The 57,671-nt window shown below is 36.3% G+C and carries 55 protein-coding genes (1 of these 55 only partly in view); 26 read left to right on the top strand and 29 right to left on the bottom strand.

The window, feature by feature from the left end:
* The 5 genes in view from dndD to LB465_RS11430 are tightly spaced (at most 12 nt apart) and all read left to right on the top strand, a layout consistent with a single transcriptional unit that may run on beyond the window.
* A protein-coding gene (gene dndD / locus LB465_RS11450) for a DNA sulfur modification protein DndD (protein ID WP_224470000.1) crosses the window boundary here: on the top strand, positions 1-783 show its 3' end. Its footprint begins 1,317 nt before the window's first position; the window shows 783 of its 2,100 coding nt (coding positions 1,318-2,100); its start codon lies beyond the left edge, outside the window; the stop codon is at positions 781-783.
* Positions 767-1,156 (top strand): DndE family protein, encoded by a 390-nt coding sequence (locus LB465_RS11445; RefSeq protein WP_224469999.1) that lies wholly within the window; start codon positions 767-769, stop codon positions 1,154-1,156. Before dndD ends, LB465_RS11445 begins: the two co-directional genes overlap by 17 nt.
* Before the next feature lie 12 nt (positions 1,157-1,168).
* Positions 1,169-1,756, top strand: coding sequence for a 3'-5' exonuclease (locus LB465_RS11440; RefSeq protein ID WP_224469998.1), 588 nt, complete (start codon positions 1,169-1,171; stop codon positions 1,754-1,756).
* A gap of 3 nt (positions 1,757-1,759) precedes the next feature.
* A complete protein-coding gene (locus LB465_RS11435) occupies positions 1,760-2,425 on the top strand; it encodes a hypothetical protein (RefSeq protein WP_224469997.1) in 666 nt (221 codons plus the stop codon).
* 2 nt (positions 2,426-2,427) lie between these two features.
* The gene (locus LB465_RS11430) at positions 2,428-3,051 is read left to right on the top strand and encodes a class I SAM-dependent methyltransferase (protein ID WP_224469996.1); all 624 of its coding nucleotides are present in this window, start codon (positions 2,428-2,430) and stop codon (positions 3,049-3,051) included.
* Here the strand turns inward: LB465_RS11430 and dptH are convergent.
* The 4 genes from dptH to LB465_RS11410 are packed head-to-tail and all read right to left on the bottom strand — an operon-like array spanning position 3,048 to position 11,661.
* A complete protein-coding gene (gene dptH / locus LB465_RS11425; RefSeq protein WP_224469995.1) occupies positions 3,048-8,240 on the bottom strand; it encodes a DNA phosphorothioation-dependent restriction protein DptH in 5,193 nt (1,730 codons plus the stop codon). The genes LB465_RS11430 and dptH overlap by 4 nt on opposite strands.
* Entirely contained in the window at positions 8,212-9,690 is a 1,479-nt protein-coding gene (gene dptG, locus LB465_RS11420; protein WP_224469994.1) for a DNA phosphorothioation-dependent restriction protein DptG, read from the bottom strand. Before dptG ends, dptH begins: the two co-directional genes overlap by 29 nt.
* Positions 9,687-11,423 (bottom strand): DNA phosphorothioation-dependent restriction protein DptF, encoded by a 1,737-nt coding sequence (gene dptF, locus LB465_RS11415; protein WP_224469993.1) that lies wholly within the window; start codon positions 11,421-11,423, stop codon positions 9,687-9,689. The genes dptG and dptF overlap by 4 nt, the downstream gene beginning before the upstream one ends.
* Before the next feature lie 7 nt (positions 11,424-11,430).
* On the bottom strand, positions 11,431-11,661 hold the full coding sequence (locus LB465_RS11410) for a helix-turn-helix domain-containing protein (protein ID WP_224469992.1): 231 nt from the start codon (positions 11,659-11,661) through the stop codon (positions 11,431-11,433).
* Between the two features lie 278 nt (positions 11,662-11,939).
* On the opposite strand from LB465_RS11410, the gene LB465_RS11405 reads away from it, so the two are divergent.
* A complete protein-coding gene (locus tag LB465_RS11405; protein ID WP_224469991.1) occupies positions 11,940-12,881 on the top strand; it encodes an MIT C-terminal domain-containing protein in 942 nt (313 codons plus the stop codon).
* Between the two features lie 420 nt (positions 12,882-13,301).
* Here LB465_RS11405 and LB465_RS11400 read toward each other — a convergent pair whose 3' ends face one another.
* The 6 genes from LB465_RS11400 to LB465_RS11375 all read right to left on the bottom strand — a co-directional run bounded on the left by LB465_RS11400 (position 13,302) and on the right by LB465_RS11375 (position 17,603).
* Positions 13,302-13,760, bottom strand: coding sequence for a DUF6730 family protein (locus LB465_RS11400; protein WP_224469990.1), 459 nt, complete (start codon positions 13,758-13,760; stop codon positions 13,302-13,304).
* Positions 13,761-13,771: 11 nt separating this feature from the next.
* Positions 13,772-14,638, bottom strand: coding sequence for a relaxase/mobilization nuclease domain-containing protein (locus LB465_RS11395; protein ID WP_224469989.1), 867 nt, complete (start codon positions 14,636-14,638; stop codon positions 13,772-13,774).
* Positions 14,635-14,931 carry a mobilization protein MbpA gene (gene mbpA / locus LB465_RS11390; protein ID WP_224469988.1) on the bottom strand — a complete coding sequence of 99 codons (297 nt, stop codon included), beginning with the start codon at positions 14,929-14,931 and terminating at the stop codon, positions 14,635-14,637. Before mbpA ends, LB465_RS11395 begins: the two co-directional genes overlap by 4 nt.
* A gap of 124 nt (positions 14,932-15,055) precedes the next feature.
* Positions 15,056-15,925, bottom strand: a complete 870-nt coding sequence (locus tag LB465_RS11385) for a toprim domain-containing protein (RefSeq protein ID WP_224469987.1) — start codon at positions 15,923-15,925, stop codon at positions 15,056-15,058.
* A gap of 194 nt (positions 15,926-16,119) precedes the next feature.
* The gene (locus LB465_RS11380; RefSeq protein ID WP_224469986.1) at positions 16,120-17,304 is read right to left on the bottom strand and encodes a virulence-associated E family protein; all 1,185 of its coding nucleotides are present in this window, start codon (positions 17,302-17,304) and stop codon (positions 16,120-16,122) included.
* A gap of 11 nt (positions 17,305-17,315) precedes the next feature.
* Positions 17,316-17,603, bottom strand: coding sequence for a helix-turn-helix domain-containing protein (locus LB465_RS11375; protein WP_224469985.1), 288 nt, complete (start codon positions 17,601-17,603; stop codon positions 17,316-17,318).
* 271 nt (positions 17,604-17,874) lie between these two features.
* Here LB465_RS11375 and LB465_RS11370 point away from each other — a divergent pair, with 271 nt between their 5' ends.
* From LB465_RS11370 to LB465_RS11355, 4 genes are read left to right on the top strand one after another with little or no spacing between them, the layout of a single operon-like run.
* The gene (locus tag LB465_RS11370) at positions 17,875-18,087 is read left to right on the top strand and encodes a type II toxin-antitoxin system Y4mF family antitoxin (protein ID WP_224469984.1); all 213 of its coding nucleotides are present in this window, start codon (positions 17,875-17,877) and stop codon (positions 18,085-18,087) included.
* A gap of 3 nt (positions 18,088-18,090) precedes the next feature.
* Positions 18,091-18,426, top strand: a complete 336-nt coding sequence (locus tag LB465_RS11365) for a HipA N-terminal domain-containing protein (RefSeq protein ID WP_224469983.1) — start codon at positions 18,091-18,093, stop codon at positions 18,424-18,426.
* Complete coding sequence (locus LB465_RS11360; protein ID WP_224469982.1) at positions 18,416-19,360, top strand: HipA domain-containing protein; 945 nt, start codon at positions 18,416-18,418, stop codon at positions 19,358-19,360. Before LB465_RS11365 ends, LB465_RS11360 begins: the two co-directional genes overlap by 11 nt.
* A gap of 60 nt (positions 19,361-19,420) precedes the next feature.
* Positions 19,421-19,900: an ASCH domain-containing protein gene (locus LB465_RS11355; protein WP_224469981.1), complete on the top strand. Its 480-nt coding sequence runs from the start codon at positions 19,421-19,423 to the stop codon at positions 19,898-19,900.
* Here the strand turns inward: LB465_RS11355 and LB465_RS11350 are convergent.
* The 4 genes from LB465_RS11350 to mnmE all read right to left on the bottom strand — a co-directional run bounded on the left by LB465_RS11350 (position 19,878) and on the right by mnmE (position 23,737).
* Complete coding sequence (locus LB465_RS11350) at positions 19,878-20,633, bottom strand: hypothetical protein (RefSeq protein WP_224469980.1); 756 nt, start codon at positions 20,631-20,633, stop codon at positions 19,878-19,880. The genes LB465_RS11355 and LB465_RS11350 overlap by 23 nt on opposite strands.
* Before the next feature lie 36 nt (positions 20,634-20,669).
* Entirely contained in the window at positions 20,670-20,957 is a 288-nt protein-coding gene (locus tag LB465_RS11345) for a helix-turn-helix transcriptional regulator (RefSeq protein ID WP_224469979.1), read from the bottom strand.
* 11 nt (positions 20,958-20,968) lie between these two features.
* Positions 20,969-22,111, bottom strand: coding sequence for a site-specific integrase (locus tag LB465_RS11340; RefSeq protein WP_224469978.1), 1,143 nt, complete (start codon positions 22,109-22,111; stop codon positions 20,969-20,971).
* Between the two features lie 222 nt (positions 22,112-22,333).
* The gene (gene mnmE / locus LB465_RS11335; protein ID WP_224469977.1) at positions 22,334-23,737 is read right to left on the bottom strand and encodes a tRNA uridine-5-carboxymethylaminomethyl(34) synthesis GTPase MnmE; all 1,404 of its coding nucleotides are present in this window, start codon (positions 23,735-23,737) and stop codon (positions 22,334-22,336) included.
* Between the two features lie 261 nt (positions 23,738-23,998).
* On the opposite strand from mnmE, the gene LB465_RS11330 reads away from it, so the two are divergent.
* Positions 23,999-24,337 (top strand): DUF4870 domain-containing protein, encoded by a 339-nt coding sequence (locus tag LB465_RS11330; protein ID WP_224469976.1) that lies wholly within the window; start codon positions 23,999-24,001, stop codon positions 24,335-24,337.
* Positions 24,338-24,432: 95 nt separating this feature from the next.
* Here the strand turns inward: LB465_RS11330 and dnaN are convergent, their stop codons facing one another.
* The 5 genes from dnaN to LB465_RS11305 all read right to left on the bottom strand — a co-directional run bounded on the left by dnaN (position 24,433) and on the right by LB465_RS11305 (position 29,316).
* The gene (gene dnaN / locus LB465_RS11325; RefSeq protein WP_224469975.1) at positions 24,433-25,551 is read right to left on the bottom strand and encodes a DNA polymerase III subunit beta; all 1,119 of its coding nucleotides are present in this window, start codon (positions 25,549-25,551) and stop codon (positions 24,433-24,435) included.
* Between the two features lie 199 nt (positions 25,552-25,750).
* Positions 25,751-27,421 carry a gliding motility-associated ABC transporter substrate-binding protein GldG gene (gldG, locus tag LB465_RS11320; protein ID WP_224469974.1) on the bottom strand — a complete coding sequence of 557 codons (1,671 nt, stop codon included), beginning with the start codon at positions 27,419-27,421 and terminating at the stop codon, positions 25,751-25,753.
* Between the two features lie 3 nt (positions 27,422-27,424).
* On the bottom strand, positions 27,425-28,162 hold the full coding sequence (gene gldF, locus LB465_RS11315) for a gliding motility-associated ABC transporter permease subunit GldF (protein WP_224469973.1): 738 nt from the start codon (positions 28,160-28,162) through the stop codon (positions 27,425-27,427).
* 24 nt (positions 28,163-28,186) lie between these two features.
* Positions 28,187-28,480 (bottom strand): putative quinol monooxygenase, encoded by a 294-nt coding sequence (locus tag LB465_RS11310; protein ID WP_224469972.1) that lies wholly within the window; start codon positions 28,478-28,480, stop codon positions 28,187-28,189.
* Positions 28,477-29,316 carry an SAM hydrolase/SAM-dependent halogenase family protein gene (locus tag LB465_RS11305; protein ID WP_224469971.1) on the bottom strand — a complete coding sequence of 280 codons (840 nt, stop codon included), beginning with the start codon at positions 29,314-29,316 and terminating at the stop codon, positions 28,477-28,479. The genes LB465_RS11310 and LB465_RS11305 overlap by 4 nt, the downstream gene beginning before the upstream one ends.
* Before the next feature lie 219 nt (positions 29,317-29,535).
* On the opposite strand from LB465_RS11305, the gene LB465_RS11300 reads away from it, so the two are divergent.
* Together LB465_RS11300 and LB465_RS11295 are read left to right on the top strand one after the other, a co-directional pair.
* A complete protein-coding gene (locus tag LB465_RS11300) occupies positions 29,536-30,489 on the top strand; it encodes a PhoH family protein (protein ID WP_224469970.1) in 954 nt (317 codons plus the stop codon).
* A gap of 58 nt (positions 30,490-30,547) precedes the next feature.
* Positions 30,548-31,495 (top strand): phosphoribosylaminoimidazolesuccinocarboxamide synthase, encoded by a 948-nt coding sequence (locus tag LB465_RS11295; protein WP_224469969.1) that lies wholly within the window; start codon positions 30,548-30,550, stop codon positions 31,493-31,495.
* A 176-nt stretch (positions 31,496-31,671) separates the two neighbouring features.
* Here LB465_RS11295 and LB465_RS11290 read toward each other — a convergent pair whose 3' ends face one another.
* The gene (locus LB465_RS11290) at positions 31,672-34,644 is read right to left on the bottom strand and encodes a DNA polymerase III subunit alpha (RefSeq protein WP_224469968.1); all 2,973 of its coding nucleotides are present in this window, start codon (positions 34,642-34,644) and stop codon (positions 31,672-31,674) included.
* Positions 34,644-35,861, bottom strand: a complete 1,218-nt coding sequence (gene dinB / locus LB465_RS11285) for a DNA polymerase IV (RefSeq protein WP_224469967.1) — start codon at positions 35,859-35,861, stop codon at positions 34,644-34,646. Before dinB ends, LB465_RS11290 begins: the two co-directional genes overlap by 1 nt.
* 215 nt (positions 35,862-36,076) lie before the next feature.
* Here dinB and LB465_RS11280 point away from each other — a divergent pair, with 215 nt between their 5' ends.
* Together LB465_RS11280 and LB465_RS11275 are read left to right on the top strand one after the other, a co-directional pair.
* On the top strand, positions 36,077-36,628 hold the full coding sequence (locus tag LB465_RS11280; RefSeq protein ID WP_224469966.1) for a hypothetical protein: 552 nt from the start codon (positions 36,077-36,079) through the stop codon (positions 36,626-36,628).
* Complete coding sequence (locus tag LB465_RS11275; protein ID WP_224469965.1) at positions 36,629-37,042, top strand: hypothetical protein; 414 nt, start codon at positions 36,629-36,631, stop codon at positions 37,040-37,042.
* Between the two features lie 18 nt (positions 37,043-37,060).
* Here the strand turns inward: LB465_RS11275 and LB465_RS11270 are convergent, their stop codons facing one another.
* On the bottom strand, positions 37,061-37,753 hold the full coding sequence (locus tag LB465_RS11270; protein ID WP_224469964.1) for an arylesterase: 693 nt from the start codon (positions 37,751-37,753) through the stop codon (positions 37,061-37,063).
* A gap of 73 nt (positions 37,754-37,826) precedes the next feature.
* Between LB465_RS11270 and LB465_RS11265 the strand changes: the two genes are divergently transcribed.
* The 3 genes from LB465_RS11265 to LB465_RS11255 are packed head-to-tail and all read left to right on the top strand — an operon-like array spanning position 37,827 to position 41,714.
* Complete coding sequence (locus LB465_RS11265) at positions 37,827-38,513, top strand: ABC transporter ATP-binding protein (RefSeq protein ID WP_224469963.1); 687 nt, start codon at positions 37,827-37,829, stop codon at positions 38,511-38,513.
* Positions 38,513-41,062 carry an ABC transporter permease gene (locus tag LB465_RS11260; RefSeq protein WP_224469962.1) on the top strand — a complete coding sequence of 850 codons (2,550 nt, stop codon included), beginning with the start codon at positions 38,513-38,515 and terminating at the stop codon, positions 41,060-41,062. Before LB465_RS11265 ends, LB465_RS11260 begins: the two co-directional genes overlap by 1 nt.
* A 58-nt stretch (positions 41,063-41,120) precedes the next feature.
* Positions 41,121-41,714, top strand: coding sequence for a hypothetical protein (locus LB465_RS11255; RefSeq protein ID WP_224469961.1), 594 nt, complete (start codon positions 41,121-41,123; stop codon positions 41,712-41,714).
* A gap of 35 nt (positions 41,715-41,749) precedes the next feature.
* Here LB465_RS11255 and LB465_RS11250 read toward each other — a convergent pair whose 3' ends face one another.
* Entirely contained in the window at positions 41,750-42,898 is a 1,149-nt protein-coding gene (locus LB465_RS11250; protein ID WP_224469960.1) for an MFS transporter, read from the bottom strand.
* A gap of 83 nt (positions 42,899-42,981) precedes the next feature.
* Positions 42,982-44,364 (bottom strand): MATE family efflux transporter, encoded by a 1,383-nt coding sequence (locus LB465_RS11245; RefSeq protein ID WP_224469959.1) that lies wholly within the window; start codon positions 44,362-44,364, stop codon positions 42,982-42,984.
* A 208-nt stretch (positions 44,365-44,572) separates the two neighbouring features.
* Here LB465_RS11245 and LB465_RS11240 point away from each other — a divergent pair, with 208 nt between their 5' ends.
* The 4 genes from LB465_RS11240 to LB465_RS11225 all read left to right on the top strand — a co-directional run bounded on the left by LB465_RS11240 (position 44,573) and on the right by LB465_RS11225 (position 47,122).
* Positions 44,573-44,806 carry a heavy-metal-associated domain-containing protein gene (locus tag LB465_RS11240; RefSeq protein ID WP_224469958.1) on the top strand — a complete coding sequence of 78 codons (234 nt, stop codon included), beginning with the start codon at positions 44,573-44,575 and terminating at the stop codon, positions 44,804-44,806.
* Between the two features lie 21 nt (positions 44,807-44,827).
* Complete coding sequence (locus LB465_RS11235) at positions 44,828-45,511, top strand: aspartate/glutamate racemase family protein (protein ID WP_224469957.1); 684 nt, start codon at positions 44,828-44,830, stop codon at positions 45,509-45,511.
* Between the two features lie 231 nt (positions 45,512-45,742).
* Entirely contained in the window at positions 45,743-46,414 is a 672-nt protein-coding gene (locus tag LB465_RS11230) for a response regulator transcription factor (RefSeq protein ID WP_224469956.1), read from the top strand.
* A 186-nt stretch (positions 46,415-46,600) separates the two neighbouring features.
* Positions 46,601-47,122: a 5' nucleotidase, NT5C type gene (locus LB465_RS11225; RefSeq protein ID WP_224469955.1), complete on the top strand. Its 522-nt coding sequence runs from the start codon at positions 46,601-46,603 to the stop codon at positions 47,120-47,122.
* A gap of 70 nt (positions 47,123-47,192) precedes the next feature.
* Here LB465_RS11225 and serA read toward each other — a convergent pair whose 3' ends face one another.
* Both serA and azu read right to left on the bottom strand, forming a co-directional pair.
* Positions 47,193-49,085 carry a phosphoglycerate dehydrogenase gene (gene serA / locus LB465_RS11220; protein ID WP_224469954.1) on the bottom strand — a complete coding sequence of 631 codons (1,893 nt, stop codon included), beginning with the start codon at positions 49,083-49,085 and terminating at the stop codon, positions 47,193-47,195.
* Between the two features lie 323 nt (positions 49,086-49,408).
* Positions 49,409-49,957 carry an azurin gene (gene azu / locus LB465_RS11215; RefSeq protein ID WP_224469953.1) on the bottom strand — a complete coding sequence of 183 codons (549 nt, stop codon included), beginning with the start codon at positions 49,955-49,957 and terminating at the stop codon, positions 49,409-49,411.
* Positions 49,958-50,130: 173 nt separating this feature from the next.
* On the opposite strand from azu, the gene LB465_RS11210 reads away from it, so the two are divergent.
* Positions 50,131-52,275 (top strand): M3 family metallopeptidase, encoded by a 2,145-nt coding sequence (locus LB465_RS11210; RefSeq protein WP_224469952.1) that lies wholly within the window; start codon positions 50,131-50,133, stop codon positions 52,273-52,275.
* A gap of 67 nt (positions 52,276-52,342) precedes the next feature.
* Here the strand turns inward: LB465_RS11210 and LB465_RS11205 are convergent, their stop codons facing one another.
* The 3 genes from LB465_RS11205 to LB465_RS11195 form a co-directional block, all read right to left on the bottom strand.
* On the bottom strand, positions 52,343-52,945 hold the full coding sequence (locus LB465_RS11205) for a hypothetical protein (RefSeq protein ID WP_224469951.1): 603 nt from the start codon (positions 52,943-52,945) through the stop codon (positions 52,343-52,345).
* A gap of 182 nt (positions 52,946-53,127) precedes the next feature.
* Positions 53,128-53,547 carry a nucleoside-diphosphate kinase gene (locus tag LB465_RS11200; protein WP_224469950.1) on the bottom strand — a complete coding sequence of 140 codons (420 nt, stop codon included), beginning with the start codon at positions 53,545-53,547 and terminating at the stop codon, positions 53,128-53,130.
* A gap of 111 nt (positions 53,548-53,658) precedes the next feature.
* Positions 53,659-54,702 (bottom strand): alkaline phosphatase D family protein, encoded by a 1,044-nt coding sequence (locus LB465_RS11195; protein ID WP_224469949.1) that lies wholly within the window; start codon positions 54,700-54,702, stop codon positions 53,659-53,661.
* Positions 54,703-54,919: 217 nt separating this feature from the next.
* Between LB465_RS11195 and LB465_RS11190 the strand changes: the two genes are divergently transcribed.
* The 3 genes from LB465_RS11190 to LB465_RS11180 are packed head-to-tail and all read left to right on the top strand — an operon-like array spanning position 54,920 to position 57,654.
* The gene (locus tag LB465_RS11190; protein ID WP_224469948.1) at positions 54,920-55,933 is read left to right on the top strand and encodes a DHH family phosphoesterase; all 1,014 of its coding nucleotides are present in this window, start codon (positions 54,920-54,922) and stop codon (positions 55,931-55,933) included.
* The gene (gldI, locus tag LB465_RS11185) at positions 55,930-56,484 is read left to right on the top strand and encodes a gliding motility-associated peptidyl-prolyl isomerase GldI (RefSeq protein ID WP_224469947.1); all 555 of its coding nucleotides are present in this window, start codon (positions 55,930-55,932) and stop codon (positions 56,482-56,484) included. Before LB465_RS11190 ends, gldI begins: the two co-directional genes overlap by 4 nt.
* A 48-nt stretch (positions 56,485-56,532) precedes the next feature.
* Positions 56,533-57,654: a peptidylprolyl isomerase gene (locus tag LB465_RS11180; protein WP_224469946.1), complete on the top strand. Its 1,122-nt coding sequence runs from the start codon at positions 56,533-56,535 to the stop codon at positions 57,652-57,654.
* Positions 57,655-57,671 lie beyond the last annotated feature (17 nt).

Raw genomic sequence — 57,671 nt, 5'->3', positions numbered from 1 at the left:
GTATTAAAGAAGATAAAACAAGGCGAGGTTAGAAAGGGTAATCCTTTAGCTAAAAAACTTCGTGAGGAAAAAGAGGAATGGATTTCAAAAATTAAAACAATAGAAATAAAAAAGCAGGGACTAATTGAAGAAATAGGTAGCTTAAAACACCGGGAAGCCTCTAATCACAAAGTGCTTTCTGAACTATTGAAAAAATCAAATCTTTTAAAAACGGATAAAAAGAAGTATGAAGTTACATTAGATCTTTTAGAGAAATTAGATAGGCTTACTGCTAGAATCAAAGAGGAGAAGAAATATTCCCTACAAAAATCTATTCAACTTGGATTAGGAAAGTTGATGCATAAAAATGATTTTGTAAGAGATGTAAATGTGAGGATAGATGAAGATGTAATGGATATAGATCTAATTAATCAAAATGGTAATGTTATTGATAAAGACGGTTTGTCTAAAGGGGAGCAACAGCTATATGCAACCGCATTATTGAAAGCCTTAGTGGATGAATCCGGAATAAATTTTCCAATTTTTATTGATAGTCCTTTACAGAAATTTGATAAAGAACATTCTAGCAACGTTATAGAGCAATTTTATCCTACTATTTCTGAACAAGTAGTGTTATTCCCTTTATTAGAGAAGGAGCTCTCTAAAGCAGAATATGCACTGCTTAAGCCCAATTTAAATGGAGTTTATTTAATTAATAACAATGAAGAAGGTTCTTCAATAGAAGAGTGTAAGATCTCTGAATTGTATAACAAATTTAATCAACAGCATGTTCTCGCACATTAGAACCTCTAAGGAAAATAAAGAAGTCGTAACTAGATTAACTAATAAACTTAATTTAGGGACTGAAAATATAATTGCCAGAATTGCTTTGACCTATTCTTTATCTTTAGGAGAACAAATGGATCTTACAAAGATGAAAGATTCAGGAGGGAAAAGTTATTCAAAAGCTGTTTTATTTGGGGAGTATATAGACTATTATATTGGTCTTACTGCCGTTCACTATAATGTTCATGCCTCACATTCAGATCTTCCTAAATTTATAAAAATGCATATTGATGTAGGTTTGAACTTATTGATTAATGAATTAGAAGCAAGTGGAGTTGATGGTTTTGACTTTTTAGCCGGAAAGATTGAACAAGGAGTATCTATAAAATAATTATTTTTAATTATGGTAATTTTAGATCTCGAAACTACAGGGTTGGACCCATTAAAAAACCAAATTATAGAAATAGGTGCTCTTGACTTTGAAAATCCATCTAATCAATTTTATCAAACCTGTAAAATTGATGATACTGCTGAAGTTGATCCAGCAGCTTTAGAAATCAATGGTTATAATTATTCCAATCTGACTGATACTAGAAAGATGAGTTTAAAAGAATTAATTTTAAACTTCAAAGAGTGGTTGGAGTGTATTGATGATAAAACAATAGCAGGGCAGAATGTAGATTTTGATATCAGCTTTTTAAATGTTTCATTCAACAGATATAATATTAATTTTGCTTTAGGGAAAAGAAAAATTGATTTACACTCATTAACCTATTCTCAGTTTAAGGTACTAGGTCTAAATCCACCTTTGAAAGATGGATTCTCAAACTTAAGTGGTGACCGTATTATGGAATACGTTGGATTACCAAAGGAGCCGAGACCTCATGATGCGTTGAATGGAGTGAAATATGAAGCAGAAGCATTTTCGAGGTTGATTTACAAACAAAATTTACTTAAGGAATTTCAAGATTATAAACTCTCATTTCTCTGAAATATGGATTCAAAAATAGTTGCATCTTTTGTAGCATTTCTAGGTACTTTAATAGTAGCTGGATTTACTCTATGGAATAACTATAAAATCAGGGAAGAATCGAAAAAAGAGCAGAAAAGGAAAAAGTTAGAGGAAGCCAAAGTTATACATCAAATAAAGCTAAGTGAATTTTATATTCCACTTAGGCATTACCTAGAAAATAGTAAAACGTTATTCAAAATTTTCAAAAAAGGAAAACCTGAAAAATTTAGAACTCTAACATACTTATTAAATCCTAATCAGAAATATGAAGGGCAAGTTCAAGTTACTTTAGACAAAAACGACCGTTCAATTTTATCTAAAATTTTTGAAATTGGAGAAAAAATAGAGGATTTAATTTATACAAAAAGTTATTTAGTAGGAGATGATGACGAATTTGTTAAGTCATATGAACCTCGAGAAAAATATAAAGACTTACCTTATGAAAAGGATATGACAATTTTGAGTCTTTTGATCTCGCATATTGTGGTTATTAGATTGGCGTACGATCAGAAGCTAATTGGTAATCAAGAAAATTTTGAAAGCTTTGTATTTCCTAATGAAATAAATGTAAGGGTTGACGAAAAGATTGAAGATTTAAATAAGAACATTAGGAATTGTAATGCCTCTATTCAAAGAAATATGATGTGATAATGGAAATGGCAAAGCGAAATAAAACTATAGATAGTTACAATAGAACTGCGAAAGAATATTATTTAGTAGTTAGTAGTTTTGATATCTTACCTGAGATGTTCTCATTTGTCAAAATGGTGAAGCCTGGCGGAAAAATTTTAGATTTAGGTTGTGGGCCTGGGCAGCATTCTAAATATTTCAAAAAGTTTGGTTTTAAAACCACAGGTGTAGATTTATCAGAAGAAATGATCAATATCGCTAATCAAGAAAACGCTGGAATAGATTTTAAAGTGATGGATATTGAGAAATTAAATTTCCCAGATAGCTTTGATGGAATTTGGGCCTCTGCTAGTTTATTGCATATAAGAAAACGAAATTTATTGAAGGTTTTGGGTCAAATATTGAATTACTTAAAAGCAGACGGAGTTTTTTATCTATCTATGAAAAAAGGCATAGGTGAAAAAAATATTTCTGATGACCGTTACGGAGGAGTAAATAAATTCTATGCATTTTATTCTGTCTTAGAATTAGAAAAAATCCTAAAAATAGCTGGATTTAAAATTATCCAAATTGAAACAAGAGATAGAAGAGTTATGTACGATACTAATTCCTGGATTCACATTTTTTGCAAAAAAGATCTTTAACTATTTAATTCCCAAAAAGCTTTGTCTTTCATCAGAATAGGTTCAGAACCCGCAAGATTCACTATACTATGATGCTTTTCTAGACCTTTAATAGTTTTGATCAAATTATCCCTTTGATCTTTTGATTCAATAGTAAAAAGAGACTCTACTTCCTTTGTTTTGATTTCGTTTACTCGATGAATCACCCAGGTAAGAATATAGTTTGAATAGTCATTTTCTGCAGTAGAAAAGTGATTTAAAAACTGAGTCGACAGAACAGTACCAACACCAAATTCACGGCCTTCTTTCAAAATTTTTCTAATTGAATTAAAGTTTTTACTCAGAAAATTATCAGCTTCATCAACTAAAATCATTTTGCGTAACTGCCGTTTATGGCCATCAATTTTACTATGGCCATTAGTTTGCATTTGAGTATAAAATGCATCTAAGGTTATAGCTACAATTAAGTTCTGAATAGATTCATCATATCCAGAAAGATTGATAACCGTTACTCCTTCTACCAAAGAATATAGAGATTTGGTTTTTGAAGCATCCGGTTCAAAAATCTCAAAATCTTGAAGATTGGAAATTGCTGCATATAAACTATCGTGAGCCACTTTTTCATCAGACATATATATATTACAAACATCGCCCAAAGTGGGAGCTTCTTTACTCCAGGTCTCTCGTTTTGCTTTATAAATACCCTTATGTTCGTATGCTTCTATAATAACATCACGCAATTTTTGCTTTTGTACATTTCCTAAGTTAAATGCATTGGAAATAGTTTCTTTAATGTCGTTAGAGGTATGCAAGGGAAGCATTGGTTTAGAAGTAGAAGTTACATCTAATGCAAGAGGATTATAAGGCAAATGATATGGATGAAAAACCTTAGCATCCGTAGCTTTAACAAAATCATCCTTAATATAATCTCCTTTATAATCGAATATTAGAATGCCTAATTTTTTGCTTCCAATATTCCTATTTTGATTCCATGCAGTTTGAGCAATTAATGATTTAGTAAACTGAGTTTTTCCTGTCCCCATAGTGCCAATAATGCCTGTATTAGTGTGCATTACTTTATTGGTATTATTGGGTTCCCAAATAATTTTTTTACCGTCTTTTAAATCATTCCCGAATAAAATTTCTATTCCATCACTGTCATTAGCAGGCTCCAAACCTTCACTCTCTCCCCTTTTTTCAATTTCTTCAGGTTCTGCAGCTTCCAGCCTCTTATTTTCTAATGGTATGCTGTATAGCACTTCTTTTTTCTGAACCTCTAAATTGAAAGTTCCTATTTCCTTTACCTCACATGTTCCAACGGGTAATTTTTGGAGTAATAAATTCTGCTTTTCTATCCCTGTAGGTGTTTCGTGGAAAAGGTGAATTAACTCATCAATTGATTTCACCAAAAAATTGTAGCCATCTTCTTCTAATAATTCAGCTATTATGTAATCCTCTTTTTTTTGTAGTTGCCGTTGAATAGTTTCTTTTCCGAAATGGATTAGACCAAAATTTCCATATGATTCCTCTATTGAATTTGATATTTCAAAGTTATTATTCATTAAATCCGACCGGTAATTTTCAAAAACTTGACTCCAAGTCTGAGTATCCCAAATTTTGTATAACTGCATCTTTTCAGCATTGGTAATGGCCAGCTTTGCAAAGAAATTTTTATAAAATTCCCCTAGAAAGCATTTTTTAGAAAGATGTTCTTTCAACAAAATAGCTGTTTTTCTACCTTGCTCAATGCCTTTCTTTTTGAGATTACTTCCACCAATTTTAAGTTCCATTGGGTAGAGGTGCATTTTGAGTGATTCATTGCATTTTTCCAGACCAATCAACAATAGATCATCGCTGAAGGAAAACTCTTTGGAACCAAGATTTTTTGCAGAAAAGAGACCGTCCGACATTTTTAGACCAGCGCTACCGGAAACTCTTAGGATTTCCTCAAGAGAAATCGGAATCCATATAATGTCTGGATGATATAGAAAACTTAGAGAGGTTTTTATGCCAGATAATAAACTTATCTTTTCTCGTGGGAACTGATTGTCCTGACGAATAAGCTTTAGCAACCAATCACCATTTATAGCATTAAAGAAATTTATGACCTTTAGGGTGTCTTTTTTGGGCTCATGGGTTACTTTATTTTTGGTTAAAAATTCACTAACAATTGAAGAGTACTGATGTGTCTTGTCCGTAACGGTTATAGCATCGTAACCGCTTGAATTATTATATTGATCACTATAATGAATAATCACTAGGTCATCTTCTTGTTTAAAGAAGTCTAAATCAACTTTCGGGTCTATATAAGTAACCCACTGGGAATTGGTGTATAGATTTTGAAGTTGATCTTTTATTTTTAGATCGATTGTAGTGCAAATTGCTTTATTAGATTCGAAATCGTTGCCATTATCAACTACGTTAACCAATGAATTGTAAAGACTAGAAAATTGAGTTATTAAATTACTCTTTTCAGGTGAATGTTTTACTCCAAAGCCAGAGCGGTAAGTTTGAGCGTTTACAGGAACAGAAGGAACATCTGAAATAAGACCATTTAAGGAAATTCCGCTCTTTATATCAGAAGTATGATTTGAGTTTCTTTTAATTTGATTGCGATCAAATTGATAGAATGTTATATGCGCATATTCATAACTCTCATCACTACTAGGGATGGATTTACTATAAAAATTAATTTTTTCAAGAAAGATGTTTAAGAGGTCCTCCTTTTCAAAATTAGATGTTTTTAGATTTACATCGAGTTTTTCTTCAACATCTTCAACATTGGTGTAATATGTAAGTTCCTCAAATTTTGAGACAATTTGGTCTGCTCCATATATGTTAATATCGATAGGTAATAAATCAGTTGGACGTTTGGAAGTTTTCTTATTTAAAAAAGTTCGATAGTATTCGAATATACCTTGCATGATCTCCTTACAATCACCAAGGTTTATAGCATTTAGAATTATTGGTGATTTACTAGATTGTGAAAATAGAAAGTCAAAATTATATGTAAAATCTTCTAACTTCTCACGGACTAATTTAACTACATAATTTTTAGGAATTGATTGTTCAGAATGTAGGTATTCAGTATAATAAAGCCATTCGGGAGAATCTAATGTATCTATTGGAGTATATACTTTTCCGCCTTTTTCAAGATACGGAACAAGGTTCATCGGGCTTAATCTTTCTAAGACAGCATTGTATATTTCTTCTTGTTTTAATTCATTAATTATATGAAGTTGATAAGCGATGTTTAATGGGTGAAGAGGAGAATATTTAACAAGTTGCTCACCAAATTTTTCAAGTACCACCCCTAATTGAGATAAATCCCGTTCTTGAGGGTCTAAAACTTTATTCTCCCGTAAAGAATTTAATTTACTAAAGTATAAATCAACTAAATTTTTAGAAAGATCATAAGCCTCCCCATTTAGTAAAGTCAAGCTGGGAAGACTATCATTTCTAATATAGTAGTTCCTTAATTCGTTAAATGCCTCTTTAAGATCCTGGGGTAAATTTATTGGCCTATCTTTTAATTCATTGTCGGCATGTTCATTCCATGAAAAAGCTCCAGAGTTAATTATTTCCCTTTCTAAAAGTAAATTTTTTCTAAACTCTCCCCGTACAGTTCTTTCATTATTCTTGAAGGTTAATTTTAAAATGCTTTCTTCGTATGAATATTGAAAATCTTTAAAATTTTCCCTTTTTTCTTTCCATACATCTAACCCAGTTATAGGCCTTGGAGGCTCTACATCCGGTTTTATTCCGAGTGGAATTGTTATTTCATTATACTCAATGTTGAAGGCTATAAAGTCATCAGGTATTGTATCGTAATCGATCTTAATTTTAAGCGAAACATCTTTACCTAGAGTGTAATTTGCATCTGGCTTTAATTTCTCAATGACCTTGTTTTTATTATTTTCATTGAATACAAGTTCATCAGTTTCTTCAATTAATAAACTTTCCTCCTTACCTATTAAAAATTTTGTTTCAAAGGCTTTTAATAAATCTTCTTCTACGGGAAGTTGAAGGATTTTGAATTTGTAAAGTTTTCTTGTTGACTTATCCTGATAATTAATAAGACCAAAAAGTTCTTCTGGATTAAATGAATGAACATCAATTTTAAGACTGTGACCGCTAGTAGAAGCCTTAAAACGATCCTTCCCCTTTTTTATTGATACTCCTTCAATACTTGTTGGTTGATCGAATCTTAATTCAATTGAATAAGGAATGTCTTTTTCCGGGTTGAAAATAATTAAATTATTGTTTCTTCTACCAGCTATAGTATCGCTATCTGATCTACACCAAATCTTTCTGAATGCGTCATTACCATTCACACCTTGAAAAACCGGAGCAACTCTATTATTTTTTTGATCCCTCCATTTTTGAACATCTGAAAAATCATATTCTGCCCAATTAGCTTGAATTAATCTCTTTCTACCGGCTTCTGAAACTAATTTTTCTAAATCTATTTCTGGGTCGCCATGAGAATGAATATTTTCAATTCTTTCAAAAAGTTCAAAATTTTCATTTAAAGTTGATCTTATAACATTTGGATCCGTTTTAGTTTTTAATTCCTCATCCGGAAAGAACCCTAAATTTTTAAAATCTTTAGATTCAATTTTTTCTTTAACTAAAGAATCTATTACTTGAGAAAAATCAAATATGGAATTGTTATCTTCAACAACACTTTTCGTTTTACGCGTAATTACTTCATTTAATAACATTTTTTCGTGCCGTTTGAAAGAAGATTTTTCTATGTCGGCCGCCAGCTTTTTTCGAAAAACACTATGATGTAAGGGCATACCTTCCTTGTTCAAACTGCCACTTCCCCCTAATAGACTGTCCAGCTTACCACTAAATAAAATTAAAAGGGCAGTATTCTCAAATTGATTTTTTTGGAGAGCTACCAGGTTCCTTAGGGTCGTAAAATAATCTTCTGTTGCATTTTGACTTGAAGCTATTATAACTTTAGTTGTATTAATAGTTATACTAAAAGTGGAATAGGGTTTACCCTCAGATTCAGGGTGAGTATATGTGAAATTTTGTGTTGGAAGATTGATTTTTCGAAGTTCTTCATAGATACCTTTGACATGATCTTCTTCCTCTAGGTAGAAATTATAACGATCTCCTGGAGAAATATTCTGAGTTGAAAAGTTTTCAACTATTAATTTGGATATATAACTATATAGTTGACTTGACGTATTGAGCATCTCCACTATCACTTTTTTTCTCTAGTAAATTAATTTTTTCAAATAATTTGATTATTTCCCCTTTCGAGGTTTCGTCAAAAACTAAACCTCTTAATCTTAGTTGGTGCCATAATTCATTCAAACGAATTTTATCTTTTTTACCAATACATAATTTTGTTAGAAATAATAGGTATTCCTGGTTTAGGACTGTTGTTCCTCCTAAACGACCTCTATTTTTAACAAAGTTAATTTTGCAAAAATGTTCAAACCATTTTCCATATCTTTCATGAGCAGCCCCTCTCTCGGAATGATCAAATTGATATTTAATTAGTTTGTACAGTCTAATAATTTCTTTCTGTACTTCACAATTATATTTTTTAGGATTTCTAAGAAAATAACCCGCAACCTCATTTTCACATTTTTCCCAGTTATATCCGGCATAAAACTTAGATATATTACCCTTATAGAACTCTGAAATCAGCCTTATGGATTCAATAAGTTTAGTTTTCTCTTCAGTAGCCAAACTTTTAGAAGTTTCTTGAATTTCAAAATAGTCACCAATAGAATCATTGGCAACTAAAATATAATTTAATAACTCTAGTGTAAATATGTGAGAAAAAAGACCATTTGAATCTCTCTTTAAAATTACCCAGCCAGACAGATAAGCTAGCCTGGAAGCTGAAAGTGTTTCCCAGTCCATGGAAAAGTAAATTGGCTTAATCTCTTTATCCGCTCCAAAAGAGTTAAAAAAACGAGCCAATTGCGATAGATAAAAGAAAAAATAATATTTATATAAATCTTGAATATGATTTAAATACAATTCTTCACTTGAAGCTATAAACTTGAAATCTTTTTGGAATAAGTCCTTTATTTGAGGAAATATATTTTTGTATTCTTTCCTATCATTAGAACCTGTTTTTATTTCCAAATCAGGCAAACTTTCTAAAACCAATTTATATAACAAATTGTCATTGGTGCTCTTTGTTAAATCCTCGTCCTTGAGGATATCACCCTTCAAAAATATACTATAGACGAAATAAGAGATTTCTTCAAGATGGTTACTTTGAATGAAAAAGTTAAGGTAAGGAAGTGTGTCTTTACTAAATTTGATAAGACTATGATCATCTTCAAAAAACAGATTTATTATAACATCTTTTAGTCTATCAAAATGTTTAGTATTAACCTCCTTCTGAACATTATCTATAATAAAATCTCTTAAATTATGATTAAAGGATTCTTTCTTATTTCCATTTAATTCTTTACTGAATTTTTCATCTCTTGAAATTCTAAAGCATTCACCCACTACACCATGAAAAGACCTAAGATCAGGCATACAATTCTGGGAGAATTTTGTTTTAAATGGTAAGATTTTAAATTTATTTCCAGTTAAGTGCCCTCTCCATTTATCTTTATTGATATAAGTTGAGATGAGGCCATCTATGCCTTCCATTTCTATTGTTACTTCTTTCATATAGTATCGAAGGTATACTCGCCTAAATAGTTTAAGCTTAATTTATAATCCGCTGCTTTTCCTATATTTATTTCATCAATTTCAAGTGCTGATTTATCATTTTCATGATTAATTAATCTATTTATAAAGGTAATAAAGGTGATATAATTATTGTTGTCCTTTCTATTTGGCCGGTAGCCTTTTACTATCTTATTTAATAATTCAAAAAGGCTATAGTCAACATGAATTTTTAATTTTTCGGAATTTCCGTTTTCGAAGAAGAGAGTGAATTCTTGAACAAAACGGGTTAAAATTGGATCATTTTTTTTTGTGCCATTTCCTAGGATAGGCGAAGGTTTAAAATCCTTAAAAATTCTGTATTTTGATTGATTTCTTCCAAGTTTCACGATAGCTTTTCCAGATTTTTTTGGATCACCATACCAGAGCCTAGCGGAATTATAAACAAGGTTATACACCTTTTTCTTCGCCGATTCATCGTTACAATTAAAAAGATATAAGAGCTGCATAAACTTCATAAAATAAGGATTACTTCTCTCAAGTACTTCAGAGCTTTTATTGAAGTAGTTCAGCCTAATAAATAGTTTCGTTAAATTATTTTTGTTAAGCTTATCATGGTTGATGTATCCTATCAAGCCTTCAGTTGAATCTCCGTTTATAAACCTTGTAAAAATCGATTCAGGGCGATTAGAATTAATTAGTTGTATCAGGTTTTGATCTAATTCAGAGTACCTATAAGCACACGGATCCAATTCTTGGAATTTTTCAAACAAACTCGATAATTCAGAGTGCTCAAATAAATAATTCGGTGTAGTATTAGAAAGATAATCAGTTACACTCATTTTATTTAATTGAACCTCATAATCCTTCAAATTCTCCCATTTAAGGCCAATAGGGACTATGAGATCATAAAAAAAGTTCATAAGAGATCTTATAGAAACGATTTCCTTATTCTTAATTATTGATTGTATTATAAAATCTGAAATTACATCACGATATTTCTTTTTTGAGATAAATTGATAATTGAAGCTGATTGGGCAATCAACTGAAAAACTCATATTTTGAAATTCAATATAAGCTCTGTAAACAGGGTTTTGCTCATCTTCTTTTGTTAATCGCTCTAATAATGTAGATATAATTTTGGATTCCGCACCATACTCAGACAATGAGTACATATGATAATCGGTGAAATTTACATGCTGAAAAATACTTTCTTCATCTATAGAATCTTCATCAATTAAATCAGTATCCAGAATTTTTTTCTTGTTTACATATTCTATGAGCTTAGAATATTTATCCCCATGAGTGTCAATAAAATTATTCAGGGTTCCTAAATTAATTGCAAGAATTAACCTGTCTTTAGAGTTTTCAATATTTTGGTCTTGAAAAGATTCAAGAACTCTATTTAAAGTATCGTTTGAATTTCCATTTGGATCATGGGCCTCAGTTGCGTCATTATGAATTTTAAATCTTTTTATTTCCTCAGGCACCACCTTATTTAAATAGGAAAGAATATGAGATTTACCGTCACCTACATTCCCGCAAACGAGTAGCAAACTTGGTTCATATCTTTGAGAACAAAATCTAATCCTATCAACTAGTTTTTGTTCAATCTCTCTTTCGACATGAAAATACTCACTAAATTCATCGAAATTATAAGAATTGCCTTCTGCTATTGCATGCTTCGATGATTCACGAAGATTCTGAAGTGCTTCAGCCAGCGGGTGTGCTTGCATAAATTTTTTATTCAAATCCTTTACTAAAAAAATCCTTCAAAGAAATATCTAAATGTTCCAAAATCTTACAAAGGGTGGTAAACTTTATGTTTCCTCCATTTTCATATTTTCCATATTGAGATCGAGAAATACCTACGTCATAAGCTAAATGCTCATAATTTGTATATCCCTTAAGTTTTCGAAAATACTTTAAACGGTTGCCTAAATTTTGAAGTCTTTTCTCTTCTGAAGAATCCATGACTTCAAAGTTGAGCTTTTAGGATGAAAACGAGTACCTGTTAAACTATGGTTTTTAACATAATTTAAGTTTTGAAATAATTAAAATAAAATTGATGGTTGTTATAGAAGTTCAAATTTAGAAGGTTTTAAACTTTTGCAGATGTGGAAAACCGTAAAACCTAAAATAAATTATTTGATATATTTAAGAAAGAAACTATAAATAATGGCACTTGGTATTTTAAAATCATATGTTATATATTTACAAAGCTCTACCCTTTAATCCTATTTCTTCCAAGTATGGTAAAAACCAAGGCAATTCATTACATCAATTCCCAAAAAGGTTCGGATAATTTAAAAACAAAAAATACCACCTTTGCAAGTATAAGCATAAGCGGTAACCGTGCTGCTTGGTGGATGAATATAAAACTTGAGAATTTCAAGAAGGATTGGAATATAGTTTTAGTAGGAGCACATGAACTAATATGGTTGAAAATTCCTGCAAATACATTTATTAATCTTGAAAAACACTTTAGAATATGGGAAGCTAAAAATGCTGTAAATCTGGTGATCTCAAGCGACCCTCAGGACAGGTATCTTCACGATCTTTCATCAGGAGGTAGCGACGTGGATTTTAAATCTTTTATTGTAGAAAAATTTCCAATTTCTGAAGAATTAAAGAGTAATTCAAAAAAGTCTGTTCTTAAACCTTCCCATCTAAAAAAAGAGTATACCTCCTCTACTTCAGTTCCAGAACTAAAGACAAAGTCACAGGAACAAGAAATTATTAAACAGGATCAAACCAATATCACTTTTGAAAAATTATTTGCAAGTCATCTAAAGGAAGCTAATAATATAATACTTCAGGATCCTTGGATAAGATTACCATATCAGTTTAATAATCTGCTGGAGTTTTGTGTGATGCTCGGAAACTTGAATAATCCGGGAAAGATAATTAATCTTAAAGTAATTTCGTGGAACTTGAAAGAGTTTCTAAACCAGAGTAAAGATTGCTTTGAAGAAATAGCTGCGAATGTAAAAGAAATGGGAATTAATCTAACCTATTCCCTTGAAAAGCATCATGACAGATATATTGAGACCAATAATAGATGTAAGATTATCCTTGGCCGAGGATTGGATATTTTTGAAAAAAGAGAAGGGCGTTTTTCAATTGGAGATGTAGATCAAAGATGGAGAAAGTGTAAACCTTGTGAGATTACTTATATCACAAGAAACTTTTGATTTTATTTGCTTATCCATTTTATTTAAACCTATAAAAAATTATAATTCAATCTGCGGACAACTTCCCGTGGATCAGAAGTTTTCTAAACTTACTAATCATTGGATTCTTGTACTACTACTGTCCCCTAATATCTACCAAAACTTGCGCCGGATCCTATGCTGTTTTTATAGCGTACGGGAAGTTAAGCGTAAAGTAAAAACAGCATAGGGGCGCCACCTTCTGTTTTACATTACCAGTAAATTTCAACCTGTTATCGGGGCCTTTGAGCCCATTTACTGGAATACCCACTCATTATCCACTGATCTAAAAAATTGCTGTAATTTTTTACTAAATTTTTGACGCAAATTTCAACGGGTTTTCTGGGGGTTTAAGGGCATTTGACGCAAATTTCACGGAATTTTAACCATAGCCATTTGTCATTACAAACCCTGGTATCCACTCTCTAGCCACTTGCAGTATGCATCGTGGATTTCAGGATATGCTGCAAAATAATCTTCGTATGACTTAATCTGTGATTCCATAATCATTTGGTAGACTTCAAAATTCTCTTCTACATTTTCTTTATCGGTGTAACCAAAATACCCCACAGATCCCACAGCAAGAATCCCAAATATTCCTAAAAGGATGAGCAGATAATTTGGTATGATCCTGGCGTGTTTTAATTTTCTGTCTATACCCTGCAGGATTTCATCTGTTTTTTCTTTTTCCGCTTGCTGCTTTAGCAGGAATGTGTTCAGGTTCTTTTCCAAAGCTTCCGTGCTAATGGGGATGCTCATCTTAACTAATTGTTCTGAAAGCTTTTGAAGTTCCAGCACAGCAGTTTTGAAATCATCCATCTCATCGGCCATCAGTTCCATAATTTCATCTAGTTTTTTCATAATTCAATTGTTTAATATCCGATTCCGGTATCCCTTACTATTTTTACAGCTCCTTTTATAAGCTCTTTAGCTATTTTGGTTGACAGATTACTGCTTAACTGTACCGTTTTATTTAAAACCTGAAGGTTTTTTGGTGCTTCCATTCCTCTTGTTAAACTTCTGTTTTGCGAGATCGCGGGAATTAACCGATTACCGCTCATTGATCGGTCCACTTCACTTGCTTTAAGATTCACTCCTTTGTATTCCACCCGAAACCCCTGCAGTTGATTCGCTTTATTGATGGTGGGAATCACTTCCACCTTCTGGGCTTTCATTTTATTTATATATTCATCCACGGATTTTGGCCTCGACTGAAGTACCCGGTCATGTATATTTTTGATTTCCTGTCTGAGGCCCTTCAACTCATTAAGTCTTTCCTGCTGAACTTCCCGAACCCTGGTCAGTCCTAATTCTTTTGCCACATTATCGGCAGCTATCTGGCTTCGTTTTCCGATAAAGCTGTCATTGTAGGCTTTGCCATCAAAACCAATCCTGTTGGTATAAATATGAACGTGGGTATGCGCTTTATCCCGGTGTACAAATCCAATGGATTGATTGTTTTGCAGGTTCATTTCCTTTAAAAACTTTTTAGCGAGGTCTTCCAGTTCCTTTTTGCTTAGATCCTTGCCGTCCTCAATTGTTGGGCTTACGATGAAGCTTAAGGTATTATTGGTACATCGTAAGTTTTGCGACTGGATAATCCTAAACTCTTCAGCAATCTCCGCGGGAGTATCCCCGGCCACGTGTTCTCTTAACACGACTTCAGCTTCTTTCTCCTGGTTCCAACCATAGGATATGGAAACTCTGGCGCCTGAAATGCTATGTCCTTTCCCTATCATTTTTTAAAGTTTTTTAAATGTGTCCTAATTTCTTTCGCCAGGTCTTCCACTTCTCTGGCCAGCTTTGGATCCCTTTTTTTAAACATATTCCCAATGCGGCTGAAGTTGTTCTTGTACTGTACCAGCATTTTGTAAGTCTCCAGTTGTTCCGGGGTTATCCGTTCTACAATATTTTTATCAAAGGCCGTTGCTCGGATATATTCTGAAAGGGAAATTCCTGCCCTGGCCGCTCTTCTTTTGAGCAGCTTCTTCTCGTAGATCGAGCAGCGGACTTGTATGTATTCCCTTTTCATTTTTTTCTTTTTAAAATCTTTGCAACCATCGGGCGCAAAGCAAGATTGTCATTACAATGACACATCTTGCTTTTGCCTTTCAACTGAAATTCTCCGATAGGCATTTACCGTTTACAACTCATTATTATTTTAAAGTCAAGGATTTTTCAGCTTTTAATTTTTCATTCAGATCTACATAGCCAGAGTAGGAATCGCTACAATCTTTAACATTATCAAATTGGTTTAGAAGTGAACTGGCTGCTTTTTTACCAGCCGCATCATTGTCCAGATAGATCAGTACCTTTTCATATTTAGGGATGAGTATTTTAATCCTTTCCAAAAAAGCCAGGGAATTTAAAATGATACAGTCTGAGTTTTGTACTAAGTCTTCATCAATAGTGGCCAGGGAAAGAAAATCAAACATCCCTTCTGTGATAAGTAGTTGTCTGGACTCTCTTTCAAAAAAAGAAAAGGTTTTAGGGCTACTGGAAGTTTTAAAGTATTTATTTCTAAGTTCCCAGCCTCTTTTATAATTTTCAAGGCCAAGAGCAAAAAATCGTTTTCCTTTACAGCGATACCAAACCTGTCTGCAGTATTTTCTACCAATCTCATAAGGTATATTCCGTGAGCTTAGATAATCAACTAATGCTTTCAGGTGAATAATTTGAACGTCCAGGATACTAATTTCTGGCTCCTTAGTAAGATGTTCAATATCCGGCGGGCTAAAAGAAAGAGATCCCATATCGTGCTTTAAATATTCCAGGGTTTCCCTTACAGACCAGGATTTAATAAGCATAATTAGATCGATGGTATTCCCTCCTATTCCCGATCCGAAGTCAAACCATAAGTTTTTAATTAAAGAGACGCTAAAAGAGGCTTGGGTTTCTGACCGCAGGGGACTCAGAAACCAAGCTTCTTTTTCCGATGTTCTGGTGGGAAAGTGCCCTAATTTTGCCAGCGTTTTTACGATGCAAATATTACGGGCACTTTTACACGATAAGTTATTTAAGTTCATTTTTTCAATTTTTAATTACCTATTTATCCAGGCCAGTAAAACCAGGGGTTTTTTTCTATTTTGGCTGTTTTTCCTATCTACCCTATCTACCTAAAAAGGTAATTAGGGTAGATAGTTTTAAATTCTATTTACCCAGTGAAACCCCCTTTGTTAACAGCCCTTTCCAGGGTTTGGGTAATTAGGGTAAATAGATTTTATAAAACTTCTAAAGGAGAGGTCTTGAACCTCTGTTTGACCAGGTAGCCATATCTTCCATTTTGGGTAGATTTTACCCTTTCAAAGTTCAGGGCCCTCATTGCTCTACCCATATTGTAAATATTCAGTCTCGGATTAATACAATTCAGTTGCAATACTACATCTGATGCCGTTTTAAAGTCGGCTGGATCTGAACTCTTGAGATAGTATTTACAGAGCAGTTCTTCTTCCATACTGGCTTCCCGGTAAGTCTTGTTCCTTTCTTCATTTGCAACAATATCCTCCAGGGTCAATTCTGGGTTAAATTGTTCATCCACATAGGCCAGGTAATAAGCCTGAGCCCATACTTTATCTATATCAACTTCCCGGGAGTAAGCAAAATCAATTTTACCAATAAGCTCAAAACATAACCAGCGCACAGAACCGGTTTCATCATTAAGAAAAGTTGCCCTGTTTGTAGATCCTATAAAACTGCAGGTCCTTCGCAGGTTTGAGTTTTTACGGTCATAAGGCAGCCTTTCATTGATCATCGTTTTAGAGAAATAAGCTTTAAGGGCATTTATTTCTTTTCTGGCCAGCACAGATAATTCATCTAAATTGATGATGAAATTCCTGGTAAGTTGAATCCTGGCGTCTTTATCCGTGGTCATGTCTTCAGCAAAATACTTTGATAAAGCCGGTGGACAGAGAAACCTACACCAGGTAGATTTTCCAGAGTTTTGTTCTGAATGCACTAAAACCAAACATTGCTTATTGAAGTAATTTTCATCCAATGCACCTTTAACTGTTCTCACCAGCCATTTCCTAAAATGATAAAGAAATTGCTCAGGTTCTTTGGCGGGAAGATAGGAAGCGAGTGTTCTTATATGATCTCCACCCACCCATTTTGGAAGCTTATCAAAGTATTCCGCAATCGGGTTAAATCTGGGAATCAGGTTAGACCGTAAATAGATGTCCAGTTTACCCGGATTAATCTCTATGTTAGACTTCGCTAATTCTATAAGCAGGGAATTCACTTCAAAATCTTCCCAGATATTTGATTCCTTAATCCGAATCTGAAACTCGTGAGATATTTCATTAAACCTGATATCATATTTATCAGATACATACTCATCCACAGCGTCGTAGATCGTTTTTTTCTTCTGCTCAGAAACCTGATAGAGTTTGGATTCAAATTTCTTCATAACCCAAAGCTTTAAAACCTTTTATTTCTAAAGGTATATTCTACTGCTCCCCTCTTGATTTCATCTTTAGAAGAATGACTATTATTAAGTAGCCAGCTATCCAGTTTCTCACGTGAGAAAAAGATTAATTTACCTTTGGGTTTAGAGAAAGGAATTTCCCCCCTTGCGGTAAGTTTATACATGTAACTTCTTGAAATTCCTGTATAATCACAGGCCTGGTCAAAAGTCAATACGGCTTTCTGAGCGCGGACCAATTTCTCTATACGGTCCAGTTGCTCTAACATTTTTAGTTCGTTCATTTTTAAAATTTTTAAGTTTGAAAATGAACAAAAGCGCTTTTGTTATTTGAATTCTGAGACCAAAACTAAGAAGGGAAATAGTAAGAAAGTCATACTATTCATACCTTGTATGACTTCTTTTTTAAAGTATGAAAAATCAGCTCTAATCAATTTAATTACCTCCCCAACAAATTTATATGCAAATGCATATAAATAAAGAAATAAAACCAAAAATATACGTTTAAACATATAATTAATATATATTTGCAATAATTATATTTAATTACATATAATGAAAAACCTCTCAGAGTTTTTAAAACAAAAGCGAAAAGAAAACCAACTCACTCAGGAAGAATTTGCCGATAGAGCTGGCGTGGCATTAACCGTTGTGAGAAAAATAGAACAGGGAAAAGAAAACCTGAATATGGAAAAGGTAAATCAGGTGCTAAAGATGTTTGGACATGTGCTTGCTCCGGTAGACCAAAATGATATTTCGCAAACTTAATTTATGAGACAGGCAAAAATTTATTACCAGGAGCTTCTGGCAGGTATTTTAACCGAAACCGATGACGGTGAGTATCAATTTCAATATGAAATTGATTACGTTAATAAATATCCCGATCAATTTATCACGTTTACCATGCCGGTTAGAAAAGAACTTTATGTAGAAAAACGGCTTTTTCCTTTTTTTGAAGGCCTTATCCCGGAAGGTTGGCTTCTTGATATAGCCTCAAAAAACTGGAAAATTAACCGTAATGACCGAATGGGACTACTTTTAGCTTGTTGCAAAAATTGTATAGGTGCGGTCAGTGTTCACCCAATAGTTACAGAAAATGCAGAATAGATGTCTATATTGTTACAAGGAACTGGCAGATACAGATCCGAAAGATTTTCACACCAATTGCAGTGTAAATTTCTTTGGTACTGAAATTCCGCCTCAGCTAGATTATTCCCTGGATCAAATGGTAGATCTGGCAAAAAATGTGGTGGAAAGAAGAATAGCAGTTCCTGGGGTACAACCTAAACTTTCCTTATCCTTCATCGATAACGCACTAGCATCGGAAAATAACAGGTTAACAGTGGTAGGAGCGCTCGGAGGAAATTATATTTTAAAACCACCCTCTGCAGCTTTTGCTGAAATGCCGGAAAACGAACATGTTACAATGCGAATGGCAGGAGGCTTTGGAATAAGAACGGTTTCTTCAAGTTTAATAAGATTAAAATCTGGAGAGTTAGCTTATATCACAAAGAGAATAGATCGGACACTTAATAATGAAAAGATTCATATGCTCGATATGTTTCAGATTCTGGAGGCGTTTGATAAATACAAAGGTTCGATGGAGAAAGTAGGAAAGGCAATAGGGACTTATTCTTCTAACACCTTACTCGATAAACTTTATTTTTTTGAAATAGCTGTATTTAGTTTTCTCACGGGGAATAACGATATGCACCTGAAAAACTTTTCTTTAATAAAGCGAAGCAGAGAATGGGTCTTGTCCCCTGCCTATGATCTTTTAAATGTAGCTATAGTTAACCCAGAAGATGATGAAGAACTGGCGCTAACTCTTGAAGGAAAGCGGAAAAAGTTGGCAAGAAAACATTTTGTGAGTCTGGGAGAGAAACTGGAATTGAACAAAAAGCAAATTGATGGAGTATTTAAAAGATTCATTAAAAATAAAAAGAACGCTCTTTCTCTTTTAGAAAGCTCTTTCTTATCAAGCGAATACAAGCAAAAATACTCGGATCTATTAGAGCAGCGTTATTCAAAATTGGAGTAGGCAGGTAGCGGAATAAAACAAATTTAAAAAGCACTCAAAAAATTTCGAGATAGGAAAACTATGAATAATGGAAGAGAAAATTTTAAATCTGTAATAACCCTATGGGAAGACTTTCTTACTCAAAACCCTCAGAATAAATTAGGAGAAGTTCCAGTTTCTTTCTATTTCTGTGACAATGAAAAAGATGCGAATGAATGTGTAGAGTTAGTCTTAAAGGGAATAAAGCAAGCAACTGCTACTTCATTATTGTGGTTTAAAAAAAATAATGAACCTCTGCCAAGAGCTGGGGACCAACAAATTGTGACGGATTGGAATGGAAATGCAAAAGCTATAATTGAAACGCTGAAGATAGAGCAGGTTCCATTTAATAAAATCACAGAAGAATTTGCAGCAACTGAAGGCGAAGGTGATAAATCTTTAAAATACTGGAAAAAAGTTCACCAGGCATATTACGAAAGAGAGATGGCCTATTATCCTGAAAAATTCAGTGAAGATATGATCATAGTTTGCGAATATTTTAAAAAGATTTATCCACTTTAGATCGTGCCTGGTTTAAAGTCAGCTCTTGAAAAATTTTATTCAACCTATCGTTCTCCTTCGAGGAGACAGTTTTTAACGGGGCACTTTTAATGGTATTATACTTATAAGGTTTCCCATCGGATCTTATTACCAGCTTAGAAGTTTCAAAAAAATTTTTCATCGTTAAAGAATTTTCGGGAAAAGTCTGGGTGAAATAATCATAGAACTCCCTGCAGCTTGCACCATCCATATTGAAATGGATTTTCGAATTATGAGTTTCCCAATTTTCAGTAAGCACCTTTTGGAAATCAAGGAGGCTTGTCTTCTCAGAATTCAAAAGATCATACCTCATTAGATTATGATATAACTTTTGAATTTGACCTTCTGAAATAACCAAATTAAAATTTTTGTCCTTTTTTAGGGAGCCAGCTGGCTTTTGGCTCTGCATACTATTTTTAAATTTATCGGTCCAGGGAAGAACGGAAAGAAAAAAGCCGGCTAAAAAAACAAGAAAACTAATTGCAACAACTAAAAAATTATCTGATTCAATAGCATAGCTGGAGAATACAGAAAGATGCATTAGTCCCAGCCCCAGTACTAGGAAAAGAATTCTTGGCTTTTCAATTTTTGAAATCCAGTCCATTTCATTATCCAGCATAAAACTTAAAAAAAAGGAGCCATAATGCAAAACTAACCTTCCATAAATATATATGAAACCTAAAGTTGTGAGATATTTAAACAGATCAAAATTCATAGCTGTAAGAATACAAATCGAAACCCTGCCACATAACTAAAACCTTTTTCGACGAAAACTATATTCTACAGCTTCGCTATTTAATTCCCTGCTAGATTTATGCTCGTTTGAAAGTAACCACTGATCTAACTTCTCCTTAGAAAAAAATATAAGCTTACCTCGAGGTTTTGAAAAAGGTATTTCTCCTTTGGCTGTTAGCTTATACAAAAAACTTCGAGAAAGCCCCGTATATTCAACTGCCTCCTCCATATTTAAAACATTTTTGTTGGTACGAATCATTTTTTCAATATGATCCAGTCTTTCCATAATTACTGATAAATCCATTGTATTAAAATTTAAAGTTTATAATCCATTTCGAGTTCGGGAATAAGATAAGCAGCTTCCTTTTTCTTCTTATCTACTATTTTAGCATAGACCTGGGTAGTTCTTATTTCTTTATGGCCCAAGATCTTAGAAACAGTATATATATCAGCACCATTTTCAAGTAGGAGAACAGCATGAGTATGGCGGCCGCTATGAAAGGTAATATGTTTGGTAATACCTGCACGCATACACCACCTCAGAATTTCAGCATTAAAATGAGCACCATATTTGAGACCCTGAAATACTTTGTCATTTTCTAGCTTTCTCTTACCTAAAAGCTGTCTTGCCTGGTTAGAGATGAATTGATACTCCTGGCCCGCAGTTTTTTTCTGCTTAAAAACTAGCCGGGTTTCATCTTTTTCATCGCGTACTTCAGACCAGACGAGTTTGTTAATATCGCTCCACCTTAATCCTGTCAGGCAACTGAACAAAAAAGCTGATTTCAAAACTGGGTGTTTGCAATGTGCTTTTGCCACTGCCTGAAGCTCCTCATGGGTAAGATGTTCTCTGGATGTTTCTCCCTGGGCAAAACCTTTAACTGTGGAAGCAAAGTTTCTACGAGTATATCCATCTTCAAAAGCTTGCCGCAATGTGGCTTTAAATTTATTGTAATAAGTATATTTTGAATTTTGAGATAAGGGAATATTAGATTTTGTTCTGGATTTATGATTTAAAAACTTTTTGAATCCTATTACGAAGTCTTCATCAATGTCTTCAAAGGTTATTTTTTTCCTACCAATGTAAGCCTCAATATGATTTTGAGCGGCATCCCAGTTATCGTAATTACCTTTGCTTTCGTAACGCTCTTCTTTAAGTTTATCATAATATGTGAGGAATAGAAGTCGGTCCTTACTTCTATCTTTTATACCATATTTACCCTGGGCATATTCTGCTCTTCGGATCGAAAGTATTTGTTCAGCTCTTAAAAGAGTTTCTTCATTTTCCTTTTTCTCAAAGGCTGTCTTAGGGTTTATATATAGGTACTCTTTAAGATATTCAAATTCCCTATTCCCCTTAGTTTTTCCGTTTTCATCTATGACACTTCCTTTATAGTAATCAATATATAGACTGTACTTTCCGGATGCTAATTTTTTCTTTCTGAGTTTTATCTTCATAACTAGCTTGTTTCCATAAAGATAGAATAAAATCCAATACGAGGTACAAAATTTGTACCCCGAAATCAAATTTTAACATCGGGGTACAAAAAAGAAACAAAACAGGTATAATTTTATAAGTTTAAAAGAAAAACCAAGAAACAATAAAGAGGCTCAAAAGCCTCTCTATTGTTACGTTTTGATGTCATTTGATATCATTTGACATCAAATAAAATTAGCTGTTTATTTGCCGATGCAGAAATTAGAAAAAATATTCCCCAATAATTCGTCATTAGTGACCTGGCCAGTTATTTCGCCAAAATATTCCAAGGCTTCTCTAATGTCTATTGCTAAAAGATCGCCTGAGAGATCGTTGTTTAGTCCTTCTTCAACTTTATTTATTTCTTCCAGGGCTTTTAAAAGGGCGTTATAATGACGACTGTTAGTAACTATGGTATTATTATTTCTAAGCGCGCCGGTATTTACGAATTCAAGAAGTTTACTTTTTAGTTCCTCTACTCCTTCTCCAGTTTTTGCCGAAATTAACTGCAAACTTGCACCTTCAAGTTCGTTTAGATTTTCAGATAAACTATCTTTCTCCTGTTCCGTTAGTTGATCTACTTTATTGGCGATCACAACCAGTGGTTTTTGTGGAAACTGGTTGTGAATTTTTTTAATCTCAACCTTAAACATTGAACTTTGAGTTTTAAACTTTTCTGCGTTTAACAGATAAACCACCACCTGCGCCTGACTAATTTTTTCAAATGTTCGTTTTATACCAATGCTTTCCACCACATCTTCCGTCTCCCTTATTCCCGCGGTATCAATAAACCGAAATCCAACACCACCAATACTCATTTCGTCTTCAATAGAATCCCGCGTGGTTCCGGCCACTTCAGAAACAATGGCACGTTCTTCGTTTAAAAGGCAATTTAACAAAGTAGATTTCCCTACGTTTGGCTCACCTACAATCGCAACGGGAATTCCGTTTTTAAGTACATTTCCGGTAGCAAAAGAATCTATAAGTCGTTTTAAAACCTGCTGGATCCTGGCCACCAATTCTTTAAACTGATCTCGATTGGCAAATTCTACATCTTCTTCCGAAAAGTCCAGCTCCAGTTCAATTAAAGACGCAAAATCCAGTAATTCCTGGCGTAACCTATGAATTTCATTAGAAAATCCGCCACGCATTTGTTGCATCGCCATTTGGTGTGAAGCCTGATTTTCAGAAGAAATCAAATCGGCTACGGCTTCTGCCTGACTAAGATCCATTTTTCCGTTTAGGAAAGCACGCATTGTAAATTCCCCGGCTTCGGCTGAACGACAACCTTTTCTAATCATTAACTGTATAATCTCCTGCTGAATATACGGACTTCCGTGGCAGGAAATTTCAATGGTTTCCTCTCCCGTATAAGATCTTGGAGCCCTAAATACTGAAACTAAAACTTCATCTAAGGTGCGATCCCCATCCATTAAACTTCCCAAATGCAGGGTGTGGCTTGGTTGCGCTTCCAGTTCCTTTTTACTTTTTGCTCTAAAAAGCAGGGAAACAATAGCAAGGGCTTCAGGCCCGGAAACCCTGATAATCGCAATAGCACCGGCTCCAGATGGCGTGGCAAGTGCTACAATAGTGTCGTTTAATTTCATATCGCAAAGGTAAACAACCTCGGGGCAAGCCCCAAGAGGCATTATTGGAAAATATATCTTGATTTCCAAGCAAGCCCGTCGCCTGAATGATTCGGGCAGGCCTCGGAGCTCGCGATATTTATCGGGATAAATATCGATTATCGAGTAAAAAATTCAGTAGTTCGTAAGAAGTTTTTAATTTTAAGAACAGAATGATTTTGTAACAAAGTGCGAAAAGAATCGTCTATTAATAAAGAAGACATCACATCAACCAAAGAAAAAATGAGAGAAGACAACCAAATGCTCGTTCTTACCCACTTAAGTCAGTTACTGGATTTAGTTACAGGAATTGGCGGCTTTATAGTTCCGTTAATCCTATGGCTTACCCAAAAAGATAAAGTTGCCGGAATGGATTTCCACGGAAAAATGATCTTGAATTTTCAAATAAGTATGTTTATTTATAGCCTCATTTGTATTCCACTAATCTTTTTATTCGGCCTCGGAATTATCGCCCTAATCGGAATTGCAATTATTATGTTGATCCTTCCCATAGTAAATGCAATTAAAGTAAGCAACGGTGAAATCCCGCATTACCCCTTAAGCATCGAGATTATAAAATAGAAAAATAATTATTTAAAATTTTAGCTTCAAATAATTTTCGAAAACCAAAAAGGCAGCCGATTGGCTGCCTTTTTCTATATATTCAATTCTTTATACTAATTATTAAGCATCACTGGCATTACCAACATAGTAATTTTTTCTCCTGGGTCGAGTCCGTCAACTGGAGTTAAAATTCCCGCACGGTTTGGTAAACTCATTTCCAGTTGAACTTCATCGGAAGTTAAATTATTAAGCATTTCAGTCAGGAAACGCGAGTTGAAACCAATTTGCATATCGTCTCCCTGGTAAGAACAGGTTAAACGCTCTTCGGCCTTATTGCTGTAATCGACATCTTCTGCAGAAATATTTAATTCAGCTCCAGCAATTTTTAATCTTACCTGGTGCGTAGTTTTATTAGAGAAAATAGAAACCCTGCGTACTGAACTCAAAAACTGGTTGCGCTCTATGGTTAATTTATTCGGGTTTTCCTTCGGAATTACCGCTTCGTAATTTGGATATTTTCCGTCAATTAAACGGCAAACCAACTGCGTATCATCAAAAGTGAATTTTGCGTTGGAATCGTTGTATTCAATAAGCACTTCACTTTCACTACCGGCCAAAATTCCTTTTAAAAGGTTTAACGGCTTTTTCGGCATAATAAAATCTGAAGCCTGCGAAGCAGAAACATCTTCCCGCTGATACTTCACTAATTTATGTGCATCAGTTGCCACAAAAGTCAATCCTTCTGTAGTAAACTGAAAGAAAACCCCGCTCATTACTGGGCGAAGATCGTCGTTTCCTGAAGCGAAAATGGTTTTGCTAATCGCAGTTGCCAAAATATCTCCTTCTATAACCGTGCTGCTTGGATCTTCCAATTCAACCGGATTCGGAAATTCTTCACCATCAGCATACGCAAGCGCGTATTTACCGTGGTTAGAGCTTAATTCTATCGTGTTATTATCTTCAGCAACAAAAGTTAATGGCTGCTCCGGAAAGGTCTTTAGCGTGTCTAAAAGTAACTTTGCTGGCACTGCTATTTTTCCTTCGGAATCTGATTCCACCTTAAGTTTGGCAGACATTGTAGTTTCAAGGTCTGAGGCAGAAACCGTAAGCTCGTCCTGCTTAAGATCGAATAAAAAATTGTCTAAAATTGGAAGGGTGTTGGTGTTGTTAATAACACCACCCAGTATCTGAAGCTGTTTCAGCAAATAACTGCTGGATACAATAAATTTCATCGGCTTTGTGATTAATTAGAAATCAATACAAATATATTTTAATCTATTAAAAATTGAGCTTGTGGCGGCGAGTTTTTATTAACATCAAAAACATTAATATTCTATTTAAAAAACTGTTTTTCAGTGTCTTAAAATGAATAATATTTTTAAGATTGTTAATATGTTGAATTTATTTCCTAAAAATAGAAGTACGGGAAAGCTATTTGAGGTATTTCCTTTTTCTGATATAATTAAATCCGAAAGCAAAAACTCCTAAAAGGATTAAAGGCAAAACCAGGTTAATTACCTGCCATTTTTCCCGCTCATCAGCAGCTTTTTGATCGTCTAGAAAAGCGATATTTATTTCCTTGCTGCGTATATCTATAAGTCCGCTGTCGTCCAGCATATAATTTACGGCGTTTAGCAAAAATTCTTTGTTCCCGTAAGTATTCCCGGTATAACGCTCAAAACCAAGCTCTAGCGGTTCTCCGCGTTGCACATCGTTTTTTATCACATCCCCATCTGAAATAACCAGCATTTTAGTTTCCCGGCTTTCATCCAATGGATTTTCAATTTCAAAAGGTTTAATCCTGTTTTTATAAACCGAAGTAAATTCTCCTTCCAGTAAAACAGCCAGCGGTTGTTCCCCATCTGTATAGGTAGCTAAATCGGGCTCCCTGCTTACCATTTCAAGGCTGATTTCACGGGGCGTACCTTCCAGCCTGGTTTGGGGCGAACTGCTTAATAAAATAGTTTTGTCAATATTATTCTGAAGCGTATCAATTTGATTCGCATACTCAAATTTTACCGCTTCAATATTATTGATTATCGGGTGATCGTTCGGTGAAGTGGTCAACGGACTATAAAACCAGGGATACGGATTAAATCGCGTGTTATTTCCCTGTCCCGAAGCCAAAATAATCGGTGCCGAATAAATATCGTTGATCAAAACCGGGTTAATACGAATACCATAGGAAAAGAAAAAATCACCCAAATTAAGATCGCGCGGTAAAGCAAAAGCACGGCCAGACGGATTAAGTAAGCTATCGGTTTCCATTGCTACGACTTCAGTAAGCCAAAGCGATTTTCCACCACTCATAGTATATTGGTCTAAAACAAATTTTTCATTTTCGGTAAAAGCCTGGGTGGGTTTAGCCTCGATAATTAAATCGTATTCCTTTAACTGCTGAAGCGTTTTTTGAGGATTTACCGCGACCGAATCTAAAGTAAACGGCGCCATAAAATAATATTCCTGCAGGGTTTTAATAAAATCGGCTATTTGTGCATCAGGCAATTCCCCATTCCCGCGCATAACCGCAATCTTCTTTTCCCGAGGATATATCAGTTTATTCAGGGCATTGGCGATAGCGTATTCTAGTTGCTGCACCGAGCTGGAAACACGTTCCTCATCGGTAGCACCAAGTTTATTTTTTAATAAAGGAATTTGCACTTTTTTTTCGCCAAGCTTGGCAACTGCCCAGGGGAAAACCAAAGCTTCAGAGCTTTTCCCGCTTTCCTGAACGCTTACCCTTGCAGGCGGCATTCCTCTCTGGTAAAAATCCTGCGCGGTAGCTTCAGCATCATTGGTTTCTTCTAACGGATTGGTGAAAGTGAACTTAATATTACTGTTATATGCTGAAAATTCTTCCAGCATTTGACGGGTTTCATTCCGAAGCCTTCTAAATTCCGCAGGGAAATTTCCTTCTAAAAAAACCTCAATAACAATAGGCGAATCAGCATCTGAAACAATTCCCCTTGCAGCCGGAGATAACGTATAACGCCCGTCACGGGTTAGGTCTATTCGCTCAAAAAAATTCGCCGCCAGCAGGTTTATCGCAACTACAGCAAGGAGCAACAGAAAAACAGCTTTATAGGTGTTTTGATATTTCACAGCCTAAGATTTTTTCTGAATTGAGATTAACCTTATCTGCGTTAGTTTCAGAAACAGCACGATAAAACTTAAAAAATAAATAATATCTCGAGTGTCTATCACACCCCTGCTAATACTCTGGTAATGAAAACTAATCCCTAGATATTCTACCCCATAATTTATGCTTCCAAAAAGATCCAGATTTCCCAATCCTTCAAAAGCGAAAAAGCTCAGAAAACATAAAAAAACCGCGATGATAAAGGATATGATCTGATTTTCGGAAAATGAAGAGGCAAAAATGCCGATTGCCGTATAACAGCCTCCAAGAAAAATTAAACCTAAATAAGAACCCAGGGTGGCACCTAAATCAAAATTTCCCACAGGACTTCCCAGTTGATGAATAGTAACTACATATAAAATACTGGGCAAAATAGCTAAAAGCACCAAAATTAAAGCGCCAAAATATTTTCCTAAAACAAGTTGTGTAAAACCAATGGGGCGGGTAAGTAGCAGCTCCATAGTTCCCTGGCGTTTTTCTTCGGAAAAACTTTTCATGGTAATGGCTGGGATAAGAAAAATAAAGATCCAGGGCGCGAGGTTAAAGAAAGGTTTTACATCGGCAAAACCATTATCCAGAATGTTGTAATCTCCGGTAAAAACAAATAAAAACAAGCCGCAGACCACCAAAAAGATCCCAATCACCAGGTAACCGATTGGTGACGAAAAAAATGAATTTATTTCTTTGTTTAAAATAGCCAACATTGGCAAAAATGATTCTAAATTTTATTATTCGCTACTTATAACATTGGTACTCCAGGCAACCGGTTTGGCATTAAAAAGCACTTTGGTCTTTGCCCATACATTTTTAAATAATTCCGAATTTCGGTATTTTTCCAAAGAGGCTTCATCTGTCCAATAACTATACGTAAAAAAGATATTTGTATTGTGCTGATCTCGCAATAATTCCAGTTTAAAACACCCATCGGAGGCTCTTATCTTGCTTTTATTTTCCTCAAAATTAGAAAGGAACACTTCAATTTTATTAGGATCAAATTCCATTTTCACAATTCTGTGTATCATTTTTCATTAAATTTAATAGTTACCGTATCCCGGTGTTCCAGGCCAAAAAGTGTAGACGCGCTGCCTACTGTAGAAGGGTTACTTTTATAAATTGCAAGTTCTATATACCCGGCCGAATTAAACAACGCAAGTCTCTTGCCATCTTCCTCTCCTCTGTTCTCTTTTTCTACATCAAAATTGATCCAGTCGGAATAAGCTTCATAAATCTGCGGAAAAGTAACCATTCTCGCGCTCAATATATAATCTCTTCCTTTTCCCACATTTTCAAAAAGTTTACGGCTAATATTTGTCACCACATTTCCATAGTTATCGATATATAAAACGTGGCCAACGATCTGGTTTTTTTCCGAATTAATAGTGGGTTCAAACTGTTTCAGGTATTTTATTTCACTAATATTCTTCCCAATAACATCAAGAGTTCCTCCTCGTGCTAAATGACAGGCTACTTTAACAAAAACATCCAAAACAGGAAAATTGGTTTCTATAGTATCGTGAATATTAATTTCTACAATTTTCTCTGGCTTTATTTCTGAAGCCAGCAAAGATAAAATTCCGTTATTGGCACAAATAAAATAATGATCGTCGAGCAAAACAGCCAAATGCTTATTCTCCGGGGTAAATTCTGAATCGATCCCGATTATATGAATACTTCCTTTTGGAAAACTATTATAAGCGTTTTTAATAATGTAAGCGGCCTCACTAATATGAAACGGAGAAACCGAATGTGAAATATCAACAATTCTAACATCTTTCAATTCGCTATAAATAGCTCCCTTAACCGCTCCCACAAAGTAATCTTTCTCTCCAAAATCGGTGGTTAAAGTAATGATAGCCATAGGTGATTGTTAATATTTTTTTAACTTGTAAGCACTTATTTTATGTAAGTTTGTATAGTAAGCGAAGATAAAATTATTTGGATTTTCAATTAAAAATTCAATGCAGTCATTTTAACTTCTGCCTGCCAAAATTAGCATTAAAACTTAGTAGCTACAAATAAAGAACCGCTATAAATAAAAATGTTTTGAACATCACTTTTCAACTAAAACCATAAGCCTTTGAACGAAATTGTAATTGAACTTTCGGAAATTAATCCCCGCGAATTTTTTGGGCAGAACAACGAGAATATTGAACTTCTTAAAAAATACTTTCCCAAACTGAAGATTGTAGCCCGCGGAAATAAAATTAAGGTTTTTGGGGACGAAGAAATGCTGGAAGAATTTGATGAACGCATCACGATGCTTATGGAGCACTTCGGAAAGTATAATAAACTGGACGAAAATGTAATTGAAAGAGTGCTTACCAGCGATAAAAGTTCAGATTATCAAACTTCAGACGAAAGCGGAGAAGTTCTGGTTCACGGTGTTGGCGGCCGACTGGTAAAAGCCCAAACTGCAAACCAAAGAAAACTGGTAGAACTGATGCGTAAAAACGATATGGTTTTTGCCATTGGCCCTGCCGGTACGGGTAAAACCTACACCGGTGTTGCACTTGCCGTTAAAGCTTTAAAAGACAAACAGGTTCGCAGAATTATCCTTACCCGTCCCGCGGTTGAAGCTGGTGAAAACCTTGGTTTTCTTCCCGGCGACCTTAAAGAGAAACTCGATCCATATATGCAGCCACTTTATGATGCGTTACGCGATATGATTCCGCAGGAAAGACTGGATTCTTTTATTGAAAAAGGAGTGATACAAATTGCACCCCTTGCTTTTATGCGTGGCCGTACATTGGATAACGCTTTTGTGATTTTAGATGAAGCCCAAAATACCACCCACGCGCAAATGAAAATGTTTCTTACCCGAATGGGGAAGAGCGCCAAATTTATGATTACCGGAGACCCGGGGCAAATAGATTTGCCACGCAGGGTTATTTCAGGTTTAAAAGAAGCTTTACTGGTTCTAAAAGAAGTAAAAGGTGTGGGAATAATTTACCTGGACGATAAAGATGTAATTAGACACCGACTGGTAAAAAAGATTATTTCTGCCTACAAAGAAATTGAACATACCGACTAATTTAAATTCACTTCTCAATTTCAAATTTTCTAGTTTCCAAATTTTAGAATAAATCCTAATGAAGAATACCATTATAAAAACCGAATTCAATTTTCCCGGCCAAACCGATATTTACAAAGGCAAAGTGCGGGACGTATATACTTTAGAAAACAACAAACTTGTAATTGTGGCCACCGATAGGCTTTCGGCTTTTGATGTGGTGATGCCAAAGGGTATTCCCTACAAAGGTCAGATCCTTAATCAGATTGCCACAAAAATGATGGAAGCAACTCGTGACCTTGTCCCCAATTGGCTGGAAGCAACTCCAGATCCAAATGTTGCTGTGGGCCAGGCTTGCGAGCCTTTTAAAATTGAAATGGTTATTCGTGGATATCTTGCCGGCCACGCCGCGAGGGAATATAAAGCCGGAAAACGTATGCTTTGCGGGGTAGAAATGCCTAATGGAATGAAGGAGAATGACAAATTCCCGGAGCCAATTATCACTCCCGCTACCAAAGCCGAACAGGGGGATCACGATGAAGATATTTCTAAAGAGGAAATCTTAACGCGTGCTATTGTTTCTAAAGAAGATTACGAAATTCTTGAAAGATATACCCGAAATCTTTTTAAACGCGGAACCGAAATCGCCGCAAAAAGAGGTTTAATTTTAGTAGATACTAAATACGAATTTGGTAAAAATGCCGATGGGGAAATTCTTTTAATCGACGAGATCCACACCCCCGATTCTTCCCGCTATTTTTATGCCGATGGCTACCGGGAAAGACAGGACAAAGACGAGCCGCAAAAACAATTATCGAAAGAATTTGTAAGGCAATGGCTTATTGAAAATAAATTTCAAGGTCTGGAAGGCCAGATCCTGCCCGAAATGAGCGATGAATATATCGAATCGGTTTCTGAACGCTATATAGAATTATACGAAAAAATTACCGGCGAAACTTTTATTAAAGGTGACATCAGCAATATTGAAACCCGTATTGAGAATAATGTGTTGCAGTATTTGAAATAAAGGTTTTATAATTCTTGTTTACGTCAATCTGAACTTGTTTCAGATTCTAATATGTTAGATCTCCGAATAAATTTCGGAGCAGGTTCTGAAACAGGTTCGGTATGACGCATATGAAAAATGAGATTTTTATTTCTAAAACCCTTGAACCTGAAATAAATTCAGAGTGACAATAATGCCTAAGAAAACTGGTACCCCACCAACCTGGGGTCAGTTAACGTGTCCTGGCGTTGCAGCCATTTTATACTTATAGAGATATAATCCAGATCGTTATTCACGGTGCCGTAGCATTTATAGATTCCTTTGTTGCGCAGTGGATATTTTTCTGCGGAAGCGGGGAATTGAACCGTATCGAATACATCGCCTTCCTTATCAAAAAAAGTCCCGAAATACATATATTTCCCGTTAGAAGTTCCGGTTTTTTTGGCAGTAATTAGCGCACCATAAATCAATATTTCCTTCCCCACATAATCTTTTAAATCTTTTGCCTTTACCGATTTTTCTATAGGATTTTTAAGCAATTTAAAATGCGAGCAAAGTGGAAAACCCAGCAACTCTAATTGGTCAAAAGCTTCTATCAATGCTGAATATTCAAACTGCGGAAGTTCAAAATCCCGGTGCGGCGTGGCAAACAATTTTTCCTGTTTAACCGATGGTTTGGTGGCATTCAGCTTAAAATGGGCTTTCCAGAGCAAATGGTGCTTATCTGTTTTGGTAAACCTAAAAGCATCTATTTTCAGCAAAATACTCAGTTGCTCTATAGAAATATGCACCCGGTCTATAAAATCGTCAAAGGACTTAAAAACACCAAAAAACTGACGATTTTCCAGGATCTGCTGCACGGTTTTAGTTTCAAGTTGTTTGATATAGCCCAGGCCCAGGTAGATATCTTTCCCAAAAATCCTATTAGGATGATCACTTTTATTAATACAGGGTGGATGCACTTTCCCTCCGCACTTTCTAATCTCCTGGATATAAGTTTCCACATCGTAAAATCCGCCGCCATTGTTAAGCGCGGCCACCATAAACTCCAGCGGAAAATATTTCTTTAAATACAAACTCTGGTAGCTCTCTACCGCATAGGAAGCCGAATGCCCCTTGGGGAATGCATAACCGGCAAAGGAGGAGATTTGCTCCCAAACCTCATCAATAATCTTCTCATTATAATTCTTCTCTCTGCAATTAGCTCGGAATTTAGCTTCAATCCGTTCCATCTGGCCTTTAGAGGTTTTCTTACCACTCATTCCGCGGCGTAATACATCGGCATCTTCAAAACTAAGTCCGGCGAATTTATGGGCCACTTTCATCACATCTTCCTGGTACACCATAACTCCGTAGGTGTCTTCCATAATTTCCAGCATCACGGGATGAGCCATTTTTCTTCGCGAAGGATCGCGATGGCGTTTTATATATTCTTCTTTCATTCCCCCGCTGGAAATTCCGGGTCTAATTATAGAGCTCGCCGCCACCAGGTTCAAATAATTATCGGTTTGCAGTTTGGTGAGAAGGCCACGCATTGCCGGGGATTCTACATAAAAAACCCCCATACAATCCCCGGTTTTTAGCAACTCATTAATTTCAGGATCTTCCTTAAAAACCGCGATGTTTTCTATATCCTCAATTTCAACACCTGGCTGATTTTTTTTTATAATCTCAATAGCATCAGTTATTTTCGAAAGTCCGCGTTGGGCGAGGATATCAAATTTATGGATTCCCACATCTTCAGCGATATTCATATCTATCTGAATGGTCTCGAAACCCTTGGGCGGTAAAAAAGTGGCGGCATAGTTATAAACGCTTTCATTCAGGATTAAAATTCCGCCGGAATGCACGCTTAAATAATTAGGAAAACCCTCAATTAATGCACTATATCGCAATACCAGTTTCTCTAATTGATCCAGCTCATTTATACTGAAAAATCCTGCTGAAAGTTTATCGATATTCTCTTTAGGCAAGCCAAATACCTTTCCCAGTTCCCGGGCTACAGCCCGACGTTTAAAAGTTACATAAGTTCCCATTAAAGCGGTGAACTCGTATTTTTTGAAAATAAAATCGGTTACTTCGTTTCGATCTTTCCAGGAAAAATCGATATCAAAATCTGGTGGTGAGCTTCGACTTTCATTAATAAAACGTTCAAAATATAAATCTAGTTCTACGGGATCTACATTGGTAATTCCAATGATATAAGCAATAATGGAATTGGCACCACTCCCCCGACCTATAAATGGGAAATTTCGGGAACGTGCATAACTTACAATATCGTAATTGATCAAAAAATAAGAGACAAAACCGAGTTTTATAATAGCACTTAGTTCTTTTTCCATCCGTTCTAAAACCTTTGCTTTAGCCTTGGGATAACGTTTTGGAAGGTTTTCATTACATAATTTCCTTAAACGCGCCACATCATCTTCGGCGCTGTGACCTGAAACCAATAAATTTCGGTTCTGTTCTTTTCCAAATTCAAAATCGACCCTGCAGGCTTTTACCAGTTCCCGGGTATTCTCCAAAATATGGGGAAAATCTTCAAATTCCGCAGCAATAATTTCTGAAGGTATCATTTGGTGGGCGAAAGAACCCTGTTCGTTTTCAGGAAGCTTGCTAAGCAGCGTATTGTTGTCTATCGCACGTAGCAAACGATGCGCGTTATAATCGCGCTTATTTCTGAAACTCACACTTTGCAGCAACACTAGTCTGTCTTCAAATTCCAGGTATTTAGAAAATTTAAGTTTCCGCAGACTTTCTACCGAAACCCCAATGAATTCATTTTCTTTAAAACTGAATTTATTATTTGCTACCACTTTTTCAAAAGGATAAATAATAAAACAATCAGGCAATTCAGGGGCTTCAGGTTTAAATTCTTTTTTTAAATGAAGTTGCCCTGATAAATGTTCGTTCAACTGCCTGAAACCTTCATTATTCTTTGCAAGTCCTATATATTGCTGTTCTGCCCCATTTCTAAAATCAATTCCTGTAATTGGATTTACACCATATTCCGAAGCGATTTTTATAAAATTCAGGCAGCCCGATGTATTATTAATATCGGTAAGCGCTAAAGATTCAACGTTAAATTTGCGAGCAAGTTCACAGAGCTTTTCTACCGAAAAGGTACCGTAGCGCAACGAATACCAGGTATGACAGTTTAAATAGATCATTACTGCTTTCTATGGGCGAGTACGATGGGCGGTTCGCCGTTAAACGGATTCGCCATACGACCAATGGTTTTGGTGCCCAGCGTTACTGCGCGCATCACACTATGTTCCCCGTAACGTTCCTTAATCTTATCTATAGAATTGTATAAATTCAGCATTTCTTCAGAATCATCGAACAGGTTGATCTGATAATTTCCACCTACGAGTCCGCTAAATTTCACACCGATCAACCTAATCAATAAACGGCGGGAATAAAGTTGTTTAAAAAGCATTTCAACTTTAGGGATAAGGATATGATCGGCGCTGGTATAGGAGATTTTCACCTGTTTGGAATGCGTCTGATAATCTGAATACCTGATTTTCACGCTTACCACACTGGTAAGTTTACTGCCCCGGCGAAGCTGGTATGCCAGGCTCTCGGCCATAGCTACCAGCGTGGCGTGCAGGCGTACCATATCTATGGTATCGCGGCCAAAAGTACGCTCGGTAGAAATAGATTTTCTTTCGTGGTACGGGATAATTGGCGAATCATCCAGGCCGTTGGCGCGTTTCCAGATAGTTCTTCCGCTTTTTCCCAAAACGCTTTCCAGCATTTCCACCGGCATTTCCTGTATGGTTTTTATTTCCCTAACGCCTAAATTCAGTAGTTTTTGAAACGTTTTATTCCCAACCATCGGGATCTTATTCACGCTTAAAGGCGCCAAGAAAATTTTCTCATTTCCCTGCGGAATAACGATCTCGGCATTGGGTTTGGCTTCTCCCGTAGCAATTTTGGAAACCACCTTATTTTGCGAAAGTCCGAAAGAGATTGGTAAGCCGCTTTCCTTTATAATAGTTTGCCTTAACTCCCGGGCAAATTGGTTGATCCCAAAAAACTTATCCATTCCACTCAAATCGGCATAAAACTCGTCTACACTGGCTTTTTCAAAACTGGGCACCTGACTTTTAATAATTTCGGTAACCTCGTGAGAATGTTTGGTGTAAGTACTCGCATTACCCTTAATTACGGTGGCTTGCGGACAAAGCTGCCGGGCAACTTTCATTGCCATTCCCGAGTGTACTCCAAATTTTCTCGTCTCATAACTACAGGCTGCTACTACTCCACGATCGCCCATTCCGCCTACGATAAGCGGTTTATTTTCTAATTCGGAATTTTGCTTACGCTCTACCGAAACAAAAAATGCATCGAGATCCAGATGTAAAATAGACTTGTTTTTCATATTTGGATTATTTCCTTTTTATAGGATTTTTTCCAAATTTATGAATTATCTGAATTCAAAATAATTTCACCCCGTTAAAGTTTAAAAAGAATTTTTAGCCCTGGTAATTCCGGAAAAATGAAATAAATGCTCATTTTATTTTTAAAATTCAACAGTCTAAACCTTATCGTTTTAGTAATTTTGGCGACTTAAAAATTAAGCTTCAAGCTTGAGATATGACGAAAATATTAAGAAGATTGTCTTTCTTTATTTTAATTCTGATGCAGTTTGCATTTCTCCTTGCTATATTTTTCGATAAGATGAACGCGCCACTGGTGCTATTATTTCTGGGGATAATTTCGGTATTGATAAGTCTTGCTTATTTTAAAGCGCCCCGGGAGGAAGAACGCTACTTTATAAAAGATCTCTATCTCATTTTATTTGCGGTAACCGGTGCGGTCAGCACATTTTTTATAAATATTGAACTTCAATTCGGCCCGGTGATCGCCGCCGGTTTTATAGGTACCCTGGCTTCTTTTGTGCCCTCCATGAATAGGAAATCCAAGCTTTTAAAGGAAGTGCCACCAGCTGTTTATTGTGGTGCTTTTGTAGGGATGACTTCTGCCAGTGTTGCTCCCGATTTAAAATTTATTTTATTTGCAGGCTTTATCGCGGGTAGTATTCTTATTCTATCTAAAAATATTTTTAACGGATTTGGCGGTAAGCTCGGGACCATTGCTTTTAGCAGTATTGCGATTTCTTCCATAATTTTATATACGCTGACCTAAATGGAATTAAGCCTCCTTTTCATCACCGGTATTACCTCTGCCCTACTCACTTACGTGGTGAACAACAAATACGAACAGGGCGCAGTTCGCGCTTCAGCAGGATTATCGCTTCTGGTAGGTTTATTTTTCTATTTCTTTCCCGATATTTTCACCCCATATTTAACCAAAAATATTCCTATCGTTTTTATTGGAGCTACTTTTATAGGAATGGTTTCTTCAAAAATACTTCCCAGCTATTTATTGGTAGGCTTTTCGGGGTTCATCTTTTCTATTATCTACCTAAATGCGAGTCCGTTTTTTAAAGGTTATGGCGGAGCCCTGGGAACCACAGCGGCTATTTCCGTATTGGTTTCTTTGAGTTTGGCAGTGGTTTCTAAAAAGAAATTACTGCGGCGGCGGAAGTCTAAACACTAAATTAAAGAAATAAGAATTTTACTCCTTCTCTACCACATCCTTCAGTACATCCCAAACATTGTTGGTTACAATTTTATAGCCATCGGCAGTGGGGTGAATGCCGTCTTGCTGATTTAATTCCGGGTCTCCCGCAACTCCTTCCAAAAGAAATGGAATAAGTTCAACATGGTTTTTTTTAGCAAGTTCAGGGAAAATATTTCGGAATTCGGTGGTGTATTCCTCTCCCATATTTGGTGGAATCTGCATTCCGGCCAAAACTATTTTAGTATTGGGATTTTCCTCTTTCACGGTGTCTATAATATACTGAAGGTTCCTTTTGGTTTCCTCTATTGGAATTCCGCGTAAACCATCGTTTGCTCCTAGTTCTAACACAAAAACATCTACATCCTGATTTAAAACCCAGTTGATCCTGTTTTTTCCGCTGGCAGTGGTTTCACCGCTTAAGCCTGCATTTACCACTTCGTAATCATAACCAAGCGAATCCAGTCTATCTTGAATAAGCGCCGGAAAAGCTTCAGAGGGTTCTAAACCCATTCCTGCTGTTAAGCTGTTTCCGAAGAAAAGAATCACGTTCTTTTCAGTTATCTCAGCTTCAGTTTTAGTTTTGGCTTCTTCAGCTGGAGTTTCCTCCGATTTTTTTTCGCCATTTTCTCCGCAGGAAAACATTAAAAATATTGAAAGAATCGTGCAATAACGCATCAAGTTTCTCATAGCAAGGGTGTTTATAATCAAATCATTTCCTTATTTTGCCTTTATTCAAAAAAGACAATAATCAAGTTTCAAGATGGCAAAGATATTAAACGTTACCAACCTGGAGAAAAGCTATTCCAGCGGATCCAAAAAACTTAAAGTTTTACAGGATATTAATTTTGATGTTGAAGAAAGAAAAACCTTTGCTATTGTTGGCCCTTCGGGAAGTGGAAAAACAACCCTGCTAGGACTTTGCGCCGGATTAGATAGCCCAGATTCGGGTTCTATAAATTTATGCGGAAGTGAACTGAGTACGCTAGGTGAAGATGAAAGAGCGCTTCTTAGAAATCAACATATTGGTTTTGTTTTCCAGGATTTTCAATTACTACCTACCCTTACGGCCTTAGAAAACGTGGCCGTTCCATTAGAACTGCAGGGAAATAAAGATGCTTCTAAAATAAGTAAGGAATTACTGGGGAAAGTAGGCTTGGGAGACCGTGTAAATCATTATCCTTCACAACTTTCCGGAGGGGAACAGCAAAGAGTCGCTCTGGCCCGTGCCTTTTCTACCCGCCCTTCTATTCTATTTGCCGATGAACCCACCGGAAACCTGGATGCCGAAACCGGGGAAAAAGTAGAAGCATTGCTTTTTGATCTTAATAAAGAGGCCGGCACGACGCTAATTATTGTTACCCACGATATTGAATTAGCCGAAAAAACCCAGCATATTCTTAGGTTAAAAGGAGGACGAATAGTTGAAAACCAGGAAAAGCACGTATAATGAGTAATAATAAAACCTCAAAACCAGGCTTTAACTGGCTTTTTAAAATGGCGTGGCGCGACGGAAAAGCCAGCGGTAAAAAATTAACACTTTTTATGGCCTCTATCGTCCTGGGAATTGCCGCAGTTGTTTCTATACAATCTTTTGGAGAAAATCTAAAAGACAATATTTCTTTACAATCCAAAGCGCTAATGGGCGCTGATTTTAAAATAGACAGCGACGATGCTCCCAATGAGCGTGTGATGCAAATTATGGATTCGCTGGGCGGCGCTGAGGCCAGGGAGATCAAATTTGCCTCTATGGCGGCATTTCCAAAAAACGAAGCCACCAAACTGATGCAGGTTAGGGGAATTGATGGTGGGTTCCCGTTTTACGGCGAACTCGAAACTCAACCGGTAACCGCTGCAAACACCTATCAGAAAGATGGTGGGGCTTTAGTTGATGCTACCGTGATGCTTCAGTTGGGAATAAAACCGGGTGACAGCATTAAAATAGGAAAAGTAACCCTGCCTATTGCCGGTGCACTTAACAGTGTTCCCGGAAGTACGGCTATTTTTAGTTCTGTAGCACCGCCGGTACTTATTCCGTATAGGTTTATTGAAGAATCTGGCCTTGTGCAAACCGGGAGCCGGATAGATTATGAATTTTATTTCACGGCCGATCCGAAAACAGATATGGAAAAGCTGGATGAAGAATTGGATCCCATTCTGGATGCAGAAGAAGCCGATATTGACACCCACACCTCTACAAGCGACCGACTCGGTAGGCGTTATGAAAATTTCGGAAAATTCCTTAACCTGGTTGCCTTTATCGCGCTTTTACTCGGCTGTGTAGGTATTGCAAGTGCCATTCATATTTATATTAAAGAAAAATTACGGGCGGTAGCGGTTTTAAAATGTTTGGGCGCCAGTAAAAAACAAACTTTTCTAATTTTCCTAATCCAGGTAGCGGCAATGGGCTTAATTGGCGGAATTATCGGGACTGCTGTTGGCCTTGTGCTTCAGCAATTATTTCCCTTGTTGCTGGAAGGTTTGCTCCCGGTAGATGTACAAATCACTTTTTCTTTACAGGTGATCGTAATGGGAATTTTATTAGGGATTTTAATGTCAGTTTTATTCGCTTTATATCCTTTAATCGGTACACTTTATATTTCTCCCTTACAGGCATTAAGGGTTGTAAAAGAAGAATCCAAAAAATCACGAAAGGCGATCATAATGGTTTCTATGGGAATCTTTTTATTCATCTTTTTGTTTTCGCTTTGGCTCCTGGAAGACTGGGAATACTCCCTTGCTTTTGTAGGTGGGATTTTGGTAACCTTTTCTATTCTCGCCGGAGTTGCTTATTTATTTATGCAGGCTATTCGTAAATATTTCCCGCATAGCTGGGGGTTTGTCGCCAGGCAAAGTTTACTGAACCTTTTTAGACCACAAAATCAAACTTTAACGCTCGTACTCTCAATTGGCGTTGGAACTTTTTTAATCAGTACGCTTTATTTCAGTAAAGATCTTTTACTTGCTCAAGCATCTATAGAATCCCAGGCCGATAGCCCAAATATGATTCTTCTAGATGTGCAAAGTGAACAACGGCAAGCCGTAGCTCAAACTATAAAAGCGAACGATTTACCGGTTTTAAGCGATATTCCTATTGTTACCATGAGGGTACAAAGCATTGCTGGAAAATCGGTTAACGAGATAAGAAATGATACCACTTCACAAATTAATGGTTGGGTTTTAAATCACGAATTCCGTGCAACTTATCGAGATTCCCTTATTGCTTCGGAAAATCTTCAAAGTGGTTCGTGGACCGCTGAAGGAGCTGATATTACTCCTGTTCCAGTTTCTATAAGTGATAATTTTGCGGAAGACGCTAAAGTTGCTGTGGGAGATAAGCTGGTTTTTAACGTTCAGGGTGTTTTGTTAGATGCCGTAGTAGGCAGCGTGAGAACTGTTGACTGGTCAAGGATGCAATTGAATTTCTCCCTGGTATTTCCCAAAGGAGTTTTAGAAGAAGCCCCTCAATTTCACGTGTTAACAACCAAAGTCCCGGGGGAAGAAAAATCGGCTGAATTACAGCAGGAACTGGTTAAGAAGTTTCCGAATGTGTCTATTATAGACCTCCGGCAGGTTTTAAATGTTATAGAAATGCTTTTAGGCAGAATTTCATGGATCATTAATTTTATGGCATTCTTTAGTATTCTCACAGGAATTATTGTGCTTTTAGGAGCGATAAGAACCAGCAAATATCAGCGAATTCGGGAAAGTGTATTACTGAGAACCCTTGGAGCTAAGGGAAAGCAAATTTTAAATATTACCGCTTTGGAATATATTTATTTGGGTGTTCTTGGAGGTTTATCAGGTGTTTTATTATCTTTAATCAGTAGCCAGTTATTGGCCTGGTTGGTTTTTGAATCCCCGTTTACGCCATCTCTAATTCCATTTTTAATATTATTCCCTGGAATTGTCTTGCTTGTTTTAGTTATTGGATTGAGCAATAGTTTAAGCGTAATAAGAAAACCTCCTTTAGAAGTTTTAAGGAAGGAAGTGACTTAAAATCTCTCAATTATTGATTAACTTCAGCTAAATAGATCCTGAATTTAAATCGACGTATATGAAAAATTTACTTTTCTCTCTCGCAATCCTGGCTTTCGGTTTTCACGGAATAGCCCAGGAAGAATATCTTTCTGAAGAAATCCAGATTAATATGGCCAGTATGGCCGCGCCTGAAGAAGACAGGGACGCAGTAACTGTTTACGGTTATGATCGTGAAGGTAAACCTGTTTTACTTAAAAAAGGCACCAACAACCTGGTTTGTATTGCAGACGATCCTAATATGAATGGGATTTCGGTAAGTTGCTATAATAAAAAGCTAGACGATTTTATGGCTCGCGGAAGGGAATTAAAAGCTGAAGGCAAGGATATGATGGAAACCCGGGCGTTACGCCAACAGGAGGTTGAAAGCGGAAAACTAAAAATGCCCGATGCACCAAGTATGACCTATATCCTTTCTGGAAAAGAAGCGAATTTAAACCGTGAAACTGGAGAGCTGAAAGATGCAAAACTGCGTTATGTGATTTATATGCCTTACGCGACCACTGAAGAAACCGGACTTCCAGATAAACCTCACACTCCCGGAATGCCCTGGCTAATGGATCCTGGAACACACCGCGCACATATTATGATCACCCCGGCTGATAAGGATTGATAATTGAAAGCATTTATTCTTTAAAAGCACCTCTTTTATTCCTGAACATTCTCTTTCTTCTGCTTAAAGAAAAGCTGCGAAATGGGAATAAGCATTAAGGCTGAAATAAAGAAAAGGATAAAAGACACTTTCAAATTAAATAAATGCGCCAGGTACCCAACAAGCGGTGGACCTAAAAGCATTCCCACGATAGCATAGGTTGTAATAATGGATATGGCCATTCCCGGGGAGTATTTTTCCGAAGAACCGGCGAGAAGAAAGGTCATTGGGATTACTGCAGCCACGCCAATTCCTACTAAACAAAACCCGATTAATGCCGGCCAGAAATATGGGAATACAACCATAAGCAATACGCCTAAACATACCAGGGAAGCACTTATAATGTAATTCTTTTCCATTCCTATTCTTTCCACAATTCGATCTGAAAAGAAACGCGATAACGCCATAAAAACCATAAAGATTAAATAGCCCAGTGTAAAAATATCTTCATTCACCACTTCTTTAAAATACACCCCGCTCCAATCGAACATTCCGCCTTCGGTAATTGCAGCAAGAAAAACAATGAAACCAAGATACATCGTTGGTTTATCAGGTTTTCCAAAGCGCAGTTTGTTTCCCTGGGTAGACCTGTCTTTTTTCAGCAAAGATGAAAAAGCAATTAAGGCAAGAATCAGTGTGAAGATGGCAACCGCCGGTAAATGCTGGTAAATAGGAATATCAATTTTTATAAGTAAGGTGGAAAAAGCTACTCCTAAAAGTCCGCCGGTGCTCCACAGGCCGTGAAAAGAACCAATAATCTTTCTTTTAAAAGCTTTCTGTAGGGTTAAAGATTGTGTATTCATAGCGATATTAAATATTCGCATAGAAAAGGCAAAACAAAAAATTCCTATAATTAGTAAAATGAGGCTATCGGCTATACCAATTATACTAAGGGAAGCTGCTAATAAAACAAAGGAGACAATAAGTGGATATCTACTTTCAAAGCGAGACACCAACCACCCTGAAACCGGAAGCCCAATTAAAGAACTTACCGGCATAACCATAAGCAGGTTTCCCAATTCTGCTTCGTTTAAATCGAAAGCCATTTTAATATTAGGAATACGTGAAGCCCAGGTAGAAAAGCAAAAGCCTGAAAGGAAAAAGTAGGTGCTAAGTGCAATTCGCTGCTGGTTTTCGGTTTTCATTTTTTTAAAACTTATAAGGAGATAAAATTGGTATTTATTTCTTCAGAAAAATAATTTAGTGAATTAAATCTTTGCTAAAGAAACTAAAGTTGTCGATGCCTGTAACGAATAGTCCTTAACTTCCAATATCCCATTTTATAATAGGTAAAAGCTACAATCGCCGCGATAAGGTTAGAAATAGGAAAGGCCCACCAAATACCTTCAAAAGAAAGATCGGTATTATTAGATAAAACAAATGCCGTGGGAAATCTAACAATCCAAAGCGCGAAAACTGAAATTAACAGCGACGCCTTGGTAAATCCTGCTCCATTAAAAACGCCGTTTAAAACCTGTTGAACTCCCAAAACTCCGAAACTTGGCGCCATAATCTTTATGAATAACGAACCATCTCGAATCACTCCGGGATCGTTGGGTACAAAGAACGCGGTTATTGGTTCCGCCAAAAAGAAAAGGAGCATGCCTACGCCAGTTAGCCCAAAAAAGGCAATTTTAGCACTTAGGTTTCCAATTTTTTCAGCTCGCTTTATTTTTCCGGCTCCAATATTCTGCCCTACCAGAGTAGTGGTGGCAATAGCAAAACCAAGCGCAGGCACTACGATAAGACTCAAAACCCTACTTCCAATTCCGTAAGCTGCTACAACTTCACTTCCAAAACTAGTTACCAGCATTACCATTACCGTCATTCCACCGGCGCGGGTAGACATTTCTATACTGGAAGGAATTCCGATATTAAACATACTTCGAGTCCAGGCAAAATCGAATTTCATTCTGCTAAAACTAATTTTTATGCCCTTATTTCCGCGGAAAAGAATAATTAATCCTATTAATGCCGATAAGCCCTGAGTAATCACACTGGCTACAGCTGCTCCCGCTACTCCAAACCCGGGAATAGGACCAAAACCGAAAATAAAAAGCGGGTCTAAAATTAGATTTAGAAAAACCGTAGCCAAAACGATATACATTGGTAGTAATACATTCCCTATCCCCCGCATAAGCGACTGGAAAACGTAGAACATAAACAGAAAAATAAAGCCAACTGAAGAAACTTTAAAATAGCTTACCGAATCACTCAGTATTTCGGGACCTGCTCCTATGAGTTTCATTAATGGAGCTGCTGAAAAATATCCTACAATAGCCAGCAAAACCGAGATAAAAAATATCACAAAAACGGTTTGTGAAGAGCTGTAATTAACCTGATCCTGATTTTCTGCCCCTTTATATTGTGAAACGATTACAGTTCCTGCCAGCGTTAAACCGGCACCTAACGATAGAATAAGAAAAAGAATAGGAAAACTAATACTCACCGCCGCTACCGCATCGGCGCCGAGTCTCCCTAGCCAGAAGGTATCGATTAACTGATAGGCTGTTTGTAAAATATTAGCCAGGATTATAGGCCAGGCCAGGTTGGCCAGGGAACTAAAAATCCTGCCTTCAGTATATTTTATGGGCTGCCTTTTCTTTCGCAATTTTTTAAATTTTTAAAAGCTCTTCTTGGTAGGAAAAAAACTTGTTCCCTTACTCAGTCATCGATTTTTAAGTGTTTTTAAAAAAAGTAATTTGCAAAAGTAAGAAACGAGCCCTGTTTTTCTTAAGTAAAATAGCTTAAACTGATTTTCCTCATAAAATCTCTCAAGTCCTGACTTTAAATTTGTAGTAATTAAAAATCAAAAATATATGAAAGCTACTATTTTATTGGAAGACCTTAATGTTGGAAACTGCATTACATACGTCACAAAAGAACTTTCTAAAATTAAGGATATCTGCGATATTTCTCCAGATGCGGAAGCGTCTAAAATCAGCTTTACTTATAATTCTGAAGTTGCGGCTTTGGAAGCAGTGGAGATTTTAAGTTCATTCCGTCATCAGGAAAAGGAAGAAGAATTTAATCAGAACCTTAAAATTGCATAATTTCGGTAAAAACAAAAAGTTATGAATTTACTGGGAATGATTGGTGGCACCTCTTGGCATTCTACCATAGAATATTACCGACTTTTAAATGAGCTTGTAGGCGATAAAATTGGGAGGCAGCAAAATCCGCCCCTGCTTTTGTATAGTCTCAATGTAAAGTTGATGCGTAAAAACGATTCCGAAAAAATTAAAAATTCATACTTAGAAATTGCGCAGAAACTTGAAAATGCCGGTGCTAAGGCTATAATAATTTGCGCCAATACGCCACACCTGGTTTACGATTTTGTACAACCAAAAATCGATATTCCAATACTTCATATCGCTGATGCAGTAGCAAAAGAATCAAAACAGAAAGGTTTTAAAAAACTAGGGCTTTTAGGAACCAAACCAACGATGAAGGGAGATTTTCTTCAGGGAAGACTGAAGGAAAACCACCAAATTGAAACTTTAATTCCTGCTGAAGAACATATCGATGAAACTCACCGGTTTATTTCTGAAGAACTTACGCAGGGAAAATTTACCGATGCCGCAAAAAACTTTTATTTAGAACAGATGCAACTATTAAAAGATCGCGGCGCTGAAGCGATAATTTTAGGTTGTACAGAATTGCCCATGCTAATAAAAGAAAAGGATACCGAAATTCCGCTTTTAGATACTACACGACTACACGCGCAAATGGCTACTGAATTTATTTTGAAAGATTAGTAATTACCTCTGAAAGCCAGCAAAAATTGCTGCCATCTTTATCATATTGCAGGGCCTCAGGAAATTGTTCTGGAATAAAATTCTGCATATCGTAATATTGTATTATTAAATCAAATTTTTATTTTTTTTTTAGAATGGTCTTCGCTACAATTTATTACAAACCAGTTGATTGAGAAAGAATAAAAAGAATTCTCTATCTTAGGTTACTAGCTAACCAAAATAGAGAAAAAAATGGATCAGACTTCTCCAGGCCTGCAAGAGAAACTTGCTTTATTGAAAGAAACTGCTGATTTATTGCCGAGTGTAGTTGTAGTGCATCAGCTAGAACCCTTTACTCCTATTTATATGAGTAAAAAAGGTTTATCGCAGTTAGGAATTAAGCAAAAAGAACTCAAGGAGATTGGAGCCGATTACCATAAGCAATTCTTCAACAATGAGGATATGACCGATTTCCTTACGAAAATGGAAGCTCTTTTAGCGCGAAAAGATCCAAAAGAAACTTTTAGCTTTTTTCAGCAGGTTAAATTTAAAGATCGTCAAAAATGGGTGTGGCATCTCAGTGCCGTTCGTATTTTTCATCAGGCAAAAGACGGTACACCAACCCACACCAGCACTACTGCAATTCCCATAGACCAAATGAAACACATTCCCAATAAAGCCGAACGATTACTGGCAGAAAATATGTTTTTCAACCAGAATCATGAAAATTTTTTAAGTTTGGGAGAGCGAGAAAAGGAGGTCCTGAAACTGGTTGCGCTGGGAGAAAGTTCAGTGAATATTGGTGAGAAACTTTTTATCTCGGTAGAGACAGTTTCTACTCATAGAAAAAAAATTAAACAAAAATTGGGTGTAAAAAATTCCTATGAATTTACAAAATATGCTTACGCTTTTGATTTGATTTAAAATAAAAAAAGGGAAACACCTGATTTAACCCCTACCTTAAATCAAAGTCTAACCCTTTTTATCAAAATGATATATCCCTCCAAATATATCCATAAGGCGACCTGACCACAATACCCAGATGTGGGTATATTTTATTTTTGTACTCTAAAACTTCCTATTTTAGCTATCTGACTTAAAAATTGAACTATGAAAAAATCTATCGCGATAGATATGGATGGTGTTTTAGCTGATGTTGAAGCACATTTTATTAGCTGGTATGAACGAGATTATGGCGAAAAATTCAGTAAAAAAGATTTAGAAGGAAAAACTGAAGAAAATGCATTTCCAGAAAAAGGAATGGTAAAAAAATTCGCTTCAACCGAGAATTTCTTTAAAACCGTTCCGGTTATGCAAGGTGCGGTAGACGCGGTAAAAGAACTTCAAGCAAATTATGAGATTTATATTGTTTCAGCTGCGATGGAATTTCCACAGAGTTTAGTTGAAAAAAGAGCCTGGCTGGCCGAGCACTTTCCATTTATTCATTGGAAAAACATCGTTTTTTGCGGAGATAAAAGCATAATAGGCACAGATATTATGATAGACGATCATTTAAAAAACCTGGATTATTTTAAAGGGGAAACCATTATGTTTAGTGCTTTTCATAACGTGAATTTCAATAATCACCAACGTGCCGATAACTGGCAGGAAGTTTTAGAAATTTTGAAATAAAAAATCCCGGGACTTATTTCCTATATTTTAAAGAAATAACTCCCGGGATATAATTTCAAAAGAAAGTCTTCTAATACAAAACCCTGAAACGTATCGTTCCTTTTAAGCCTTTTAGATCTTTAATCACCTTCTTATCGTATTTCTTATCAATATCGGTAATTACATAACCAATGGTCTCGTTGGTTTTTAAATACTGGCCTTCAATATTAATATCATGCCCGGCAAGAATCCTGTTGATCTCTGCCAAAATTCCCGGCCTGTTCTCGTGAATATGAATAAGCCTGTGTGCATTTTGCAATACCGGCAATTGCAAATTCGGGAAGTTAACCGAGTTGGTTGTACTTCCGGTATTTATATATTCTATAATTTTTCCCGGAACAAAATTCCCAATATTTTCCTGGGCTTCCAGGGTGCTTCCTCCAATGTGGGGAGTTAAGATCACATTTGGTAGGTTCCTTAATTCAGAAACAAATTCTTCATTATTGGTTTTAGGTTCTTGCGGATAAACATCTATCCCAGCTCCCATAATTTTACCGGATTCTAAATTCTTTTTTAGGGCTTTTATATCTACAACGTGTCCCCGACTTAAATTCAGGAAGATCACGTTTTCCTTCATATAACCGAATTCCTTCTCACCGATGATATTCTTGTTTTCTTTCCTTCCATCTACGTGAAGGGTAACGATATCTACGGTTTCTAAAAGTTCTTGAAGGGAATTACATTTGGTTACATTTCCCATTGGTAACTTTTCCTGAAGATCATAATAATAAACATCAAACCCAACAGATTCTGCCATTACAGAAAGTTGTGCGCCAATATTTCCGTAGCCTATAATCCCAAGTTTTTTACCTCGGGTTTCAAAACTGTTATTAGCCGATTTTTCCCACTTCCCTTCATGCATTAAGCGCATTTTATCGGGCAGGTTACGCATTAGTAAGATAATCTCACCAATAGCCAACTCAACCACAGATCTTGTGTTGCTGTATGGCGCGTTAAAAACTGCAACGCCTTTCTTTAAGCAAGCCTGAAGATCTATCTGGTTGGTTCCTATACAAAAAGCTCCCACCGCGATTAGTCTGTTGGCGTTTTCCAGCACTTTTTCGGTTAAATGGGTTTTAGACCGAATTCCAATTACCGATACATCTTTTATTTTTTCACAAAGTTCATCTTCATCCATTGCGCCGGGATGCACGGTAACATTATAACCTTCTTTCTTCATAATGTCCACCGCGTCCTGGTGCACATTTTCAAGAAGAAGTACATTAATTCTATTTTTGGGGTAAGAGATTGCTTTGTTCATATTGTGTACAAATAAAAATTCGTCTAAACTTGGAGTAATATGGTCTGCCTTTTCAAGAATATTTGCTCGTTCTACATTTTCGGTAAAGGCATAAAACTTATTAGCGAGTCCGGCGGCTTTAATTTCATAATCGGTATAACCATCACCAATTACGTAAACATCGCCTTTTAATTTTAATCTTTTAAGTTGTTCTACTTTTCCGTTGTTGGAAGAAAGCACATTGTCTTTATCAAAACCAACTATATCACCATCTTCATTAAATTCAAAAGTATTGGCAAAAACATTTTCGGGTTTAACTCCATAAGGTTCTACAATAGGAACTATAAATTCCTTAAAACCATTGGAAACTATATAAATATTTTTGTGATGGTCATTAAAAAATTCCCGGTTTCTAACAAACGATGAAGATACCCTCTTACCTAAATTTTCTACCAGTTTTGGTAAATCACTTTTATTAGCTTTTAAAAGCCGAATTCGCTCTACCAGGGATTCTCTAAAAGAAATCTCACCCTTCATCCCTTTATCGGTCAAGGATTCTACCTCATCAAGGTTTTTTTGCTTATCGGGATCGTTTGCCAGGGATATCTCTCCCAAAACATCCAGGGCTTCTACCTGGGTAAATGTGCTGTCAAAATCAATTACAAAGTGCTTGTTCTCACTCATATTTATGGTACTCTAAAATGAAGCCTAAAACTACTATTTTTAGCAATCTTAATTAACTTATTTCATTAAAATAAAGGGCTTAAAATCGTATTAATAGCAGATTTTCAATATTTCATAAAATGAGGCGCTATAAAATATGGAGCTCACAAAAACCCCTTGAAAATAGCAGTTAAAAATGAAATTTCTTCGGTTTTTAAAATAAAAAACTTTTCAGTAGAACTAAAATCAGTCTTCCAAAACCGAAAGCTTCAATAAAACAAAAATGCCTTTACCAAACGGAACTTCCGTAGTAAAGGCATTTTCAAAATCTTAAAATTATTTAATTACTCTACGATAAATTTACCTTTCATCACTGAGTAATGACCAGGGAAGCTACAGATAAAGTCATATTCTCCGGCTGCAGGAGCTTCAAATTCTATGGTTACTTCTTCTCCGCCACCAATCATTTTAGTGTGAGCAATAACCGCATCGGTTCCTTCAGGAATGTAATCATTGTCCTTTGCCTGAACAGCTTTTTGTCCAAATTCATTGATCACAGTCCCTTGAGTTAACAATACCCAGTTGTGGCCCATTACGCTTTTTTCCATTTCACCAACGTGTTTTAAAGTAAGTCGAACAGTTTGTCCGGCCTTCACTCTAATCTCGTCTTTATTAAAACGCATTTGGTCGTTTCCTTCAATTGAAACTTCAACCACATCTTCATCTGAAGTACTCATTTCTGAAGCAGATTTATCTGTAGCGGCTTCAGTTTGAGATTGCGGGCTGGTACCATCACCAATAGTAATTTTATCTTCTTTTTCTTCTTTTTTATCTCCGCAAGCAATCATTGCTACGGCTCCTAAAATCAAAACAGTTTTGCTTAAAAATTTCATATTTACTTATTTATAGTTTGTAATTAGTTATATACATTATCAAAGATAAATTAATTTTAATTGTTAACGTATTTCAGCTTCTATTTTTCATTTCAAAGAAAATCTAAAAGTTCTATAGCAGCCAATTTTCCCAAAAACACTACCTTCATAGATTGAAAATAAAACCACACAAAATGAAAAAAGAAATTATAAAAAGCCTGGGGATTTTTGCGCTGGTCGCAGGATTTCAAGCGAATGCCCAGGAGCAAAATCACGAACAAAATATGGATAACATTTTACTTGCTGAATGGACCGGACCCTATGCCGGCGTACCCGCTTTTGATAAAATGAAAGTAGAGCTTGTAAAACCGGCAATGCTTGAAGCAATGGAAAAGCATCTTGCCGAAATTGATGAAATTACCAGCAATCCCGAACCAGCAACTTTTGAGAATACTATTGTACCTTTCGAAGACTCTGGCGATCTTCTAAATCGGGTGTTTACCTACTACGGAATCTTTAGCAGCAATATTTCAAGCCCTGAATTTAGAGACGTGCAACGGGAACTTTCTCCTGAAATCTCAGAATACAGCTCAAAAATTTCACAGAATTCTGAGCTTTTTGAAAGGATAAAAACGGTTTTTGAAAATTCAGAAGAAAATCCGTTACCTGCACCAGAGCAGCGAGTAATCGATCTTATTTATGAAGAATTTGCGATGGAAGGGGCGAATCTAAACGAAGAAGATAAAAAACGTTACGCCGAAATAAACAGTGAACTTTCTGAATTGTATACCAAATTCTCCAATAATGTACTGGCGGAAGAAGAAAACTATATTGTTTATTTAACCGAAGACCAACTTAGCGGGCTACCGGAATCTTATATAAAAGCTGCGGCCAGCACCGCTGAAGCCAATGGAGAAGCCGGGAAATATGCAGTGACCAACACCCGATCTTCTATGGATCCTTTTTTGACCTATTCTGACGAAAGGGAACTTCGCGAAAAAGTTTGGAACAACTACTATTCCCGTGGTGATAATGATGATGAGTTTGATAACAATGAAGTGATTAAAAAGATCCTGAAACTTCGTGATGAACGTGTAGAATTACTGGGTTACGATAATTTTGCCCAATGGCGCCTACAAAACCGAATGGCAAAAAATCCTGAAAATGCCATGGAACTTATGGAAGCGGTGTGGCCGGCCGCACTCGCTCGTGTTGAAGAAGAAGTAAAAGATATGCAGGCCGTAGCCGATAGTGAAGGAGCTAATATTGAAATTAAGCCCTGGGATTATCGCTATTATGCCGAAAAAGTAAGAAAAGAAAAATACGATCTTGATAGTGAGGAAGTAAAGGAATATCTGGAACTTGGCAACCTAACCGATGCGCTTTTCTATACCGCCGGCGAACTTTTTAATTTCGAATTTCAACCGGTAGAAGAAGGTAGCGTTCCCGTTTTTCACGAAGATGTAAATGTCTGGGAAGTAACCGATAAAGATTCAGGAGAACTTATTGGGCTTTGGTATTTAGATCCTTTTGCCCGTCAGGGAAAACGTTCAGGTGCCTGGGCAACTACCTATAGAAGTTATTCTGAATTAGAGGGTGCTAAACCCGTTTTAGCGTCCAACAACTCTAATTTTATAAAACCGGCTCCCGGAGAACCCGTTTTGGTTTCCTGGGACGATGCTACAACATTCTTCCACGAATTTGGACATGCTTTACACTTTCTGGCTGCCGATATTAAATATCCTACCCTAAATAGTGGAGTTCGCGATTATACCGAATTCCAGTCACAACTACTAGAGCGTTGGTTATCTACAGACGAGGTTATAAACCGTTACTTAAAACACCACGAAACCGGCGAGATTATTCCTAAAGAATTAGTAGCTAAAATTAAAAAAGCTTCTACTTTTAATCAGGGATTTGAAACCACCGAGTTTCTTGCTTCTGCTTTAATGGATATGAAATACCATACCACAGATCCTGATAAAATTGAACCTAGAGAGTTTGAAAAAGAGACCCTGTACGAACTCGGGATGCCAGATGAAATTGTGATGCGTCACCGTTCTCCGCATTTTGGACACGTATTTTCGGGTGAAGGTTATGCAACCGGATACTACGGTTATTTATGGGCAGATGTGTTAACTTCTGATGCTGCAGAAGCTTTTGCCGAGTCTCCCGGAGGATTCTACGATGAGAATATGGCAGAAAAACTGGTGAAATATCTTTTTGCGCCAAGAAATGCTATGGATCCTGCTGAAGCTTACCGAAAGTTTAGAGGTAGAGATGCCAAGATTGATGCGTTAATGCGTGATCGTGGTTTCCCTGTTCCTGAAGATAAATAATCTATCAAATGAAACTTTGTAGAAAACCTGCCTGGAAAATTTCTTTTAGGCAGGTTTTCTAATTTAACTATTTCTCAATTGCGGTAGCTACCAATTTATTGGGACCAGCCATAAAACCATATAAATGCATTTTTTCCTGAGTGATTTTTTCAATAGGTACAGCAGTAATTGGATTACCGTGGCGATGAATTACCAAAAAGAAGGTGTCATCAACTTTCTTCAAGTAAGACTCCATTATTTTTCCATCAGCGTGATCCTGAAAGTCGATGATAAAGTTTTTACCTCCGCGAACTAAATCATATTTTATTTTTCTAATTTCTTCAGGGCTCAGGTTGGTTTCGGTAGGAACCAAACGTATATAATCTACTGGCTTCTCTAATCTCGGGGAAGTAATACTTAGCCTGTTGGGATTTTTAAAATTGAATTCAGCAAAGGCAAGCGTATCAATTTTCAACTTGTTATCTTCAGTTTCATAGGAAGTTTTAGTCACAAATTGATCAAAATTATAATGGGATAAGGAGTCTTCACTTACTTCCATTAAATGTATTCCGGGAAAGGCTCCAAAACTTTTATTTCCGGATACAATCCATTTACCTTCCAATTCCTGTGCAGTAATTGAGGTGCCAAATAATAAAACAAAAAAGACCAAATAACTATCTATAAACTTCATACTGAATACTTTAAATTTCAACAATAATTTAAAAATAAGCTGGCTAAAAACCATATTTAATCGATACTATTCACATTAAAAAGACAAACAGCAAAATTATAAATGTTTGTAGGACAATATAATAGACACAAAAAAACCACCAGCGAATCACTGGTGGTTTTTATATAAAATAAATTTTCTGCTTAGAACATCTCTCTACCAGAGAAATGAAAAGCAGCTTCAATCTGTGCATTTTCGTCGCTGTCACTTCCGTGAACGGCGTTTTCACCAACAGATTTTGCGTATTTCTTTCTAATAGTTCCTTCAGCCGCATCTTCTGGATTTGTCGCCCCAATTAAAGCTCTAAAATCTTCTACAGCATTGTCTTTCTCCAACACAGCCGATACGATTGGCCCGCGAGTCATAAACTCTACCAACTCTCCAAAAAATGGACGTTCCTTATGTACTGCATAAAATTCTTCAGCATCAGCGGTAGCCATTTGAGTCATTTTCAAAGCTACAATTCTAAATCCTGAAGCGGTAATTTGTTCTAATATTGCACCTACATTCCCGGCTTCAACAGCATCGGGCTTTATCATGGTGAATGTTCTTTTTCCTGCCATTATATGGTTTTTTAAATTTTGGCAAAAATAATTAAATAAGCTGCAAATACAAGCTCCTTTAAGTTTTATATGAATTTAGCTTTCAGGCAGCTGCATTTTTAAAACCTGATTCTATTTATCTCTGTACTGTACCAAATATTCCTGCTGAAGTTTATTACCAACCCCGCGCATCTCCATTTTCACCTGTCCAGAATCAAAATCAAACTTTAAAAGTCCAAAACTTAAATCGCTCACTACCTCTCCCACTCTATATTGATTGGGTTCCCCGCTAAAATCGGAATATGCATGCGTCATCCCACTGGAAGTGAAATCTACTAAAGGATAATCCCAACCTTCAATTTTCTTTTCTGAAAATTCTGAAATATGGCGATCGCCGCTAAGGATAATTACGTTTTTTGCTTCTGAAGTTTTAAAAAGCTTTTCCAGTTTTTCTACTTCTGAAGGAAAATTTCCCCAGGTTTCAAATCCGTGTTCTGCTGAAAGCACCTGTATAGAACTTAAGATCACATTATAATCGGCAGTACTATTATTTAATTCATTCTCCAGCCATTTCCATTGTTCGGCTCCTAAAATTGTTCCTTTAGAATTAATTTTATAGCGCTGCCCTGGTTTTTCACTCGGTTCTAAATTCGATCTGAAGTAGCGAGTGTCCAAAACAATTACATTTATTGAATTTCCCGCTTCCTCAAACTCTTCTGCGTAATAAACACCTTCCCTTTCACGGCGGGGATCATTTTCAGGGACATCGAAGAAATCGAGGAATAACTGCTGACTTTCATCTTTATATTCCCAGTCTTTTCCGGCATCATTTTCACCATAATCGTGGTCATCCCAGGTGCCAAGAACCGGTATAGTTTTCCATAACTTTTTATAATCTGGATGATTTTTCTGTATTTGGTAGTCGGCTTCCAGTTGGGCCATATCCTCGGTATCGGCATAAATATTATCGCCACCCCAGAGAAAAAGATCGGGCTTTTCTCCTATAATCGCACTCCATAATGGCTGGGCTTTCTCCTGCCGATTACAGCTTCCGAAGGCGATTTTATAATCGTAAGTTTCAGCAGTATTCCCGGTTTCTTTTTGAGTAACTTTAGAATTACTTCCGCAGGAAATAAATAGAAAAAAGCTTAAAAAGAGCGATAAAATTACCTTCATTTTTTGTTGATTTGTTGAATACAAAAATACAGATTGGTTTTTTAAGCTGGTATTAATAAATTGTATCTTTACTGCTTACTCGCTAAGCGAGGTATAGAATTTACAGCCTTGGTTTGCTCTAAGGCAAATGGGATTTGAAACATTTAACAATCAGAATGTTTTATTTTTTTCAACTTAATACCTTGAGAATTCATTCCAGGGTGTTTTACATTAAATTATGATAGAACAAGCAATTTTAGAGATCACCGCCGAACTTTCTCAGGCTAAAAATATAGTAATTGTACCACACAAAGGACCCGATGGTGATGCCATGGGCTCTACTTTAGGTCTAATGCATTTTTTAAAGGATAAAGGTCATAAGGTAAATGTAATTACACCAAATGATTATCCAAGATTTCTAAAATGGTTGCCGGGAAATGACGAGGTAATTATTTATGAAAAAGATAAAGCTAATGCCGAAGATATTATAAATAATGCCGACCTGGTTTTCGCCTTGGATTTCAACCATTTAGACCGTTCAGGCGATATGCAGGGAATTTTAACTGCTTCTGAAGCGGTTTTTATTATGATAGACCATCATCGAGAACCATCAGACTTTGCTAATTATACGTATAGCGATGCTGAAATGAGTTCTACCTGTGAGATGGTATATCATTTTATAGACAAACTAAGGGCCGTCCATAAAATTACTCCCGAAATTGCAACCTGCCTTTACGTAGGAATTATGACCGATACCGGTTCTTTTAGGTTTAGCGCCACAAGTGCGGAAACACATCGCGTGATCGCTGATCTTATTGCTAAAGGGGCGGTGAATCACGAAATTCATAATAATATTTTTGATACATTTAATGAAGACAGGCTTCAGCTTTTGGGAATTGCTTTGCAAAATCTGCGCGTAAAACCTCAATTTAAAACGGCTTACATCAGTTTAACCCAGGAAGAACTCGATAAACATAATTTTCAAAAAGGAGATACCGAAGGTTTCGTAAATTACGGCCTGGCTATAGAAAATGTGGTTTTTGCCGTTATTTTTATAGAAAACAAACAAGAAGGAATTATTAAAATTTCTTTTAGGTCTAAGGGCGCTTTTAATGTGAATGAATTTGCAAGGGCTCATTTTGAAGGTGGCGGTCATAATAATGCAGCCGGAGGAAAAAGTGACCTTTCTATGGAAGATACCATCGCAAAGTTTAATACTATTCTTCCCGATTATAAGGAATTACAACAATGAATAGATACTTAATCATTTTAGCAATACTCACTTTAGGTGCCTGCAAATCTCCAGAAGCTCGTTATCCCGTGACCCAGAAATCGGGATCGCACATTAGTGAATCTATAGCTAAAAACCAGGAGTTACTGGAAAAAGAAATGGCTCTTATAGAAAATGTAATTAATCAAGATTCCACAAGAGAATATCAATCGTCTCAAGATGGTTTTTGGTACACTTACAATAAAAAAAGTGAAGATACTTCTAACACAGCTACCCCAGAATTTGGGGACCTTGTAGAATTCGATTATAGTATTTCAACATTAGATGATGATGTTATTTATGCTGAAGGAGAAAAAGCTACCAGAACTTATGCTGTGGACCAGGAAAAACTTTTTAGCGGTTTAAGACAGGGCTTAAAATTAATGAAAGAAGGAGAAACTGTAACTTTTTTATTTCCTTCGTATAAAGCCTACGGCTATTATGGTGATAAAAATAAAATAGGCACTAACTGGCCTATAAAAACCGAGGTCACGCTAAATAATATTACTGAGAAAGAAGAAATTCAAAATTAACAATAAGTAAACCCAGGGCCATAGAGCGCCTTTTAATTTTTATAATAAATGAGAACCAGTAAATTTCTACTACTTTGTGCCATGGTATTTACCATGATTTCGTGTAATGACGAATATCCCGATTTAGAAGATGGGATGTATGCTGAATTTAAAACCAATTACGGAACTTTTGTTTCCGAACTCTACTTTGAGGCAACTCCAATAACTGTTGCCAGTTTTGTTTCCCTTGCCGAAGGCAGTAATAAAATGGTAGACAGCACCCATAAAGGAAAAAATTATTACGACGGACTAACCTTTCATAGAATTATTGACGGATTCGTGATTCAGGGAGGTGATCCCTCAGGAACCGGTAGTGGTGGCCCGGGCTACAAATTCCCCGATGAAATTGTAGACAGCTTAAGCCACGATTCTAAAGGAATTCTTTCTATGGCCAACGCTGGTCCCGGCACCAATGGAAGTCAGTTTTTTGTAACTCTTGCACCAACTCCGAACCTTGATGGCAGACACACAGTTTTCGGCAAGGTTGTAGCTGGCCAGGATGTTGTAGATTCTATAGGAAAGGTTGAAACCGGCGCTAGAGATAAGCCTGTGAAAACAGTTACTATGGAAGAGGTAAATATTATTAGAAAAGGAAAAGCTGCCAAAAATTTTGATGCACCAGAAGTGTTTGAAGAAGAATTGCAAGCTATAAAAGACAAAGAAGACGCCGAAGCTGAAAAGCGTCAGGAAGCTAAGACAGCTAACGCCGAAGAGTTTGAAAGTCATAAAGATGAAGCGGAAACCTTAGATAGCGGATTAAAAGTGTACTATTTAGAAGAAGGTGACGGTGAAAGACCAAATACCGGACAAATGGTGGAAGTACTTTACGAAGGCTATTTTAGTGACGGGGATATCTTTGATACAAACAAAGAAGAACTGGCAAAAGAAATGGGCTTATTTAATGAAGGTAGAAAAAGCCAGGGAGGTTATGGTCCAATGACGGTAGTTTACGGTCCAGATGCTCCAATGATTCCAGGTTTTAAAGAAGGCATTCAGCAACTTAAAGTTGGTGATGAAGCGCTACTTTACATCCCAAGTCATTTAGGTTACGGTGAAAGAGGCGCCGGTGGCGTAATTCCTCCAAATACCGATCTTGTTTTTAAGGTAGAGTTGGTAGGTATCCAGGAGTAATTTCCTGAATTTATATA

Origin of the sequence: Salegentibacter lacus (genome assembly GCF_020164555.1) — a bacterium.
Taxonomy (GTDB): Bacteria; Bacteroidota; Bacteroidia; order Flavobacteriales; family Flavobacteriaceae; genus Salegentibacter; species Salegentibacter lacus.
This window is presented reverse-complemented; position numbering and strand designations above follow the sequence as displayed.

What these genes read in the sequence shown, in the direction of transcription:
- LB465_RS11445 (WP_224469999.1), top strand. Translation starts at nt 767, where the DNA reads ATGTTCTCGCACATTAGAACCTCTAAGGAAAATAAAGAAGTCGTAACT.
- LB465_RS11440 (WP_224469998.1), top strand. Translation starts at nt 1,169, where the DNA reads ATGGTAATTTTAGATCTCGAAACTACAGGGTTGGACCCATTAAAAAAC.
- LB465_RS11435 (WP_224469997.1), top strand. Translation starts at nt 1,760, where the DNA reads ATGGATTCAAAAATAGTTGCATCTTTTGTAGCATTTCTAGGTACTTTA.
- LB465_RS11430 (WP_224469996.1), top strand. Translation starts at nt 2,428, where the DNA reads ATGGAAATGGCAAAGCGAAATAAAACTATAGATAGTTACAATAGAACT.
- dptH (WP_224469995.1), bottom strand. Translation starts at nt 8,240, where the DNA reads ATGCTCAATACGTCAAGTCAACTATATAGTTATATATCCAAATTAATA.
- dptG (WP_224469994.1), bottom strand. Translation starts at nt 9,690, where the DNA reads ATGAAAGAAGTAACAATAGAAATGGAAGGCATAGATGGCCTCATCTCA.
- dptF (WP_224469993.1), bottom strand. Translation starts at nt 11,423, where the DNA reads ATGCAAGCACACCCGCTGGCTGAAGCACTTCAGAATCTTCGTGAATCA.
- LB465_RS11410 (WP_224469992.1), bottom strand. Translation starts at nt 11,661, where the DNA reads ATGGATTCTTCAGAAGAGAAAAGACTTCAAAATTTAGGCAACCGTTTA.
- LB465_RS11405 (WP_224469991.1), top strand. Translation starts at nt 11,940, where the DNA reads ATGGTAAAAACCAAGGCAATTCATTACATCAATTCCCAAAAAGGTTCG.
- LB465_RS11400 (WP_224469990.1), bottom strand. Translation starts at nt 13,760, where the DNA reads ATGAAAAAACTAGATGAAATTATGGAACTGATGGCCGATGAGATGGAT.
- LB465_RS11395 (WP_224469989.1), bottom strand. Translation starts at nt 14,638, where the DNA reads ATGATAGGGAAAGGACATAGCATTTCAGGCGCCAGAGTTTCCATATCC.
- mbpA (WP_224469988.1), bottom strand. Translation starts at nt 14,931, where the DNA reads ATGAAAAGGGAATACATACAAGTCCGCTGCTCGATCTACGAGAAGAAG.
- LB465_RS11385 (WP_224469987.1), bottom strand. Translation starts at nt 15,925, where the DNA reads ATGAACTTAAATAACTTATCGTGTAAAAGTGCCCGTAATATTTGCATC.
- LB465_RS11380 (WP_224469986.1), bottom strand. Translation starts at nt 17,304, where the DNA reads ATGAAGAAATTTGAATCCAAACTCTATCAGGTTTCTGAGCAGAAGAAA.
- LB465_RS11375 (WP_224469985.1), bottom strand. Translation starts at nt 17,603, where the DNA reads ATGAACGAACTAAAAATGTTAGAGCAACTGGACCGTATAGAGAAATTG.
- LB465_RS11370 (WP_224469984.1), top strand. Translation starts at nt 17,875, where the DNA reads ATGAAAAACCTCTCAGAGTTTTTAAAACAAAAGCGAAAAGAAAACCAA.
- LB465_RS11365 (WP_224469983.1), top strand. Translation starts at nt 18,091, where the DNA reads ATGAGACAGGCAAAAATTTATTACCAGGAGCTTCTGGCAGGTATTTTA.
- LB465_RS11360 (WP_224469982.1), top strand. Translation starts at nt 18,416, where the DNA reads ATGCAGAATAGATGTCTATATTGTTACAAGGAACTGGCAGATACAGAT.
- LB465_RS11355 (WP_224469981.1), top strand. Translation starts at nt 19,421, where the DNA reads ATGAATAATGGAAGAGAAAATTTTAAATCTGTAATAACCCTATGGGAA.
- LB465_RS11350 (WP_224469980.1), bottom strand. Translation starts at nt 20,633, where the DNA reads ATGAATTTTGATCTGTTTAAATATCTCACAACTTTAGGTTTCATATAT.
- LB465_RS11345 (WP_224469979.1), bottom strand. Translation starts at nt 20,957, where the DNA reads ATGGATTTATCAGTAATTATGGAAAGACTGGATCATATTGAAAAAATG.
- LB465_RS11340 (WP_224469978.1), bottom strand. Translation starts at nt 22,111, where the DNA reads ATGAAGATAAAACTCAGAAAGAAAAAATTAGCATCCGGAAAGTACAGT.
- mnmE (WP_224469977.1), bottom strand. Translation starts at nt 23,737, where the DNA reads ATGAAATTAAACGACACTATTGTAGCACTTGCCACGCCATCTGGAGCC.
- LB465_RS11330 (WP_224469976.1), top strand. Translation starts at nt 23,999, where the DNA reads ATGAGAGAAGACAACCAAATGCTCGTTCTTACCCACTTAAGTCAGTTA.
- dnaN (WP_224469975.1), bottom strand. Translation starts at nt 25,551, where the DNA reads ATGAAATTTATTGTATCCAGCAGTTATTTGCTGAAACAGCTTCAGATA.
- gldF (WP_224469973.1), bottom strand. Translation starts at nt 28,162, where the DNA reads ATGTTGGCTATTTTAAACAAAGAAATAAATTCATTTTTTTCGTCACCA.
- LB465_RS11310 (WP_224469972.1), bottom strand. Translation starts at nt 28,480, where the DNA reads ATGATACACAGAATTGTGAAAATGGAATTTGATCCTAATAAAATTGAA.
- LB465_RS11305 (WP_224469971.1), bottom strand. Translation starts at nt 29,316, where the DNA reads ATGGCTATCATTACTTTAACCACCGATTTTGGAGAGAAAGATTACTTT.
- LB465_RS11295 (WP_224469969.1), top strand. Translation starts at nt 30,548, where the DNA reads ATGAAGAATACCATTATAAAAACCGAATTCAATTTTCCCGGCCAAACC.
- LB465_RS11290 (WP_224469968.1), bottom strand. Translation starts at nt 34,644, where the DNA reads ATGATCTATTTAAACTGTCATACCTGGTATTCGTTGCGCTACGGTACC.
- dinB (WP_224469967.1), bottom strand. Translation starts at nt 35,861, where the DNA reads ATGAAAAACAAGTCTATTTTACATCTGGATCTCGATGCATTTTTTGTT.
- LB465_RS11280 (WP_224469966.1), top strand. Translation starts at nt 36,077, where the DNA reads ATGACGAAAATATTAAGAAGATTGTCTTTCTTTATTTTAATTCTGATG.
- LB465_RS11275 (WP_224469965.1), top strand. Translation starts at nt 36,629, where the DNA reads ATGGAATTAAGCCTCCTTTTCATCACCGGTATTACCTCTGCCCTACTC.
- LB465_RS11270 (WP_224469964.1), bottom strand. Translation starts at nt 37,753, where the DNA reads ATGAGAAACTTGATGCGTTATTGCACGATTCTTTCAATATTTTTAATG.
- LB465_RS11265 (WP_224469963.1), top strand. Translation starts at nt 37,827, where the DNA reads ATGGCAAAGATATTAAACGTTACCAACCTGGAGAAAAGCTATTCCAGC.
- LB465_RS11260 (WP_224469962.1), top strand. Translation starts at nt 38,513, where the DNA reads ATGAGTAATAATAAAACCTCAAAACCAGGCTTTAACTGGCTTTTTAAA.
- LB465_RS11255 (WP_224469961.1), top strand. Translation starts at nt 41,121, where the DNA reads ATGAAAAATTTACTTTTCTCTCTCGCAATCCTGGCTTTCGGTTTTCAC.
- LB465_RS11250 (WP_224469960.1), bottom strand. Translation starts at nt 42,898, where the DNA reads ATGAAAACCGAAAACCAGCAGCGAATTGCACTTAGCACCTACTTTTTC.
- LB465_RS11240 (WP_224469958.1), top strand. Translation starts at nt 44,573, where the DNA reads ATGAAAGCTACTATTTTATTGGAAGACCTTAATGTTGGAAACTGCATT.
- LB465_RS11235 (WP_224469957.1), top strand. Translation starts at nt 44,828, where the DNA reads ATGAATTTACTGGGAATGATTGGTGGCACCTCTTGGCATTCTACCATA.
- LB465_RS11230 (WP_224469956.1), top strand. Translation starts at nt 45,743, where the DNA reads ATGGATCAGACTTCTCCAGGCCTGCAAGAGAAACTTGCTTTATTGAAA.
- LB465_RS11225 (WP_224469955.1), top strand. Translation starts at nt 46,601, where the DNA reads ATGAAAAAATCTATCGCGATAGATATGGATGGTGTTTTAGCTGATGTT.
- serA (WP_224469954.1), bottom strand. Translation starts at nt 49,085, where the DNA reads ATGAGTGAGAACAAGCACTTTGTAATTGATTTTGACAGCACATTTACC.
- azu (WP_224469953.1), bottom strand. Translation starts at nt 49,957, where the DNA reads ATGAAATTTTTAAGCAAAACTGTTTTGATTTTAGGAGCCGTAGCAATG.
- LB465_RS11210 (WP_224469952.1), top strand. Translation starts at nt 50,131, where the DNA reads ATGAAAAAAGAAATTATAAAAAGCCTGGGGATTTTTGCGCTGGTCGCA.
- LB465_RS11205 (WP_224469951.1), bottom strand. Translation starts at nt 52,945, where the DNA reads ATGAAGTTTATAGATAGTTATTTGGTCTTTTTTGTTTTATTATTTGGC.
- LB465_RS11200 (WP_224469950.1), bottom strand. Translation starts at nt 53,547, where the DNA reads ATGGCAGGAAAAAGAACATTCACCATGATAAAGCCCGATGCTGTTGAA.
- LB465_RS11195 (WP_224469949.1), bottom strand. Translation starts at nt 54,702, where the DNA reads ATGAAGGTAATTTTATCGCTCTTTTTAAGCTTTTTTCTATTTATTTCC.
- LB465_RS11190 (WP_224469948.1), top strand. Translation starts at nt 54,920, where the DNA reads ATGATAGAACAAGCAATTTTAGAGATCACCGCCGAACTTTCTCAGGCT.
- gldI (WP_224469947.1), top strand. Translation starts at nt 55,930, where the DNA reads ATGAATAGATACTTAATCATTTTAGCAATACTCACTTTAGGTGCCTGC.
- LB465_RS11180 (WP_224469946.1), top strand. Translation starts at nt 56,533, where the DNA reads ATGAGAACCAGTAAATTTCTACTACTTTGTGCCATGGTATTTACCATG.